Below are 54988 nucleotides of genomic sequence, written 5' to 3'. Positions count from 1 at the left end.
GGCGCAGCAGAGTCAGTCCCGCCGGGGTGAGCCGTACTCCGTCGGGGCGGCGTTCGAACAGGGCGGTGCCCGCACTTCGTTCGAGGGAGGCGGCCTGGCGCGAGACCGCCGACTGGGTGTAGCCGAGCCGGGTGGCCGCTGCGGTGAAGCTGCCGGACTCGGCGATCTGCCGCAGGACGCGTAGGCCTGTGCTGGAGATGTCCATGCGGGATACGCATACCACAGATGCCCGATCGTCGCTTCCCGCATGTCGCCCGGGTGCCTAGTGTCGACCCCGACGAACAAGGACGAACACGGAGGTCATCAGGTGCGAGCAGCAGTTCTGACGCAGTTCGGTGCCCCGCTGACGGTGCGGGAGGTTCCCGATCCCGAGGCCGGCGGCGGCGAGGTGCTGATCCAGGTTCTCGCCGCCTGTGTGGCCCCGTACGCGGCTGAGGTCTTCAGCGGTGAGCGGAACTACCCCCTGGTCCCTCCCGTCGTGCCTGGGATCGGCGGCGTGGGACGGGTCGTCCACGTAGGTTCGGACGCCACCCGGCTGCGCCGCGGCGACCTGGTGTGGTGCGACGCGACGGTGCGCTCGCGGGACGACGCCCTGACGCCCGACATCACGCTTCAGGGCTGGAGTTCCCGCGGCGAGGGCGGCGCGCGCCTTGCCCGGTACCTGCACGACGGGTCGTTCGCCGAGCTCATGCGGGTCCCTACGGAGAACGTCTTTCCGCTTCCCGCAGCGGCGGGGGACGACCCTGCCCGCTGGGCCGCGCTCGCCGTGCACGTCATCCCTTACGGCGGGCTGCTGGCCGGCGGGCTCGCAGCCGGTGAGACGCTGCTCGTCAGCGGGGCCACCGGCAACCTCGGAAGCAGTGCGGTCGCGGTCGCGCTCGCCATGGGGGCGGGCCGCGTGGTCGCCCCGGGCCGCAACCGGGCCACGCTCGACCTCCTCGCCGACCGGTTCGGTCCGCGTCTGCGTCCGGTTCAGCTCACCGGAGATGAGGCCGGCGACCGTACGGCGATGTCCACGGCGGCTGACGGCCCGATCGACATGGTGATCGACCTGCTGCCGCCGAGCGCACCCAGCTCGGTAACGCGCACGGCAGCCATGACCGTGCGTGAATACGGCCGCGTCGTTCTCATGGGCGGCATCGGCATGCTCGGTGGCGACGATCTCGCCCTCCCGTACCCATGGATCATGCGCAACTCGATCACCGTGCGCGGCCAGTGGATGTACCCGCGTACAGCGAACGTCGGCATCATCCGGCTCCTCGCCTCGGGCACCCTGGACCTCGCCGGCGAACGGGTCCGGTCGTTCGGCCTCCACGCCGTCAACGACGCCGTCGCGTACGCCGCTTCCCATAGTGGCCCGTTCGACCGCACTGCCCTCATACCGCCGGCTCGCTGACGATCACTTACGGGGCCGCCGCGCGGCGCGCCGGATCGAGCGACGGCGCACCCCGCCGCGTCAGTCCTCCTCGTCGTCCCCGAAGGAGAAGTAGACCCTCAGCCCGTAGGGCTCCTCCTCACCGTGAAAGACCTTCCACGAGGTGTCGATCACGTTGATCTCCACACTGTCGTAGCCCGCGAGCCATCGGGCGGCCTTTGCGAAGGGCTCCGTCGGATTGTCGCTGGTGAACAGCATCGACGCCATCGGCTGGACCGGGTCGACATCCCAATCCAGGTCGCTGGGAACGAGCAGACAGGTATCCGGGTCGTGCTTCATGCGTACCTCTTCTGTGCGCGGTGCCGACGTCGCTACCCAGGACGCAGGCAGGCGGAAGGGGGTTGCCCAGAAACAGGAGACTCCGGTATGTGATGCGGTCGGCTGTCTATCCCCTGATTCGGACCTGACATGACGGCGGCGGGAGCACGTGAGCACGATCCCCGCACCGCTCGGCGCCGCCGGCACCAGGTCGATGGCCTGGGGGAGGTCCGCGAACGGGGCGCAGGTCGCCCGTTCGCCAATGACCGTCTTGATCCACGCGTCGGCTGCCGCCGCCGATGCCGGTGCGCATCTGGTCGAGCGGGCGGCCATCCGGCCTGCTCAGCGGACTGCCTCCCCGTGGCCGCGCGCACGGGCGTGGGGACTCCCGGGTGGAGGGACGGACTGGCCGGGCAGCGAACCACCGCAGCCGGCTGCCCCCGCCGCACGGCGGAGGCAGCCGGTGGACGAGGGCTGACGGCCGACGGCTGACGGCCGAGGGCCGACGGCACCGGCGGACCCGCCGGTCAGGCTCATCTCACCGGCGTTCGGCCGAGGTCAGGAGCTGCGTCGCCGCGAGTTGCGCGTACAGCTCGTCCTTGGCCACCAGTTCCTCGTGGGTGCCGACCGCGCGGACCTTGCCGGCGTCCATGACGACGATGCGGTCGGCGTCCGTGACCGTCGACAGCCGGTGGGCCACCACCAGCACGGTCGTCTCGGTTGCCGTCTCGGCGATGACGTCCCTCAGTGCCAGCTCGTTGACGGCGTCGAGCTGCGAAGTCGCCTCGTCCAGGAGCAGCAGCCGGGGCCTGCGCAGCAGCGCGCGGGCGATCGCGACGCGCTGACGCTCGCCGCCGGACAGTTTCGTGCCGCGGTGCCCGACCGGGGTGTCCACGCCATGGGGGAGACGCTCGACGAGGGCGTCGAGCCCGGTCCGGGCGAGGACCTCGCGAATGTCGTCGTCGGTCGCGCCGGGCGCGGCGAAGACCAGGTTCTCACGCAGCGTGCCGGCCAGCACCGGGGCGTCCTGCTCGACGTACCCGATGACGGAACGCAGCTCGGACAGCGGCCACTTCGTCACGTTCTTGCCGTCGACCAGGACACGGCCGCCGGTCGCCTCGTAGAACCGCTCGACGAGCGCGAAGACCGTCGATTTGCCCGCGCCCGAGGGGCCGACGAACGCCGTCATCCCGCCCCCCGGCACCTCGAAGTCCACCCGCCGGTGGATGTCCGGCAACCCGGGCCCGTACCGGAAGGACACCTCCTCGAAGCGCACCGACGCCGCCCGCGGCCGCGCCGCCTCGGTCGCCGCGGGCCGCACCGGCCGGTGCCGGTCCTGCGGCTCCGTCGCCAGGCCGTCCACCTGCGCGATCCGCGCGATGGCGGCCGCGCCCTCCTGATAGTGGGACGCCGCCTCGACCAATTGGTACACCGGCTCCATCAGGAAGAAGAGGTACAGCAGGAACGCGATCAGGGTGGACACGGGCATGTCCCCGGACGCCACCCGCGCCCCGCCCACGGCGAGACACGCGAGGAACGCCAGCTCGACGGCGAGGTTGTCCGCCGAACCCAGCACGGCCTCCCACTTCGCGCTGCGCACCCCGTGACGCCACGCCCTGCGCGCCGCCGCCTCGACGCGAGCGGTCTCCCGCTGCTCGGCGCCGGACGCCTTCACCGTACGGAACGCGCCGAAGACCCGCTCCAGGCCCGTGGACATCTCCCCGACAGCCGCTTGCGCACGCTCGGCGGCCTGCCCGATCTTCGGCATCACCAGCACGGCACCCACACCGACGACCGCGACCACGCCGAGCGTGACGCCCAGCAGGACGGCATCGAGGAACGCCATCACCACGACCGCCGCGACCAGTGTCACCGCCCCCGTCGCCGCGGAGACCACCGCCTGGGTGCTGACCGCCCGCAACAGCGTGGTGTCGGAGGTCACCCGGGACATCAGGTCGCCCGGCTGCATCCGGTCCACCTCCGCGAGGCGCAGCCGCAGCAACCGTCTGATGAGGCTTTGACGGGCGGCGAGCACCACCGACTCCGCCGTCCGTTCCAGCACATAGGCGCCGAAGGCCTCGGCCACCATGCTCAGCAGGACCAGAACGGTCATGGCCAGCAGGATGGTGCCGATCGTGCCACCGGACGAGAGCCGGTCGACCAGCGCCTTCGTGGCCAGGGGCTGGAGCAGCCCGCCGGCAGCACCCGCCAGCGCCAACAGCAGGCCGAGTACGACGGCCCGCCGGTGCGGGCGGACATACCCGTACAGCGCCTTGAGCGTCTCGCTGATGCGCAGAGAGTCGGCACCCGTCGCCTCCGGGGCGGATGCGGTGTTCACAGAATTCCTTTCCTATGTGGTCGGCTGCGCAGTGCGTCAGCGGGTGCGGTCACCGGTCGGCGCGGGGGCCTGTCATCGCGGAGTTCAGGGCGTACTGACAGCCAGGCAGAAAGGGTCGGCTTGGGGGGCGCACCCCACGAACGCGGAATGGTCGAACCCCCCAGGGACCCTCCCCTTGGGCGGATGTGCTCGCCGATCACCTGCTCACTGGACCAGTGAGGCCGCCTGCGTGGCGACGATGTGCGCCCCTGGCTCGTAGAGGTCAGGACGGACGACGAACAGGACACCGGCGCCCGCCGCCAGCGTCAGGCCGAGAAATTCCAGCAACCCGCCTCTGCCAGGTGTGACATCACGGCCTGCGTCGATGTCGGCCGACGTCCTGTGGGTGGTCTCGGGCCCTTTGTCACGGACGTGCTGTGTCATGCCTCCAGCCTGGGTGCCCGGCCGCTCTCCGCACATCCGGCGACTGTCGGGTGCACCCCCGCCGAGTGGCTGGAGAAGACCAGCCTGGGGTAGGAGCCGTCGGGGCCGCCAGGCGCGTCAACTCCGCTTGGCGATGACTTGTGACTCCGGCTCGTCAGTCCCCGGGGAGCCAGGGCCGCTGGCAGCCGAGGGAGGCGGGCCGGTCAGGGACCGGGCGATGACCACCGAGCCGCCGCCGTGGAGCAGCACGCTGCCGAGCACCGTCAGGGTCATGGCGTACAGGGCCGTCTTGACCCGGCCCGACCGTTCCCCGCTTCCCATCTGCAGCCCTCGCACGTCCTGTTCGATCGCCACTACTCCCGGTCGCCGGAACCGCACGGCTGTCCGCGTCCCGCGCCCGTCCCAGCACCGGTGTGTCCGCGCAGGTCACAGCCGTGCCGGCGTCCCGGCGTCCCGATCTCCGCCGGACGCGACCACCACGGGACGTCCGCTGCCAGCATCACTCGGGCCGGGAGGGCTCCCGGCCACTCACCAGCAAGAGGGGGAACACCAGATGGAAAAGAGGACGCTCCTGCGGGGTCTGACCCTCGCCGTGGCAGCGGTCCTGCCCCTGTACGGGCAAACGGCCACGCAGTCGGCACAGGCCGCGGCCACCGCGGCCGCGGTCTGCGGGCACACGAGCGCACAGCCCACGCTGCAGCAGGGATCGACGGGGGACGCGACGGTCGAGGCGCAGTGCGAACTCGACCTCGCGACGAAGCCGAGCCGGTACACGCCGATCGCGGCCGACGGCACGTTCGGTGCGGCGACGGAGACACGCGTCAGGGAGTTCCAGCGGTGCGCCGGACTGAGCGCGGACGGCGTGCTCGGCCCGAACACCTGGGCCGCGCTCAACACCTGGGCCGCCCAGCCGCACACCTGCGCGACCCAGGGCACGGCGGGCACGGCGCAGGCGACCGTGTGCGGCCACACCGACTCGCGCCCGACCCTGAAGAAGGGGGCGAAGAGCGACGAGGTCAAGGAGGTGCAGTGCCGGCTGAACCTCGCCATGGAGCCGTACCACTATGCGCCGCTGACGATCGACGGCGACTTCGGCGGCGGCACCGAGGAGCGGGTCATCGAGCTCCAGCACTGCGCCAACCTCAGCGCCGACGGCACGGTGGGCCCCAACACGTGGGCGAAGCTGGTCGACTGGTCCAGCCGTAACACGTACTGCACCCCGCCCCGCCCGGCCGGGCACCCGATCGACGGGCTGGACACCGCCAAGTACCAGCACCCGGGCGGTGCGCCGATCGACTGGAAGGCCGTCCGTGCCTCGGGCGTCGAGTTCGCGACGGTCAAGGCCACCCGGGGCATGAACGTCACCGACGAGTACCTCGCCACCGACCTGGAGGCGGCCCGGGCGGCGGGGCTGGCCGTCGCGCCGTACCACTTCTACACGGGCTCGGCAGCCGACACGGGTGCCGCGCAGGCCGACCGGTTCATCGCCGCCGTGCGGGCGACCGGCTACACCGGCAAGCGCGCGGGCGACCTGCCTCCCATCTTCGACCTGGAGCGCATGGACGACGGCAGCGGACGCTGTCCCACCTACGGCACGGTGGCCGACGCCAAGGCCTGGCTGGACCGGGTCGAGAACGCTTTCGGCCGCGTTCCGATGATCTACACCCAGAAGTCCTTCCTGGACGACTGCATGGGGTCGACCACCGCCTTCGCCCGGTATCCGCTGCAACTCGCGGACTACCGCCAGTCGATCACCCAGCCTCCGCTGCCGAACGGCTCGACGACCTGGGCGATGTGGCAGTACACGGACGCCGCGCTCTTCCCCGGCCTGCGGGCGCCGGCGACCGGGGACGTGTTCAACGGCACCCAGGCCGACCTCGACCGGCTGGCCAACCGGTGATCCCGGCCGTGGCCGTCACCGTACCGAGGAGGAACACCATGACCGACCGCCTCTCCCGCGCGGCTCTCGTCGCCCTGCTCGCCGTCCTGGGCTTCACCGCCCCGGCGCCCGCCTCGGCAGCCACCGCGGTCACCGCCGCCACGAGCTGCTACGGCGGAGCGGTCACGGTCCACTACGGGGAGGTCCGCGACTTCGGCCCCTACGTGACCACGAGCCGCTGCACGGACATCAACATGCGGATGACCGGCGGCGACGCCGACTTCGGCTGGGCCTGCGTGCAGTTCGCGAGGGCCAGTGGCTGCAACTACTGGACCAAGATCGGCCGGAGCTGGACGACCATCGCCACCGACGTCCTGAACGGAACGAAGTTCACCGTGCCCAACGGCGTGGACCTGGAGGGCAGTTCCGCCACCTTCCAGATCGCCTTCTGACGTCTCACCCACATCACGAACGGAGACCACCATGATCAAGACCCGGGCGCTCGCCTCGGCTCTCGTCACCGTGGCCGCACTGCTGGCAGCGGGTGCCGCGCCCGCCGCCGCACAGTCCTCGGCCGCGGCGACCAGCTGCTACGGCGGCGCCAAGAACCTCAACTACCGCTACCAGGTGGGGCCGAAGGACTTCGGACCGTTCACCACGTCCTCACGGTGCGGTGACATCAACATGCGCCTCACCACGGACAACGGCGCGTTCCTCTACGCCTGTGTGGTGTTCGTCGAGCACACCGACAAGTGCAACCACGACAACACGTACTCCCTGCACGGCACCCCGTGGGCGACGGTCGCCACCGACGTCAAGGACGGCACCCGCTTCGTCCTGCGCGTCGGCCCCTACGACACCGACGCGCAGAACGTGAACTTCCAGCTCGCCTACTGATCACCTTCCGCACTTCGCGCGCGCACCGTTCCGACTGTTCCGACCGTTCCGAAAGGACGACGATGACCTTCCTCTTCCGTTCCGCCGAAGGGCGCTCCGCCGCAAGCCGCCCGCTCGACCGCCGCAGCATGCTGCGCGGCACGCTGGCCGCCGGCGCCGGCCTGGCGATCGGCCCCCTGTTCCTCTCCGGTACCGCGCAGGCCTATTCGTGGTCGCGCACCATGAAGCAGGGCGACAACGGCGCCGACGTGCTCGAGCTGCAGATCCGGGTCTCCGGCTGGGCGGCCGACAGCGCGAGCCACACCCGGGTCGGCCTCGACGGCGACTTCGGCCCCGGCACGCTCGCGGCCGTCAAGCGGTTCCAGGCCGCGTACGGCCTGGACAACGACGGGGTCGCCGGCCCCAACACCCAGGCGAAGCTCAACGCGCTCGAGCAGTCGGACGGCTCCACGGCCCACTTCAACTGGAGCGAGTTCGTGGACCAGTCGAGCGGCACCTTCAACGGCGGCAAGCTGAGCGCGGCGCAGACCAAGGAGAACGCCCGCCGCTGCATGTACAAGCTGGAGGCGTTGCGCAAGAAGCTCGGGGACAAGCCGATCACGGTCAACTCGGGCTTCCGCAGCATCGCGCACAACGCCGACATCGGCGGGGCCAGCGACAGCATGCACCTGTACGGCACTGCCGCCGACCTCGACGTGCCCGGCGTCGCCACCAAGACCGTCTACCAGAAGGCGGAGACCTGCGGGTTCTCCGGCCTGGAGCGGTACACCGTCGACCACCAGCACGTCGACAGCCGGGCCGACCTGGGCCGCGACTGGTGGTGGGAGAGCGGCACGATCTGACGCGGTCGCGGCCCGGCCGCGACCGTGTACCCCGGGTACCGCGGCGGCGGTACCCGGGGCTGCACGCCTCAGCCCTTCGGCTTGTCCTTCAGCGCCGCCTCGCAGGAGGGCCAGTCGTGGAAGTCGTGCTGCGCACTCCACAGGCGGTGGGCCGCCTTGATGTTCCACTCCGGGTCGAACGCCCGCAGCGGGGTGCCGCCGAGCTCGCGCAGGCGGCCGTCGGAGATCTGGAAGACGCCCCAGTTGCGGCTGCCGTTGGTGTTGGGCAGGACCCACAACGGGTCCAGGAAGGACGCGCAGCGGGCGACGGCCACCGCGGACGCGGGATCCTCGGTGAACACCTGACGGATCCGCTCCGCCACCCTGGCCGGCGACCAGGTCGACATGCTCACCCTCCGGGCGTAGAGCGCCTTCTTGGTGTCCTCGTCGACCACGTTGCTGGCAGGCAGTCGCGCCAGCACCTGGAAGGCGGTCAGCCTGCGCAGGGTCTCCGGCCCGAAGTCCCCATCGACGGCGAGCCGGCCCTTCGCCGCCACCAGCAGGGTCTGGACCTCGCGCACGCACTCGTCGTGCTGGCCCATGCTCACCGTCTTGCACGCGGGGGAGTACAGCAGCCCGTCGTCCGCCGCCGGTGACCCGTCGGCGGAACGACCGCCGGGCAGCCACACGAAGCCGGCCACCAGCAGCACCGCGACCACGGCCGCCAGGACCGCGAAGCGGGGGGAGAGGTTCTCGGGCATCCGGGACCGCCCGGGCCGCCCCGTCGTACCGAGCTCTACCTCCAGCGGGACGACGTCGTCCGCCCCCGTGTCCGGCGCCGCGTGCGGTGCGCCGTGCCTGGACCCGGTCTCGGCACCTTCGGCCGCAGCCGTGGTTGCCACCGGCCCGGCCTCCGGGCTCCCGTCGGCGTCCCATTGCGCCACCGTCTCCGCTGCGGCCTCGCGATCTGCCGCGAGGCTCTCCTTGGCGGTCCCGGTGGCTGCGTCCCTGTCGGTGTCCGCCAGTGCCCAGAGCCGGTGAAGTTCGCGGAGCTCCTCCGCACTGGCACCGCACACCTTGGCGAAGGAGTGCACGACCCGGTAGTCCGTCGGAACACCGAGCCCCGAGCAGTACCGATGCAGACTGGAACCACTGACGCCCGCCTCCTTGCCGAGGCGGTCGTACCCCCGGCCGCTGCGCTCCTTCAGCATGCGAAGACAGGCGGCGAACTTATCGGTATGCGGAGAGGCAACCACTCTTCCACCCTTGCTCAAGCCTCTACTGACGGGTAGAAGCTACACCGGCCGTCCGAGCGCGTGCGCCCTTTCATGCACGCAATACGATCGCCAATAGCCCTTCTCTCAGCGCGGTTTGAAACAATGTCAAACTTTCCTTCGGTCCGAGGGTCTCCTTGGGGTCTTCGCGGTGATGTGACTCCAGGCTCGCCCCCCGGGCTCCCGCGTCTCGGCCGGCTTTCCCGGTCCGTGCGATGCTCGCGCGCACCCGCTCATCCGGCCGCGCGGCCGACGCCCCCGGGCGGGCATGCTGGAGGGCCCTTCACCGTTTCCCCGGAGCTCGGGCCGGACGGCCGCCCGGCTCTGGGCATGGTCGACGCCGGCCCTGTGAGCTTCCTCCAGATCACCACCCGCCTGGACCTGCCGGACGCGGCCAAGGACCCCCTGGCGGGCCGGCTGCCGCACCCGCAGCGGCCACCCGCCACTGTCCGTGCCGCCACGGTGGCCGTGACCAGGGTCGCTGTCGAGACACGACCCCCGGACGGCGTCTGGGCCAGTGTGGCCGAAGGCGTCAGCTCGGGCGTTCCCCGTGGAACACGGCGCTGGCGGCAACCCTCGGCGCGGAACAGGGGTGCGAGTCTCAGGCGTGCCCGGCGTCCAGCCCCAAGACGAGGCGCAGGGTGTCGGTGAGCACCGCGGTGGAGACCGACGGGTCGGCCACCCGCTGCACCCCGAGTCCGATGCCGAGGCTCAGCAGCATCGTCGCCGCCCGATCGGCAGGCACGGTCAGCCGCACGCCCGCTTCGTCGGCCAGCGCTTCGAGGAGCTGGGCCAGCATCTCGCGGATCATCCCTACCCTGCCCGTCATCTCGCCCCGCAGCTCGTCGTCGTGACGCGCCCGGACAAGGAACTCGACTTCGAACGTCGTCCACGCCAGGTCGCCGATGTGGGTCTCGCTCCAGGCCGTGAACGCGGCGAGACGGCTGTCCACCGCACCGTCGCCCATCACGGAGTCGGTGAGCAGTGCGAGCTGCTCGGCGCGGATGTCGTCGAGGACGGCGAGGCAGAGGCGGTCCTTGTTGCGGAAGTTGGAGTACACCGCGCCTTTGGAATAGCCGGCCGTCTCCGCGACGTCGCTGAGCGAGGTGGCCGCGTACCCCTTGCTCAGCAACAGCGTGCGTGCGGTCGCGACGAGCCGCTCACGCGTGAGCTCCTGACTCTCGACGCGGCTGAGACGGGCCATGTGCTGTGTCCTTCTCCCGTTGGGTCCGTCCTGTGCGGCTTTCCAGGAAGCCTCCAGTTGGTCTACCGATCGTATCTCCGACGCGCCCTGTCCTCACGTTTCGAATACCGCTAGTATCCGGATCTCGCCGGTATTCCAGTGGTGTCCTCCCGGTGCCCCTCAGGTACGCCACCGGCAATCCCAACCGAAGAACCGAAGAGCGGAGCGGCCAGTGACCGTGCACGGCACGCAGACCCCACCCTCCCGAGGCCTGGTGCTGGGCTGTGGCGGTACCCTCGGCACCGCCTGGAGCGTCGCCGCCCTGCACTCCATTCGGCAGGCCACCGCATGGGACCCCCGCGACGCCGACGTCCTGGTCGGCACCTCGGCCGGCGCGGAACTCGCAGCGCTGCTGGGCGCAGGCGTCGATGTCGACCAACTTCTCGCCGCACAGCTCGCCACCGCCTCCGCCCGGCCCGACCTGGCACGGCACTTCGCTCACCCGCCCCGCCGGACACCGCCACGTCCCGCGCTCATGCTCAGCGCGCCCCGGCTTTCCGCACACGCCCTCACCGGGGCCGTCCCTGCTCTGACGGGCCTGTCCGGTCTGCTGCCCCGAGGACGAGGCGACGCCGCCTGGCTGGCCGCCCTCGCGGACCGCCTCGCCCCCGGCGGTGGATGGGTGAGCCACCCCGCGACCTGGCTGGCGGCCACCGACCTCGACACGGGCCGCCGCACTCTCTTCGGCCATCCAAACGCACCGAAGGCCGCTCTGCGCGACGCGCTCCGCGCATCCTGGGCCATTCCCGGCTGGTTCCCCCCGGTCCGCGTCGACGGCCGTCTCTACGCCGACGGCGGCATCAGCTCACCGACCTCCGCGGACCTGCTGGCGGACCGCGGACTCGACGAGGTGTATGTCGTCGCGCCGATGAGCACGGCCGCTCCGGGCCGCCGTACCGGACTCGGCCGGGCAGAAGCCCTGCTGCGCCGTGTCATGACGGGCATCCTGAACGCCGAATGCGCCGCACTGCGAGCGGCCGGCACCCGCGTGATCCGCGTCGAACCCTCCGCCGCCGACCTGGACGCCATGGGCGGCAACCTCATGGACCCCCGGCGCCGGCCCGCGGTGCTGGAGACGGCACTGCGCACGACGCGCGCGGCAGTCCGCGACGCCCTCACCGCGACACCCCAACCGCGCACTTGAGTCCCGCCACCCTCCCCGCCCCGTCACAGGAGCCCTCGACATGCCTCGACCCGACGACGCCCAGGACACCCAGCCCGCCCTCGAGCCCTTCGACGTGGAGGCACTGGTCATAGGCAGCGGCATCAGCGGCATCGGAGCCGCCGTGGCACTGCGTCAGGCGGGCGTGCGCAACCTCGTACTCCTGGAGAAGGCGGACCGACTCGGCGGCACCTGGCGGGACAACACCTACCCGGGCTGTGCCTGCGATGTGCCGTCCGCCCTGTACTCCTACTCCTTCGCCCCCAACCCCGAATGGACGCGCGCCTTCGCCGGCCAAGCCGAGATTCGCGCCTACCTCACCGACACGGCTTCCCGGCACGGGATCACGCCCCTCATCCACTTCCGCACCGAGGTCATCCGCGCGCAGTGGCAGCCCGGCGAAGCCCGCTGGCACGTCGACACCGGCCGAGGCCGATACACCGCCCGCTTCCTCATCTCGGCCGCCGGCCCCTGGCACGAGCCGCTCACCCCCGACATCCCGGGCCTCGCCGACTTCCCTGGACCTGTGTTCCACTCCTCCCGCTGGCGCCACGACCACCCGCTCGACGGCACGCGGGTAGCGGTCGTGGGCAGCGGGGCCTCAGCTGTGCAGTTCATCCCGGCGATCCAGCCCCAGGTGAGCCGGCTGCACCTGTTCCAGCGCACAGCCCAATGGGTGCTGCCCAAGCCGGACCACTACGTCCCGCGCGTCGAACGCCAGCTCATGCGTCGCTTCCCCGCGGCCCAACGCGCCCTGCGCAACGCCGAGTACGCGGCCCTGGAAGCCCTGGGCATCGGATTCCGTCACCCCTCCCTCCTGCGCGCGGTGCAGAGGATCGGCAGTGTGCATCTGCGGGCGACGGTCAAGGACCCCGCGCTGCGGCAGGCGCTGACCCCCGACTACACCCTGGGCTGCAAACGCCTGCTGCTGTCCAACTCGTACTATCCCGCGCTGACCCGGCCCAACGTCACCGTGCACGCCACCGCGGTCGACAGCATCCAGGGCAATCGGGTCGTCGGCGCGGACGGCAGCACCGCCGAGGTCGACACCGTCATCCTCGCCACCGGCTTCCACATCCTCGACATGCCCATCGCCACCCGCGTGTTCGACGCCGACGGCGCCAGTCTCGACGACCACTGGAAGGGCAGTCCGGACGCCTATCTGGGCACCACTGTCAGCGGATTCCCCAACGCGTTCGTCCTCCTCGGGCCGCACCTGGGCACCGGGCACTCCTCGGCGTTCATGGTCCTCGAAGCACAACTCGCCTACGTGGCAGCAGCGGTGCTCCATTCCCGGTCCGCGGGCTGGACCAGCATGGACGTACGCCCCGAAGTCCAGGCCGCCTTCCGCGCCGAGGTCCAGCAGGCCCTGCGCCCCACCGTCTACAACACGGGCGGCTGCTCCAGTTACTACCTCGACGCCAACGGCGTCAACAGCTTCAGTTGGCCCTGGTCCACCGGGCGCATGCGCCGCCGCCTCGACCGCTTCGACGCGGAGGCCTACACGACCACCTCACGATCACCGTCGTCCGGCTCTCCTCGACAGTGATCACGCTCTCCTGGCGTCGGTCAAGCCGCCGTCTTGCGGATATGTCACCTCATCAGGACTACCGAAGACACCTGTTTGCTGTCCGGCGAACCACCCGACATCACCCGATCAAGTTCAGTAGCGAACCGCTACAACTGGTGCACCTCCACGGAGAACCCGTCTGCCAGGACGGAGTTCAGGTGCTCCGCATGCGCACCCAGCCACTGGCGAGCGCCCGAGAACTGCGCCGTCAGTTCGACGAGCACGTAGTCCTCGGAGCCATCAGTCGACCCACCACAGACGCAGCAACGCAGGCGCCGGCTCACCACGCCCGTCCACTCCGGCCCGTCCCCGCCCACTGCTTCCGCCTGATCATCAGCATCCACGGGCAATCGTTCCATCCCTCTCGAGCACCCAACCGACGAGCTTGAACAAAGAGATAGGGCAGCCCCCGCAAGGTCAAAGACGCGTACAGCTCCGACCGGAAGTGTGACACTTCCGCGAACGCATCCCGCAGGACGCCCTCATGCACCAAACTCACGTGAACTGCGAAAACACCGACCGAGTTCGAGCCGTGTGCGACGTCGGACCATAAATGACAGGCTTAGTGCCTGTGTCTGAACTCTCGGCCGAGGTCCGGTCACAGGCGGTCTCAGGCGGTGGCCTGGCCCGGCAGGTCGAGGAGGGCCAGTTCTTCCTCGGTGAGGCGAAGGGCTGCGGCGGCGATGTTTTCGGCGAGGTGGGCCGGGTTGGCGGTGCCGGGGATGGCCAGCATGTGGGGTCCGCGGTGGAGGGGAGCAATGCTCAAGACCTGTGGATCGGTGCGGGAAGGGACGCGGAGGGCGTACCTTCCCGAATGATCCTGTGATGGTCACCGAGTAGGCCCGCGTTCGCAGCGCGGGTCTGGAAGGCACGCCCGTGCTCAGCGTAGTCACCGACGACGGCTCGACCCAGTCCGGCTTCCTGATCGACGAGATCGTCCGCGAGGGCGCCAGCCGCATGCTGGCCGCCGCGCTGAAGGCCCTGACTGTCGGACTCGGCATCATCGCCGTATGACACGGGCGACGATGCCGGCGATGGCGGCGAGCGGCTTATGGCGGCGGCGCCTACGCCCAGGGGTTGCGCGAGACTGGGGTGCTCGCGGATGAGGTCAACGGCCGCGCCGGTGATCAGCAGCCCTACCACCAGGGCGAGGAGAAGCGCCACCAGGCGACGGTCCTGTGGTCGCGGTCCTGAGGACGGGAGTCGTCCGTGTCGGTGATGAAGCGGACGAAGAGCCCACGCCGCTGCAACAGCCGCACACAGGGGCGGGTACTCACAGCCTGACGGGCCGCGAACGGATTCACCCTATAGACGCAAAGAGGAGATGGACATGCCCGCCCGTCCCGCGCCGGCCGCACGCAACCGGCTGCGGCCTCGACGCTCGTGCAGTCGGCCCTCCTCTGTAGCCATCCACGCCTCGGCCAATTCTGCGATCAGCGAACCGAGTCGACGGCGCTGGAGGCCGGTGAAGAGACGATGGGACAAGGCCGTGCGGCCAAGGTATTACGTCACAGCAACACCCAGCCCGCACGACCCTGTGCATGCCATGGCAGAAGCCTGATCGTGTCAGCGCGCCACGTTGTGGTGTTCCGGCACCGGCTCAACCCAAGCTCGGGAGGCCGGAGAGCAGGGCCGCGGCAGCTCTGTCGAAAGGGTCGATGCTGCCCGCGGCGCGACACAGGATGTGGGCGCCTTCGAGTGTGACGATCATGAGGGTGGCCAGATCAGCGGCCTGGGACGAGCTCATTCCGGCGTGGGTGAGTTTCCCGGTGAGCTCGCCGGCCCAGCCGGCGAACCCTTCGGCCGCGACAGTGCGCAGGCCGCTCTGGTCGGCAATGGCCGCACCGCCGTCGACGGTGACCGCCGCGACTGCGCAACCGCCGCCCCCGGCGGACGCCTGCACCACGGGGCGGACGTTGCCGAGGAACACCTCCACGACTTCGCGTGGCGTGCCGGCCGACAGTGCGTGCAGGTGACCGCGGACGTCCTCCGCGTTGCGGCGGGCGGCTTCGAGTGCGAGTTGCTGTTTGCCGCCCGGGAAATGGTGATAGATCGCTCCGCGTGCGGCACCGCTCTCGGCCAGGACGTCGGTGAACGACATCGCGGCCAGGCCATGGCGCTGCAGCAGTCCGATCGCTGCGCTGATCATGCGGGACTTCGTGTCCGCGGCCATCGCACCCCCCTTGACTAGTACGTCCATCCTAGTCCATGCTCACGCCGCTAGGACGCACGTACTAGTGATGTGGGCCGGGCAGGCCCCGAAACCGGAGGTTCGTGATGGGCAAGACGTTTCTCTACACCGAGATCCAGGCAGCAGTGCCGTTCGAGCAGTTCGACTGGCACCTGGTCAACGTGGCCCTGAAGACCGCACCGGGCCTGATACGCAAGACGTGGCTGTCCGGGATCGGCACCCACACCATCGGTGGCTTCTACGAGTTCGACAGCGCCGAGAACGCCCTGGCCTTCGCCCAGGGCCCCTTCGCCGAAGAAGCCCGCCGGGCCGGAGCCCCGGCAACGACACGACTGTTCGACGGCGACATCGTCAAGGCCGCCAGTATCGACCTGAACTCCCCCTACTACACCTGACACCGCAGGGCGCTGCAGCGTCAGCTCTGGACGCCGCCTCGCTCCACTTCCGGGGCGAGGCGGCCCCAACGGAAAGTCATCTCGATGAACATCACGCGGCACCCCGAGAACAGCGTGAGCTGGATCGACCTCGGTACTCCCGACACGCAGACGACGACGGCCTTCTACACCGCGCTGTTCGGCTGGACCGTCGCCCCACCGGACCCCAACGGCTACAGGCTCTGCACACTGCGCGGACAACTCGTCGCCGGCCTGGGGGCGGCCGAGGACCCAGGCGCACCCTACTGGACGATCAACGTCACCGTGTCGGACATCCAAGCCACCGCCACCCGCTTCACGAACCTGGGCGCCCAGATCATCGTGGCACCCACCGAAGTCGGGACACTCGGCCACTACGCCGTCGCTCTCGACCCCGTCGGCGCACCACTGTCACTCTGGCAACCCGGCACCCACACCGGCATGCAGCTGAACCACGAACCGGGCACCTTCGCCGGCATCAGCCTGCTCACCGACCACTCCGAGCAGGCCGCCGCCTTCTACCGACCAGCCCTGCACTGGAACTCCAACCCTGAGCACACCGAGTTCCGATTGCCGGACAACTCCATCGCCGCCACCAGCCCGCCGCCAGGCAAACCAACAGTGCAGCGATCACTCTGGCTGGTCAGCTTCGCCAGCAACAGACCCGATGCCGACGCCCAGCAGGCCCGACAGCTCGGTGCGACCGAAGTTCGCCAGGACTCCAACGGAGACGCGGTCATGCGCGATCCCACCGGCGCTCTGTTCCGCCTTACCCAGCACACTCGTTAGATCGCAATCGCGTCGAGGTGGAGCGCATTACGCGATCTCGTGGGGCAAGTTCCTGGATGATGGCGGGATCCCGATCACGCAGTGCTATCAGTTCCCGCGCCTTCCGTGTCCGAAAGGGTACGAAGCGACTCGTCGGTGCTGGAAGTGGAGGGCAAAGCTTGAATCAAGAACCTTGTCTCAAGATCTTCGTCCTGTGTCATCGTGATGCAGTGTGAGCGCTTAATCCCAGGAGCTTGTTCCAAGGGGGGTGAGGACGGCGTGGAAGGCCAGCTCCATCTGCTACTGAATTTCAACTCGTGATGTCGGCCCAGGGTCTCGCCGTGCTGCCAAGACGGCTGCTCTACGATCCTGTACTCGCCAGGCGTGAGGCGACGAGCGCCACGAAGTGCTGGAGAACGGCGAAGGGCAGCGTCTGCGTTGCGTCGAAGTAGACCTCTGCCGGCTTCTCCTCCTCGGGCGCGTAGACAAGCACCGTCACGGCTGTCGGCCCTGGAGCAGGTGAAGCAGGCATAGAAGAGGCTCGGCCCGAAACCATGCGGGCCTCGCTGAGCTCGAATTGTGTCATCCGACCCTGGCCCGTACCCGTCTCGGTGGTGAGGGCGCAGAACAGATCACCGTCGTAGTCCCAGGTCAGCATAGACATGGCGGTGATGCTGCCATACCTGGCGCCGCCAGCGGTCGGGCATTTGCATCACCGCATCCGTCAGGGCCCGGATCCATGCTCGGACCGCGTTTGAGATCTGCCACAGAGCCGCAGACCCGACCGCAGCGGAAGTGTCAGCGGGGCGATCCCTCTTGGTGATCGGTACGATCGGCGGGTTGGAGGGGATGCGATGTTGCAGGTTCTGTACAGCGGGGAAACGAAAGAGATCGAGTTCTCCGGGACGCGTCAAGGACTGCTGGCGTTCGGGCAGCTGCTGCGGGGGAGGGCCGGAAGCTTTGATCTCTCGGAGAACCCGTGCCCCTCTCCCTACGAGAGGTCGCTGTCGGAGATCGCGTTTCGAGAGGATCCGGAGCGGGCCACGGTTTCGATCGTCACGGAAGCTCAGGTCCTGAGGATCAAGGGAGGGCGGGAAGCTCTCGACCTCCTCGCCGACAACCTTGAGGGCTTCGCCTCCGAGGCGGGTGCAAGCGATCATTGCCACGTCGACTATCCGACATACGACTACGTTGCGCCAGAGTCGGACCCGCTGGTGATCGCGTTCATGAAGTGAGCGACGAGGCTTGGGTCGCACCGCGGTTGAGCCTGTGGGCCTCAGCGCGGGAGAGCGATCGTGGGCCTGGTCAGGTCGCCGGTCGGCCTCGGGTAAGGCGGCGGACCATGACGCCGATCATGGCCCATCGAATCATCGTCTCGGAATGGGCCGGGCTGGTCTCGTAGCCCGGGCGAGGCGCCGGTGGGCGGTAAGCCACGCGAGGGTGCGCTCTACCGCCCACCGCTTGGGCTGGACCTGGAAATCGCGCTGGTCAGGGGCCCTGCGGACGATCTCCAGATCGCCGCCGAGGATCTGTGCGACCCACTCGACCAAGCGGCCGGCGAAGCCCTGGGCGGCCCAGACCTTCCGGACACCGGGATGGTCGAGTCTGGTCCACAGCAACGGCCGCTTCGCGCCGTCACGGTCCTGGACGCTCGCCGCGACGACATGGACGGCCAGCAGCAGGATCACGGCCCAGTTCCCTCCTGGTGGGTGACACCCGTCGGGTTCCCACGGAGGCTCGGTGTGCAGCTGGCCTGTGTGAAGGTCTGGTGCCCATCGGGTGCAGACGGCGTTCGGGTGCTGGGTCTGGCTGCTGCCCAGGCATGGAATGCGGCGGCGGAAGCACCCGAGAAGGCATGGATTGCGTGATCTATCAAGAGCAGACGGGCGAATGCGAAAAGATCGGCGCCGGGCAGGAAGACGGAGGATGCCAGGGCGCCCTCGACCGCCTGGCGGCGCTGAAGCCCGACGAGTTCGCCTGGATCCGGATGGACGACCCCCGCGAGGACGAGCTGCAGCGACTAGGCGAGTACCTGAAGCTGCATCCTCTGGCGATTGAGGACGCAGCCCAGGCACATCAGCGGCCGAAGCAGGAACGCTACGGTGACGTCCTGGCAGTCGCCGTGAAGACCCTGTGGTTCGTCGAGCAGACCGCAGACGTGGAAACCGGCGAAGTCATGATCTTCCTCGGCCCGTCGTTCGCGCTGACCGTCCGGCATGGGGCGAACGATCCGACAGCTGAGGCGGCCCGGCGGCTGACGGACGTCCCGCAGATAGCACGGCTCGGACCGGTCAGTGTGCTGCACGCGGTCACCGACGTGATCGTCGACGACTACGCACTGGCCGCGGCTCAGGTCCGGACGGACCTCACCGACCTGGAACGGTGCGTGTTCTCACCTGCCCGCGATGACCTGACTGCGCGTATCTACGCGCTCAAGCGGGAGGTGGTCGAGTTCCGCGACGCCGTCCAGCCGCTGGTCCCCGTCGTGCAGCACTTCACCGCGCCCCACGACGACTGGCCCCAGCAGATAGTCCCGTACTTCCGCGACGTCGCCGACCACCTCACCCGCACCGACACCGAAGTCCGCGCCCTGGACGACCTGCTCGCCTCCGTCCTCGACGCCCACCTCGCCAAGGTCGGCACCTGGCAGAACGACGACATGCGCCGTATCAGCGCCTGGGCCGCCATCCTCGCCATCCCCACCATGGTCGCCGGGATCTACGGCATGAACTTCGCCCACATGCCCGAACTGGACTGGCGCTACGGCTACCCCTGCGCGCTGGCCGCGATGGCCCTCGGCGCGGGACTGCTATACCGGGCCTTCCGCCACAACGGCTGGCTCTGAACACCCCAGCCGTCCCCGCTGGCCCGCTGCCGTCGGCAAGCCCGGGCGCGACGCTTGGTCAGCCACCGGAGCCGGCGCAGAGGCGTACCCGATCGAACGGGTGGCACCTGCACTGCCAAGCAATGGATAGGGGCGACGGTCCAGTCCGTGCGCCGCAACGCGCTGGACGCCGGGCAAACGGTGAAACGGGCATGTGCTGGGCCCGGCAGGGAGCGGGACGTGGCGGTGCAGGCCGTCAAGGCGGCGCTGGCCGCCTGGAGCGCCTGGGCGGTGGCGGGCTGGTGGCTCAAGGCGCCCGTGGCGTTCGTCGCACCATGGGTGGCGATCGTGCTGGTGGAATCGACCGTCTACCGGTCCATCGCGCGTCTACCGGTCCATCGCGCAGGCGAAGACCGAGCAGCCAGCCGGCCGGACCCCACCCTCGCCCGCCGCTACGCCGACTTCCTACGCCAGACCGCCCACGCCCTACGCCTCTACAGCCAGAGTCGCTTCAGCCACCAGAACGATCAAGAGCTGCGCCAAGCAGTACAGGAACTCCACCGGACGCTCGAGGCACTGCGCGACCACTTGTCCCATGCGCGGCCGGACGATCCCGACGAGGTCGCAACGTACGGAACTCTGCTGACACAGGCGCACCGGCTGGCCGGCCGACTGGTCACCTAAAAGCCTGGCCTCGGACGCGAACTGTATGCGCCTGCCCGCCGATGTCGAACCGCCCCTGGCCCGAGGGCGCCGCGACTCGTTAATCGTCGCTGCGTGAAGGGGCAGGCGGCCGCCCGGACAGGCGGGCCGCCCACGTGCGGTTACAGGCTGAGGCAGTAGCGCACCCTCGTGCCGTCGTCGCCGGCGTGTCCGCGCACCAGATCGGACACGTAGTGGACCAGCATCAGGCCCCGGCCGCCCACCTGCCCGCGCTCTGGCGGCCGGCGGCCGGCCAGCGGATCAGTCAGCCGGCCTGCGTCACGGACCTCGATCACGAGCTGTTCTTCGTCGGCCCAGATCGCAAGCGTCCCGCAGCCTCCGCCGTGCACCACGCTGTTGGTCGTCAGCTCCGCGACCGCCAGCTCCACATCGATCAGCCGCTCACCGGCTAGGCCCAGCCGCGCGGACTGAGCGACAGCGCAACGGCGGACCGCCGGAAGGTCCTCTGCGCCGTAGGAGAAGATCGCGGCGTTGAACATGACCGAGGCCGGCCGCAACCCGGGGCGAATCATCCCCAAGGCGCTACGCGGATCCGCCGACGCACACCCGCACGGGCCCGGCACCGTTGGCGGCTCCTGGTTGTAACGGGCGACGACCGCCTGCCAGTCGTAGACGTCGCTGACCCACTCACGGCCCTCCCCGCTGATGAGGGTCGGGTGGGTAACCCGGGCATCGGCGAGCACCTGCCGATCCCGCACCTCGTCGTACGTGCACTGATCGTCACCGCCCTGCCCTCGAAGGCGGCGTTGATCAGAGCCTCGTGCTGCGCGCACGCCGGGTACTCCACCGCGCTGCGCCCGGCCCAGATCGGTTCACCGATGATCCGCCCCCGGAGGAACAGGATGCCCTCGGCGTCCGCGCCCCACCCGCTTTTGATCAGTTGCAGGTTGGGGCCGGGCACGGCGACGGCCATCGGCTCGCCGTTGTCGAGCCTTTCGCAGGAAGGACACCGTCTGCCGCGTGTACTCCTGGTCGGTGCGGTAGAACAGGGCAGGGTGCACGAACGCCCCGCGAGTGGTCACCCTGCTCATCACAGAGCCACCTCGATCCTGTCCAGACCCGGCCGAACAACTCCAAAATCCGGGGCAACTGCGGCGGCGGATGCTCCACCACTACCTGTCTGCCCTGCAGGTTCATGGCCGTGACCGCCAGCGCACTCACCCCGGCCACCTCGACGAACACCACCGCGCCGCGCGGCGGAGCCGGCATGGGGGACGGGTAGCAGGGCATCCGAGGCGAAGGCGGTTAGCTGACCGCGGTTTCGGTGCCGCCCGTCGACGTCGAGTGCCTCTGAGGGGTGAGAAGGTGAAGGGTTTCCGCAGCTTCATTCTGCGCGGCAACGTGGTCGATCTGGCCGTCGGCATCGTCATCGGGGCGGCGTTCACCGCCGTGGTGAACGGCTTCGTCAGCGCCTTCCTGACGCCACTCGTCGGGCTGGCCACCGGCGCCACCGGCGACATGAGCCGCAAGACCTTCACCCTTGGCGCCACCCAGTTCCCTTATGGTGCCTTCATCAACGCGGCGATCAGCTTCCTCCTCCTTGCCAGCGCCCTGTACTTCCTGGTCGTGCTCCCGATCAACAAACTCCACGAACGCCTCGCCCCGCACCAAGACGTCCAGGCCCCCAAACGGGACTGCCCCGAATGCCTCAGCCCCGTACCCGCCCAGGCTCGACGCTGCGCCTCCTGCACCGTCTCCCTGCCCGCCGTACCCGCTCAGGCCGAGGAGGCAACCCAGCGCGCTGGGTGACCAGACCTCCCAAGCCCGGCCTGGGTTGCCGGGCACGTCGCGGGGACGTCCGATCGCCCCAGCCGAAAGCGGCGACGTAACCTCATCGAACGACTTCTCCACCCCGTCCCGGCCGCTTTTGGCCGGCGGGACGAGCCTCTCGACGACCCCGCGTATCTGCACCGTGGTCACCGCGGCGACGTCTGCGCCGGGCCCCAGGGGAACCGCGTCCAGCACCGCTGTCCAGGAGGTGCGGCCGGACCTCCAGTGCGGTCCCCACCGAGTACGGCCAGCCGGTCACCATCTGGTGCTTGCCCTCGCCCCGGCCGGCCCAGCGCGGCCGTTTGACCGCCCTTGCGTTGCAGGGGGGAGGACCTGGTCGACGCCGACCAGGTCGCGCAGCAGATCAGCCTCGACGACACCCGAGAGGCCCGACTGGTCGCTGAATCGGCCATCGACCGGGTGCGCGACAAGTGCCCCCCGCGTCATCGGCCCTGCCACCGTCTTTCGCCGCGCTTCGTGAGAGTTCCGCTTGGCTCTACTAGGCGTGGCTGCGCGGAGTGCACCGTACTTTCTTCGTTAGCGCATGTCCCCCCCCCGTGCTGCGCCGACCGATTGGCAGATGGGCCACTTCCTTCGGAGCCTCGGATCGTCTGTTGGTATGTGTCGCTGACTGGCGCCCACCGGTGCTCAGCCTGCACCGGGTCAGGATGGAAAGGCGCGCCCACCGTTCCTGGCGGCCCGAGCGATCCCTGCCTTCGGGCTTCCCTCCCGCACGTAGGCACGCAATTTCCCATGGCTCGGAAGCAGACGCCCCGATCACAGCGAGGAATCCGGAATATGTAGGTATTGGCACTTCCCTGGCACGGCGCTGCGGTGCAGAGTGAAAGCAGTACTACTTCGCACCGGAGGCAGTCATGCTCCTCCTCGGCATCATCTTGCTGGTCGTCGGTTTCGTCACCGGCATATCGATCCTGTGGACGATCGGAATCATTCTCGCGGTCATCGGCGCGATCCTGTGGATCTTGGGGTCCATGGGACACGCGGTCGCCGGCCGACGCCACTACTGGTGACCTCGCCGTACCAGCACCGGCATCGGTGCGTGCTGACGCGCGGGCCCTGCGCCTGGCCGTGTGCCGGACGATCACGTCCAGCAGAGCGTGGCCATCGACCGGTCATGCACGCGATTGCCCCGCCGTTCCCAGTAGGCCCAGGCCAGGCGAACGAAGGCGCCTGCGCACGGCGTGTCCGCGAGGCCCGTTGACTGGCCGCTCAGCTGACGCACCCGGACCGGGCATTTCGCCCACCCGGCAGCCGATGAGCGGCGACGCGACATGTGCGGCGGCAGGTGCAGCCTGGTCGTGCGGATCAGCCCGCCCCGCCCGGGGTCCGGACCGCCTGAACAGGAAGGGCCGGACAGGTCGCGCCCGTACCTGTCGTTCGAGGTGGCCGCAATCGACTCGGGGGTTCAACCGCGGCCACCCCGACGCCGGCATGCGGGGACGACGCCACACCCACAGGCTCAGCCTCCGGCTTCCCCCACCACACGATGGCATGCTGCCCCACACGGGTGATGCCAGATGCAGTCAGACGAGGTCGGCCTGCGCCGCTCAACTCAGCCCGGCACCAGCCCCCCGGTTGCCTTTAACGGCAGGTCCCGCGGGAAGGACGGGACATAGACGATTTCGAGGTGGACCAGGTGGTCCAGCGGGCGCTGGACCGGCTGACGCTGCTGGCGGAGACGACCACTGCCATGACCAGCACGCTCGACTCGCATGCCGCGGTGCAACGGGCGTGCCGGATCGTCGTGCCTCAGCTGGCGGACTGGTGCGCGGTCGATCTGCTCGACGACGACGGCCAGCCCCGCCGGGTCAGCGTCGTCCACCGTGATCCCTCCGTACTGCCGGCAGGCGGCCTGTCCGGGCTGCTGCCCGCCATTCCGGAAGACCCCGTCGGCCCGCTGTCGCGCGTGCTCATCGGCGCCGGCCCTCTGTTGCTGACCGCCAGCGACATCCCCAGCCCCGACAAGGCCGCCGACCCGCTGCACGCCCGTCAGCTCGAGCTGTTCGACCAGCTCGGCACCCACACCGCCGTGGTCGCCCCGGTACGCGGGCGGACGCGGTCTCCTCCTCGGCGTCGACCCCGACCTCCCGCGCCATCACGCCACCGAAAACCTGCCGGCCCGCTCCACCGTGCTCATGTACACCGACGGCCTCATAGAACGCCGCGGAGAAGACCTCACCCACGGCATGACACGCCTGAGACAACACGCCGCCGCCCTCGCCCGCGAAGACCTCGACCCCTTCTGCGACGAACTCCCCGCCGGTCTGACTACCGACCACACCGACGACATCGCCCTCCTCGTCGCACGAACACCCGCTCAGTCACCCCCGCTCACCTGACCCGCGACCAGGCCGAACCAGAGCGCGCCCGACCAGACCGTTCGAGGCATGGAAGACACCCTTCCCATGCAGGTAACCGAGAGGTCCGCGGTGCGGCGACACCCGGCCAGGCCGCGTTCCTGCCGTATGGCAGGGTTTCCAATAGTTGTCTGGCTGGCGGCGGGTGCGAGCTCCGGGGGAATGGCTCTGCCGTGAGGAGGCGGTTCCCATACGTCCGAGCGGGGCCAGGCGGGTGACTTGCACTGGTGAGGGGTTGGGGAGACAGCCTCTTGTTCTTCGTCGGCCATGCTCGGCGAAGAACCCCTCCCTCCGGCCGGCAGGGACGTCTTGCGACCCCGGGATCGGGCAGGCGTACTAGAAATGTCGCTCATGAAGGGAGTGCCGGCCGTGCGGCCCCAACGTGTGCAGCGGTCCATGCCTGCGGGCGGCCGGGACGAGGAGCTGGCCCGTCTGGAGGAGGAGAATGCGCAGTTGCGGCGCGCGGTCGACTCTCACGCGGCGGTCGATCAGGCCATCGGTGTTCTCGTCGCGGTCCGCAAGATCCCTCCTACGGCGGGGTTCGCGGTGCTGCGGGAGGTCTCTCAGCGCGCCAACGTCAAGCTGCACACGGTCGCCGACGCGGTAATCGCCTGGGCTCTAGGCGAGACACTGCCGCAGCCCGTGAAGGAGGCATTCGAAGTGGTGCTGCGACGCTCGCGCCTCTCAGACGGCACCGCTCCGCCCCGCTGACGGGGGCAGTCGGTCAGGGCCTGCTCGACGGTGGGCAAGCAGGTGATGACGGCATCGACGCCGACCAGTTGCAGAACGTGCCGGACGGGTTCTTGAGCTCCCGCGATGCGGATCCATCCGCCCGCGCCGCTCACCCGCTGGTGGGCGCGGAACTAGACGTTGATGCCGGTGGAGTCCATGAACGTGACCTGGCTGAGGTCTGCGGCGATCCGTTCCGGCCCGGCGCCCTGCCCGCCTTGCAGGGCCGCGCTGAGCCGCTCCTGGCCGTCGTTGTCGATCTTGCCCCGCAGCGTGACGACGCCGATGTCCTCGACCGTGCGGTGCTCGGCATGAAGCCGGGCTGGCTGGTCCGCGTTCCCGATGTCGCTCGCCGTCTCCTCGACCACGTTCAAGCCCCTCACAGGGGGCCGGGGCGCGCGCAGTCGAATCTGCCCCACCCCCGCGAGCGAATGCACCGGCGCCCCGTGTCTAAAACCGGCAAGCTGTGCCGGCGCAGCCCCTTCGGCTTGTCGCCTTGCTCGTCAAGGGCTGAGTGAAACGCCGCCCCAGCCAACTCCCCAAACGATCGCGTAGGTCTGGTCGCCGCCCCTTTCGACGGGGACTGGACGCAGAAGAGTGCGCCTGCCGCCCACACGGCGCGGTAACAGCTGTTACCATACTGGTATGGCCAAGACACAGCTGGGCGCGCGCGTGGACGAAGACGTCGCAGAACTCGCGAAGAAGCGCGCCGCCGACCTCGGACTGAGCATCGGCGACTACCTCGCCCGCCTCGTGCACGATGACACCAGCGGTCTGCGCGCCCGCGCGGTGGACGCCGCCGCCCGGTTCCTGGCCGACCACCAATCCGTCTTCGACGAGGCCGAACAAGCCGAGCAGACGCCCCCCGGAGCGCGCGCCGCCTGATGGAACTGCACATCGAGGTCCCCTGGATCTTGCAGGTCGCCGAGGCCGCCGGAGCCAATGACCCGGCCCCCGACGACTACGGTGTTCCCCTTTCCGCGGTCGCCCGCCACCGGGCCGAGCTGTTCGAGCAGCCCGTTTACGACGGCCCCTACGCCAAAGCCGCCGCCCTGGTGCACACGCTGGGCCGCTGCCGTTGGCTGGAGCGCTCCAACCTCGCCGTCGCCGCTGCCACCGGCGTCATGTATCTCGAGGCCGCAGGGATTCCCGTCAAGCCCGCCCGCGAAGACGCCATCGCCCTCAAGGACCTGCTCTTGGACCCCGCCTGCACCGCCGCGAAGATCGCTGCCCTGCTGCGGGCCTGGCCCACCGCCACCTGAAACAACTCAGTGAGCATGAGCCAGCCGTAGGTCCGCTCGACCGCCCAGCGTTTCGGGATGGGGGTGAATCCCCTGGTCCCGGGCTTGCGTTGTGTGATTTCCATGTCGATGCCGAGGGTGGCTGCGTGCTCGACGAGGTGCTGGCGGTAGCCGCCGTCGACCCACGCTTTGCGGATGCTGGGATGTGCGGCGGCGACCTGATCCAGGAGGAGGGTGCCGGCGACGATCTAGCACATTGAGTGCTTCGTTGTCTTTTGCTTCGGTCAGCGTCGAAAAGCATGGTTGGCCCCAGTGGCTTGGTGCCACGATGGCCGGGTCCACCAACGGGGGTGGCAGTACCGGAAGGACCACATGATGAAGCGCATCCTTGCCTCGTTCGGCGCCGCAGCGGTGCTGGCGGCCAGCGCGGTCGCCCTGACGCCGGCGAGCGCGTCGGCGGCGAGCGGCTGCTGGGGGAACGCGGGCCAGAAGACCGGCCCCGGCGGCCAGACGTACAGCGCTCGCTACTGCCACAACTACCAGGGGAACACCGTGGGACAGGGCAACCGGCTCACTGGCTACCTGTACGCCGGTGACAACTGGTTCGTCTGCCAGACACAGGCGGGCGACAACGTGCCGGTCGGCAACGCCCGTAACAACTGGTGGCTCTTCACCCAAGGCGATGAGGCATACGACGACGGAGGTTGGGGCTGGTTCCCGGCCAACAAGGTCTCGGGCGGCAACAACTACGAGCCCATCCCGGGTCTCAACATCTGCTGACGCCCAGCTGACGGCGGGGTTCCGGCTTCCTCGGAGGAGGGCCGGAACCCCGTCTGCGTGCTTGGCCACGCCTTGTATCGCCCGGAGGTCGCGCCCGAGACACGGGCGGGAGTCAGGGGACGGGGTGCGTCGGCCGCTAGGAGTCTGCTCTACGGTCCGTGGTGGGACAGACGCCGGTAGGGAAGGCTACGAAGGTGGTACGCGGACAGCAGCCGAAGACGCGCGCGCCGTAGCCGAGGGGCGGCATCCGCACCAAGGGCGGGCAGCGGGCCTCGTTCGCCCGTCCCGTACCCCTCCGGCGACAAGGTCCGCCAGGGACCACGCCCTCGCCTACGCCTCCGACGATAGGAAGGCCGGCTTCGACGTGAAGGTGGAGAGCGCCACCTGGGAAGTCATCGAGCCGCGCATGAAGAACGACGCGGTCCTGGCCGGCATCGGCAGCAACGGTGACCCCGACCACTGGGGCAGTTGCGTCGGGCTTGATGGTGGCGTAGACGTCATGCCGCGGAGGCCGACGGGGTGGCGTTTCCCCCGATGGCCGCCTCCTCGCCACCGCCAGCGCCGATTGGACCGTGCGGCCGTGGGATACCCAGACCCACAACCCCGTCGGCGAACCCCTCAGGCATGAAAATGTCTGGATCTACACCGTCGCATTCTCCCGACGGCCGCCTCCTCGCCACTGGCTCCGGGGGCGGGAGCGTGCAGCTGTGGGACGCTCAGACCCATAACCGGGTCGGCGGGGCCGGTGGACTTGGGTCCGACAGCGGGGGTCCACACGGTGGCGTTCTCCTCAGACGGCCGATCGGCGCCCGCGTCCCCTCGCAGGACTGACCACGGTTTCGCGCCCGCCAGAGCCGGTGCGTCAGGAACTGGAGGCGGCCGTGCACCAATCACGGGTGTCGGGGCAACGCCCCAGGCCTGGGTTCGACCGAATAGGGGGCCCGTCAGTGGTGCAGGGCGTGCTCGAGCGTGGGGTGGCAGGGGATGAGAGTGTCGACGCCCACCATGGCGAGGACGCGCTGGACGGGCTCCTGCGCGCCGGCGATGCGCACCCAGCCGTCTGTGCCAGTGACGGCCTGGTGGGCGGTGACGAAGACGTTGATGCCGGTGGAGTCCATGAAGGTCACGCCGCTGAGGTCCGCCACGATCCGCGCCGGCGCGCCGTCGTCTCCGGGCAGCAGAGCCTCGGTCAGGACGTCCTGGACGTCGTGGTCGATCTCGCCCTGGACACTCACCAAGCGGACACCGTCGACGAGGCGCTGCTCTACGCAGAACTGCTCCGGCTGGTCTGCTGTGGCGATGTCGGTCACGGTGTCCTCGGTTGCGCGCGGGCGTGCCCAGGTCAGGGCCTGCGGCATTGATTGTGCCCCGCCAACCGGGGCACATGCTCTCAGACGGCTGTGCGGAACAAGATGCTCCGGGCATGTGCGAGGAAAGGGCGGGTAGGGGCGCACTCGTGAACGCAGAATGACGGCGCCACCAAGCGGACCCCACGCCTCCCGAAGCGCTGGTGCTGCGCCCATCGGACACCTGATCCGGGCCGGCTACGCCCTCGGCGGGGACGACGGCTGCATCGCCGACGCCCGCCGGTGCGCCCTCGCCTTCCTCGCCCAGGCCGAAGTCGACTACCCCGTGTCCGTGTCCGCCCGCGCGCGTGATGTGACCCAGCTGGTCGTCAGCGAGCTGGTCACCAACGCCTGCAAGTACGCCCCGGGCCCGGTCCTGGTGGAGTTGGGCATCACCGCCCGCTTCGTGGACGTCGTCGTGTGGGACAGCGATCCCCTCGTCCCTGCCGCCCGGGCCGCCGATCCCGGCCGGATCGGCCAGCACGGTTTGGAGATCGTCAAAGCCGTCAGCCAGGCCCTACTGGTCGAGCAGGCGCCGGTCGGCAAGCGCATCACGGCCCGCATCGCCCTGTCCGACACGACGGCCGGATCCGTTTGAAGATCGCGGCGGGCTGAGTACACCAGGCCGCCGCACGGCCGGACTGAGTGGTCACGGGCGGGTGCTGAGGTGGCGTACGCGCGGGCCCCACTGCTGCAGGACCGGCGTGGCGCACATCCCCGTTCTCCCCGAGGTACGGGGGTGAGCGTGGGTACCGCCCATCGGCTAGCTCGGCTCGCTGGGCTTCGGCAGTTGGGAGGCTGGCTCCGTTCAGCGCGGTCTTCATGAGCCGAGTGCCCTGCAGCACGTCCCCCTTGCAGCAACGCCGGAAACGAAGCGCGCTCCATGCCGTAGACGGGCGGTGCGGACCGAAAGGAGTTACCCGGACTCTTCCTGCGGAAGAGCGCGGCCGTTGATCGCGGAGGCGATGGCGTAGGCGGTGCGGACGAAGGACTCTGCCTGCTGCGCCGACAGGTTCACCGCGGAGGTCTCCTCCAGGGCCTGCCACATGGCTGCCAGGGGCTCGCGCATAGCGCGGCCCTTGTCGGTGAGGTGGACGACCATGACGCGCCGGTCGTGTGCGGCCGGCTCGCGCACGAGCAGGCCGGCGTCCTGCATGCGGCGCAGGGACTTGGAGACGGTGGAGTGGTCCAGGCCGACGCTTTCGAGCAGTTCGGACTGGGTCTGGCCGTCCCGGTCGAGGAGTTGCATGAGCAGCAATTCCTGGCCGGGATGCAGGTCCATTTCGCGGAGCATGGCGGCGGCGCGGGCGCGGTGGGCGCGGGCGAGCTGGAAGATCGCGTAGCTCATCGGCCCCTCGCTGGCCGTGGAGGGGGTGCGGTGGGTGGAGGCGGGCATGGTGCTGTTCCTCAGACAGTGTGGGTGGGGTAGTCGGTGTAGCCGGCCACTCCGCCGCCGTAGAAAGTCGCCGGGTCGGGGGTGTTCAGCGGCGCGTCAGAGCGTAGCCGCTCGACCAGGTCCGGGTTGGCGAGCGCGAGGGCGCCGACGGAGACGAGGTCGGCCGTGCCGTTGTCGATGTCCTTGGCGCGGGTGGGCAGGTCGGTGCCGGCCCGGTTGAGGATCAGCGTGGTCGGCCACAGCGCGCGCAGGGTGCCCAGCAGCTCCTCGTCCCCCGCTTGGAGGATGTGCAGGTAGGCGAGGCCGAGCGGGCTGAGGGCGCGCAGGAGCGCCGGATACAGCTCGGCTGTGTCGGACTCGGCGATGTCGTTGTAGGGGTTGCCGGGGGAGATGCGCAGGCCGGTGCGGTCGGCGCCGATCTCCTCGGCCACGGCGGTGGCGACCTCGACGGCGAAGCGGATGCGGCCCTCGATGGAGCCGCCGTACTGGTCGGTGCGCTGGTTGCTGTTGTCGGCGAGGAACTGGTGCACGAGGTAGCCGTTGGCGCCGTGGATCTCCACGCCGTCGGCGCCTGCCGCGACGGCGGCCGCCGCGGCGCGGCGGAAGTCGTCGACGGTCGCCACAACCTCCTGCGTTGAAAGCGCACGGGGCGTCGGCATCTCCTGGGGCCCGGACGCGGTGAACATCGCGCCCTGCGGCTGGATAGCCGAAGGGGCGACCGGCTGACGGCCGTGCGGGGTGTTGTCGGGGTGGGAGATCCGTCCGGTGTGCATCAACTGGATGACGATCCGGCCGTCCGCTGCGTGCACGGCGTCGGTGACCTTGCGCCACCCGGCGATCTGCTCGTCATTGTGGACGCCGGGGGTGAGGAGGTAGCCCTGGCCATCGGCGTTGGGCTGGGTCCCCTCGGTGATGATGAGCGCGTGCGAGGCCCGCTGGGCGTAGTACTCGGCGTTCAGCTCGGTCGGTACGCCTTCGGGGGTGGAGCGGTCACGGGTCATGGGGGCCATGACCAGGCGGTGCGGGAGGGAGATGTCGCCGACGGTGGTCGGTGTCCACAGGGCGTTCAGCATGAGTGGTCCTTCGGTGCGGTGATGGTTAGGTGAGGAGCAGGACAAGGCAGAACAAGAGGGAAGGGCGGGCGTGATCAGTCGAGGGTGAGGACGAGCTTGCCCCGGCCATGCCCGGCGTCGCTGACCTGCTGGGCCGTGGCGGCCCGGTCGAGTGGGTAGGCGGTGACGGTGGTGACGAGCTTGCCGGTCGCGGCGTCCTGCGCCAGCGCGGCCAGGCGGGCGGCCGAGCGTCCCTGGCCACCGCTGGAGAAGGTGATGCCGAGCTGGTGTGCGCGGAAGTCGGCGATGGTGACGATGCGCTCGGTGCCGCCGCGCAGGGTGATGGAGTCCTCCAGGGCTCCCTTCCCGGCCAGGTCGAACACCGCGTCCACGCCGTCGGGGGCGAGCGCCCGGACCCGCTCGACCAGGCCCTCGCCGTAGAGCGTCGCGGTGGCGCCGAGCGAGGTGAGGTAGTCCTGGTTGGCGGGGCCGGCGGTGGCGATGACACGCGCTCCGCGGGCCGTGGCCAGCTGGACCGCCAGGGTGCCGACCGCTCCGGCCGCGCCGTGCATCAGTACGGTCTCTCCGGCGGCGACGCCCAGCAGGTCCAGGACCCGCTCGGCCGTCTCGCCCGCCACCGGCAGCGCGACCGCGCGCTGCCAGTCGAGGCTGGCGGGCTTGAGGGCCACGGTGGTGGCCAGCGCGTACTGGGCGTATGAGCCGGTGTCCGACCAGCCCAGCACCTCGTCGCCCACCTGTACGTCCTGCACGCCCTCACCCAGGGCGTCCACCACGCCGGCGAGCTCGGCACCGGGGACGGCGGGGAGCGGCGTGGGGAACGCGGCCTGCATCGCTCCGGAGCGGATCTTGCCATCCAGCGCGTTCAGCCCGGCCGCCTTGACGCGGACGCGAACCTGGCCGGGGCCGGGCTGCGGAACCTCGATGTCCGCCTTGTGCAGCAGGTCGGTGCCGCCGAAACGGTCGAACAGGATGGCCTTCATGACGACTCCTCTCGTGTCGCCACCCATTTAAGTGGCTGGACACATAACTACCGTACAGCAAACATGTGGCTAGCCAAGCATTTGCCGCTGGGGCTCCGCGAGATCGGTCACGGTCGCGTTGGTCTCCTCGGGATGGCCGTCGAAGCGGGAGGCGCCCCGCCAGAGTGCGCCTTGCGCGGCCAGGGGCTACCTCCACCGGAAGCCGGACGGCCGACCAGGCCCCTAGAGCGTGTCTCCTTGATCTGCTGGTCGGTTGATCGGATGCGTCTGTCCGGCGGGTGATCACTGATGCGATGTGGGGCCGGATCGAGCCGTTGATGCCGGCCGATCCGGTCCGTGGCCGGCGATGGGCCGACCATCGTCGAACCCTGGAGGCCATCGCGTGGAAGTACCGCACCGGCTCGCCCTGGCGGGACCTGCCCGACGAGCTCGGCTCATTCCAGACCGCTCACAAACGGCTGCTCAGGTGGGCCGTGGACGGCACCTGGGAAGGGATCCTCGCCGCCTGGCAGCGGCTGACGGTGCTGACGACATCGGCTGGACCATGTCGGTGGACTCCACCGTCTGCCGGGCTCACCAGCACGCCGCTGGAGCCAGGAAAAAGGGGCGCCATTTCAGGCTGAGCCCGATGACCATGCGCTCGGACGTTCCCGTGGCGGCCTGAGCACGAAGGTCCATCTCGTCAGCGACAGCCGCACACGGCCCTTGGTCCTCCGCGTCTCCGCGGGCCAGGCGGGCGACGCGCCGGCCTTCGAGATGGTCATGGCAGCGATCCGTGTTTCGCGAGGCGGGCCGGGAAGACCGCGAACCCGGCCGGACGCCGTCCTGGCGGACCGCGCGTATTCGTCCCGCGCGATCCGTCAGCATCGTCGGCGGCGAGGTATCCGTGCCGTGATCCCGCAGCCCGCCGACCAGGTCGGTCACCGACTACGACGAGGTCGCGCCGGTGGTCGCCCACCCGGATTCGACGCCGAGGCGCACAAGCAGCGCAATGCCGTCGAACGGTGCATCAACCGCCTCAAGCAGTGGCGTGGCCTGGCCCGGCGAACCGACAAGCTTGCCATCGCCTACCAGGCCGCACTGCACCTCGCTGCGATTCTCATGTGGACGCGGCCCTGACTGAGGACCGGAGCCTAGGACAGTGGCCGGCCGCTGTCGGTGCCGCTGACGGCGGCGGTGTTCAGCGTGCTGTCGGAGCGCGCTCCCGGTACGGCGACGGCGCGGACCGGGCGGAACCCGCGGCCGAAGGGAGATCGCCGGCACGGCGGGATCACCCCCGGGGCCCGCCGAGCGCCAAAGGGGAGGAACCCCAGCCGAGGTGCGGCTGAGGTTCCCTCGGATTGTGCGTGTCGAGCGTGTCAGCGCTGCAGAGTGAGGACACCCGGACGGTACGGCCACAGCGAGTAGTCGAGGCCGTTCTGGGTGGCGCCCCTGCCCTGGTAGAGGAACTGCAGGTTGCAGGGGTCGACGGTCTTGGTCTGGTCGGGATTGTTGCGGACCAGGTCACCGTGGCTGATGTCGTTGGTCCAGGTGGCGCCGCTGTTGGCCTTGCCCGCGAAGGGGGCGCTCTCGCTGCCGGCCTGCACGGTCCACGGACCGTTCAGGCTGGAGGCGGTGTACGAGCGGAAGTAGCGCCCGTTCGCGCCCCGCGCCTCGACGATCATGAGGTACTGGTTCTGGCCCTGGACCTTGTAGACCTCCGGCGCCTCGAACACCTTGTCCACGGTGTCGCTGATGACCGTCGTGTACGACGACCCGAAGTTGCCCGGGAAGTTCGCGAGCGGCATGGTCGACTTGTAGATCTTGCCGTTGTCACCGGCGAAGAACAGGTACATGTTCTGGTTGTCGGCGATCAGGGTCTGGTCGAGCGCGCCGGTGGGGGAGTTCTCGGTGCTGGGGAGGGTGCCGGTGAACAGCGGCTGCGGCGCGGACCAGCTGTTGGGGTTGGTGGGGTCGGTCGACGTGCGGTAGTTGAAGGGCCAGCCACCGCTCCACTGGGAGGCCATCACCCAGATGTTCCTGGGCGCGAAGTAGAACAGGGTGGGCGCCACCGCGGTCTGGCTCATGGCGCTCTGGGGGGCGGAGGCCATGTCCGACCAGTTCGTGAAGGCGCCGAAGCCCATCGACTTCCAGTTGCCGTCGGAGTACGTCCCGTAGACCAGGTGCTTGCCCTGGTACGTCACCGTGGTGAAGTCCTTGAGCGCGGCCCACCCGTTCGCCGGCTGGGCCAGTGCCCCGGTCGAGGTCCACCGGTATGTCGACGGAAGGGAACACGTGGTGCCCGAGGCGGACAGGCCGGTCCACTTCTGGTTGCCGCCGCCGTTGCAGGTCGCGATCTCCACCGCAGTGCCGTTGGCGGTACCGGCACCCACGACGCTCAGGCACAGCCCGGACTCCACGCCGACGACCGTACCGTCCGTGTTCACCCGCCACTGCTGGTTCGTACCGCCGGTGCAGTCCCAGATCACCGGCCGGGTCCCGGACGTCGTGGCGTGGCCGGGCACATCCAGGCACTTGCTGCCGTACACGGTCAGCTGGTTGCTGTCCGTCAGCGTCCACTGCTGGTTGGTCCCGCCCCAGCAGTCATAGATCTGGGTGGTGGTGCCATTGCTCTGGCTGGCGCCCGACACGTCGAGACACCGGCCGGAACCGGTGCCGCGCAGGGCGCCGCTGGTGGCCGCCTGGGCGGCCGGGCCGGCGACCAGCAACGCCGCAAGCGAGACCATGGTGGCGGTCGCGGCGGCGATGACCGCGGACCGACGTCTGCGGCTGAAGCCAAGTCTGTGCATGGAGACCTCGTGTTTCTGTGTGCGCGGCTCTGCCGCTCCTCGGAGGCTGTGCGTGGGGTGGGGCGGCGTGACCTCGCATATGTTCGCCATTTCGAACATGGATCGAAGTATCGAGCAAGTGGATAATAAAGATCCGGTCACTCGCGTCAATACTTCTCACAGGATTCACGCGCCGGAGAAGTCACGAGCCGGAAGAAGGCCTGGTACAGCAGCGGTGGCTTGTTCTGAGTGCTGGCTGTGTCCGCGTCGTTCGTAGTGACTAACGGGGGCTTGGTGCCGGCGTCGTCGGCGCCAGGGCGACCAGTGCAGGATGTGGTCGATGGGTGTGGGTCGGCGGTCGGTGAGACGGGTGCATGAGCTGGGAGGATCCGTTTCTGCAATGTCCGTGTCCAGGTGTCGGGCGCGCGGGACGGTGAGGCAGGCGTGGGCTGCCATGGCCAGGATCATGTGACGGTGCCAGCCGGGGGGCGTCCAGCGTCGTGGCGGCGGGACAGTAGGCGATGTAATGGGAGATCTCTTTGAGCCTGCTCACTCTGCGGCGGGCGAGGACCAAGTGCCGACGGTCCTCGCGGTGCCAGGGCCGAACCTCTACACGGGCCTGGTCAAAGATCCGTCGGCCATGGGGTCCTTCACCGCAGGACCGGCGTTTCCCCTTCTGCCGCGGGACAGGGAAACAGCTCGTGCACGGGATGGTCGATGAACCAGCGGGTGACGGCGGTGTCCTGCCTGGTGGTGGCCATGCCGTGGGAAGACGCCCGCCTGCTCCAGCTCCAACCGCCAGCCTTTGCTGTAGCCGTATGTGGTGTCCGCCGTGACCCAGCTGAACGGGATCTTGTCGGCGATGGCCCGGCGGATCATCGGTGTCGATGTGTCCCTTGCGGACCTGGCCGCGCACGGTTGTCGGTGTGTTCTTCGGACGTCATGCGCACCCGCTCCACCGGTACAGTCTCGGTCTGTGCCACGGGGTGTTCCTCTCGTGGAGGGTGACTCGTGTTCGGCCTCGCTGATGTCCGGCCCCGCTTTTCGATGCCGACGTGCATGCGCTCCCCCGAGCGCGTCATGGCGTCCTCGCCCATGTCCGGGCGGGCGGTGCCGGACATGGCGGCCTCATCGGCAGAGTCGGTGCCACCGACGGCGGGGGATGTGTCGGCAGCTACAGCGCCCCGACGCCGGGTGCTGCGCTACGTCAGCTGCTTGCTTCCCGTGGCCACAGGGCGGCGGTACTCGTTGCCAGCGCATAAAGGTGATCGGTGGGCGGCCCAGAGGCCGGCCCGCTCACCCCACCTGCACGACGGCTTTCGGTTTTTGCGATGTGCGCCCAGAGCTCACCCCTCCTTGCTCGGGACGTCCTTCTCCGCGGTGAGCCGCCGGGCGGGCAGATGGCGGGTGAAGCCGAAGCCGCACAGCGTGATGCCGCCCGCCGCGAGGATCGCGGCCTTCAGCCCGTTGAGCTGCGCGGCGGCGTACGCATCGACGAGATGCTGGGCCTGGTCGGGGGGCACCTGCGCCTGTTTCAACGCGGCGGACACCTGGTCGGTCGGCACGAACTGCACCCCGGTCTCGAGCGCCACGCCGACCTGCTGACGTACCGCCTGGGAGATCCGCGGGTCCGCCTCGATCTGCTTGTTCAACGCTCCGGCGAGGGCGGCAATCAAAATGGCGCCGATCAGGGCCGTGCCCAGAGCCGAGCCGAACTGCTGGGCCGTGTTCTGCAGGCCGCCCGCCTCGCTGCGCGCCTCCTCGCCCACGCTGGACTGAACGACGTTGCCCAGTTGCGACGCCAGCAGACCCATGCCGAGCCCGAGCAGGGCCATGGCGAAAGCGAAGGAGAGGTCGTCGATCACCGGCTCGACGGTGGCCAGCAGCCAAACGACGGCCCCGAGCATGACGAGCAGACCGCAGCGCGCCACCGTCCGGGGCGAGGCGGCGCGGGCGAGCGCGGAGCCGCTCATGGCGGCGACCAGCATGGTCGCCGAGACGGGAAGCAGTCGCAGACCGGTCTGGAATGCGCTGAACTCCTGGACCACCTGGAGGTAGAGCGGGATGACGAAGAACAGGCCGAGCAGGACCGTGCTCTGGATCAGCAGCATGAGCAGCCCGGCCCGCAACGTTGGCACCCGGAACAGTTCCAGGCGGACCAGCGGGTCCGCGCCGCGCGCCTCCCGACGCCGCTCCCAGCTGACGAACAGGCCGAGCACCACGCCTCCGGCCGCGACGACGAACAGCGTGGCGGAGAAGCCGAATACGGTAAATGGCGACTCCTTCGGCCGCAGCCAGCCCCAGGAACTGCTCTGCAGGATGCCGAGCACGATCCCCGCCAGACCCACCGCGCACAGCACCGCGCCGACGACGTCGAGCCGCACCCGCCGGGCGGCCTCCGGGGGCACCTCGATCCAGCGCAGCAGCGCGAGGATTACGACGACCACAACCACCTCACCCACGAAGACCAGCCGCCAGGTGAGATAGGTGGTCACCCATCCGCCCAGGAGCGGCCCGACGGCGATGCCGACGCCCGAGAGCCCGCCGATGACCCCGTAGGCCAGCACACGATCCCGGCCTCGGTAGGATCCCGCGACCAGCGCCGCCAAGGCGGGCAGGACGATCGCGGCGCCCAGGCCTTCGATGACCGACCAGCCCAGCGCCAGCACCCACAGCACCGGCGCAGCAGCCGTGATCGCCGAGCCGAGCCCGTAGACCACGAGCCCCAGACCGAAGGCGCGGCGGCGGCCGAGCAGGTCGCCGAGCTTGCCCCCGGTGATCATGAACGCCGCCATCACCAGCGCGTACAGGGCGATCACGGTCTGGATTGCGGTGACGGTGGTGTGGAAGTCCTCCACCAACCGGCTGATGGACACGTTCATCACGGCGGTATCGAGGACCATCAAGAACTGGGCCGTGCCCAGCACGGCCAGCGCCTTCCACTTTCCCATTGTCTCGGGCTCCCTAGCGTCCGCCTGCCGGACCGGTCTACACGTCGCCTCCATTTCTGCACGGGGGCGAACGTCGCGCATCGCGGCGGTGCCGGAAGAATGCGGCAAGCACAACCGGCCGGCCAACCGGCGCGGCCCGACCGCGGGGAAAGGCGCGCTCCGGAGGGATCTACTGGCCCTGTGGCCGGGATAAGCAGCCTCGCCGGAGCCAAGTTCGACACCGCTCGCCGGGAACGGGGCGAGGAAGCGGCCTTCCGGTGTCACGCCCAGAACCTGAGCAACGAGTCTTTGTCTCCCACACCGCTCGGCCCGGTGCTGGTGGCGGAGGGCTGACCTGGAGCGTGCTTGATTCCACTGCCGGGTAGCCGATGAGTTGGTAGCGCTGTATGTGGTGACCCGTACCCCTGGCCGCGGAGAATCGATTGATCTTGTCACGGAGACCAAGCGCGCTCTGCTGACGACTGGAGTCTTCGTCAACACCGCGGACCACATCTTCGTTGCTGTCGCAGACGGATTCGTCGAGATCTTTATCGCCGTCAGGCCAGCGAGAGCGATCACACGACCAGGGCCCGGACCAGCGGCCGGATGGCTCAGCCTGGCCCGGGCCTGGGACTCCCCGTACACCGCGGGCCCCTCGTACAGCGCGGCGCTGGGGTGAGGCGTCCTCGCTTTCGCGCCGGACCTGCACCAGCAGGGTCTGCACGACGTCGTCCGCCCCGGGCTATGCGCGGCTGCCCGTCTACTACCTCGCAGCCACCGCGAGATCTGCAAGCGGAGCAACACCGTCGAGCGGTGCATCAACCGCCTGAAGCAGTGGCGCGGCATCGCCACCCGTTCCAGGAAGACCGCCACCATCTACCTGGCCGGATTCCATATCGCAGGCCTCTTCCTCTGGTCCGCCCGATGATCCGAACGAAACCTCCACTTCTTGAGAGCTAGGACGAGGTCATGTCCCGGCGTCGCAGTCCCGCCAGCCCGGCGGCCACCAGCAGCGCCGCTGCGCACAGGAGCGTCAGCACCGGCGTCCACCGCATCTCCGCGCCCGGCAGCTTGGGCAGGTGGCCGAACGGCGACAGGTCCAGGACCGACTGCGGGGCATCGAGGGCCGGCCCGATCCAGCCGATGAGCAGGACCGCGCCCGCCACTCCCCAGGCGGCCGGGGCCAGACGCGGGACGGTTCCGTAGAGCACGACCGTCAGGCCACCGACCAGCCACACCGCCGGCAGCTGCACCAGACAGGCGGCCAGGATCGGTCCGCCGTCCCTGCCGTAACCCGCCGCGAAGCCGAGGCCGGCCAGGAGCATGATCAGCGCCGCGCCGCCGAAGGCGATCGTCAGATGCCCGGCGGCCCAGCGCAGCCGGCCCACCGTGTTCGCCAGCACCGGTTCCGCGCGCCCGGAGGTCTCCTCACCGTGCAGGCGCAGCACGGACGCGACGACGTACAGGGCCGCGACCATGCCCAGCATGCCGATCATCGAGGCGAGGAAGGCGTCCGTCAGCCCCGACCGGCCACCCATCCGCTCGAAGATCTCGCGGGCCTTGTCGTTGTCGCCGACCAGGTCCGCCGCGCCCTCCGTCAGGCCGCCGTACACCACCCCCGCGAGGAAGAAGCCGGCGCTCCAGCCGAGCACGGCGCCCCGTTGCAGCCGCCAGGACAGGGCGGCGGCCGTGCCCAGGCGTCCGGCCGCCGGGCCCGGCCGGGTCGGCAGGAAACTCATGCCCACGTCCCGGCGGCCGGCGAGCCCGTACGCCAGCGCGCCCTGCGTCGCGATCGCGGCCGCGAGCAGTGACAGCACCCACCACCGTTCGTCCGCGAACGCCCGCAGGTTCTCCAGCCAGCCCAGCGGAGACAGCCAGGTCAGCGGCGACGAGCCATCGTCCGCCGACGAGTCGCCCGCGGCCCGCAGCACGAAGGCCCCGCTCAGCACCGCCGCCGTCAGGCCACGGGCCAGCCGCGCGCTCTCCGTTAGCTGTGCCGCCAGGGCGGCCGTCGTGGCGAACAGCATGCCCACCCCGGCGAGACCGAGGCCGAACGCCGCCGCCCCCGCCGCTCCCTGACCGGCCAGACCCGCCGTGACCAGCAGAGCCAGCACGGTGTTCGCGACCCCGGCGGCCAGCAGCGCCGCCGTCAGCGAGGCCCGCCGGCCGACCATGCCGGACGCGATCAGCTCCTGACGTCCGCTCTCCTCCTCGTCACGGGTGTGCCGTACGACGATCAGCAGGCTGGTCACGGCGGCCAGCGCGGCCGCGTAGACGCCCACCCGCCAGGCGGTGAGCGCCCCGAGGGAGTCGTCGAAGGCCGGGCCGATCAGAGCCCGCAGGGAGGAGTTGGTCTCCACCTGCTGCAGCAGGTCGGCGCGGTCGGCCGGGGTGTCGTAGAGGCCCTTGAGGGTGGCCGGCATGGAGAGCACCATCGTGGTGTTGACGGCTACCCAGACGGGGATCAGCACACGGTCGCGGCGCAGCGCGAAGCGCAGGAGCGGGCCGGTGCCCGCGAGGGCGGTCATGCCGGCGTCTCCTGGTAGTGGCGCAGGAAGAGTTCCTCCAGGGTCGGCGGCGTCGACGTCAGTGAGCGCACCCCCGATTCGCTCAACGAGCGCAGCACGCCGTCGAGCCGGTCGGCGTCGACCTGCAACCGCACCCGGTTTCCCCGGACGTCGAGACCGTGCACGCCGGGGAGGCCGGCCAGTCCGTCGGGCGGGCCCGCGAGTTCGGCTGAGACGCTCGTCCTCGTCAGATGGCGCAGGTCGGCCAGCGAGCCCGTCTCGACGGTGCGGCCCTTGCGGACGATGCTGACGCGGTCGCACAACTCCTCGACCTCGCTGAGGATGTGGGAGGACAGCAGGATCGTCCGGCCCCTGTCGCGCTCCTCCTCCACACAGCGCCGGAAGACCGCCTCCATCAGCGGGTCCAGGCCCGAGGTCGGTTCGTCGAGGATGAGGAGGTCGACGTCCGAGGCGAACGCGGCGACCAGGGCGACCTTCTGCCGGTTGCCCTTGGAGTAGGTGCGGCCCTTCTTGGTGGGGTCGAGTTCGAAGCGGTCGATCAGCTCGGCACGGCGGGCCGCGTCCAGGCCGCCGCGCAGCCGGCCGTACAGGTCGATGACCTCGCCGCCGGAGAGGTTGCGCCAGAGGGTCACGTCGCCCGGCACGTACGCGATACGACGGTGCGCCTCGACCGCGTCGGCCCACGGGTCGAGGCCGAGGACCCGGGCCGCGCCCGCGTCGGCGCGCAGCAGGCCGAGCAGGATCCGGATGGCGGTGGACTTGCCGGCTCCATTGGGGCCGAGGAAACCGTGCACCTCACCGGTCTCGACCTGCAGATCGAGACCGGTGAGGGCGTGGGTGCGCCCGAAGGACTTGTGCAGTCCGGACACAGAGATGGCCTTCGTCATGCTCCAGAACGTACGCTTCTTTCAGAAAGTTGTGAAGATGAGGAAGCTGGTGAAGCGTCGATAGGATGGCTCTCATGACGGATTCAGCGGGTGACGGATCGGACACGCGGAACGCCGAGGCGGTGTCCCGGTTCGTGGAGTCCTTCGCGGCGCAGCTCTTCGAAGCCGGGATGCAGCGCATGCCTGCCCGGGTCTTCACCGCGCTCCTCGCCTCGGACCAAGGCGCCCTGACCTCCGCCGAGTTGGGCGAGCAGCTGCGGATCAGTCCCGCCGCGGTGTCCGGCGCGGTGCGTTACCTGTCCCAGCAGCATATGGTCTCGAGGGAGCGCGAGCCCGGCTCCCGGCGCGAGCGCTACCGGGTGCACAGCGACCAGTGGTACGAGGCCCTCACCAACCGCGAGGCCGTGCTCAAGCGGTGGGGTGCTGCGCTGCGCGAGGGCGTCGCCGGTCTCGGCGACGACACCCCGGCGGGACGCCGTCTGGCCGAGACGCTCGCGTTCTTCGAGTTCGTCGACGGTGAGATCGCGGCCATGATGGAGCGCTGGCGGGTGCACCGCGAGCAGCTCTTCGGCGACCGTTCCTCCCGGCGCTCCTAGTACTGCAACGGTGCTTGCCGTGACTGCTGGCCAGGTCGGTCGTGGGTGTCGGTATGGGTGGCTACGTTGCTGGTGCCAGGTTTGTGGGCAGGTGAACGAGGCGCTCTGCATGAGCGGTTCGTTGCCCGGTTCAACCGGGAGGAGCCGCGCCAGTCGGCGCTGGCCTATATGCGTGGACTGATCGCTCCGCTGCAACGCAAGAACGGCTGGACCCTGGCGGAGGAGGCCGGTCATGCGGGCCCGGACCGCATCCACCGGATGCTGAGCCGAACCGACCGGGATGCCGACGACGTTCTCGACGACGTGCGTCAGTACGCAGTCGGCAATTTGGGTGACCCGGACGCCGTCCTGATCGTGGACGACGCTGGCTTCCTGAAGAAGGGGGTGCGGTCGGCAGGGGTGCAGCGGCAGTACTCCGGCACCGCCGGGCGGACGGAGAACTGCCAAATCGGAGTCTTCCTGGCCTATGCGGCTCCCGGTGGCCGGACGTTGATCGACCGCCGTCTGTATCTGCCTACGTCCTGGACAGACGACCGGGAACGGTGCCGCCGGGCCGACATCGGCGACGAGGTCGCCTTCGAGACGAAGGTGGCGATGGCAAAAGCGATGGACCGCCGCGCGATCGCCGACAAGATGCCGTTCCGGTGGGTGACCGCAGACGCCGCCTACGGCTTCTCCAAGGGCTGGCGTCACGAGCTCGAGCAAGCGGACGTTTTCCACGTCATGGCCACGCTCGCCACGACACCGTCGTCACCCGCTGGGCCATCGATCACCCCGTCCACGACCTGTTTCCCGGCCTGCCCCGGGGGAAGTGGAAACGCCGCTCCTGCGGCGATGGCGTCCACGGCCGGAGGATCTATGACTGGGCACGGGTTGAGGTCAGGCCCTGGCACCGGCCCGACCGTCGGCACTGGGTCCTCGCCCGCCGCAGCGTCAGCCGCCCGGATGAAATCTCCTACTACATCGCCTACTGCCCCGCCGAGACGACCCTGGACGAGCTGATCCGCGTTGCGGGCAGCCGCTGGGCCTGTCGTAGCCCGGCGGCCAGAAGCAGGGATGGGCGCGCTGCTGGGTGTAGGTACGCCCGACACGGAGGCGGTGGACTTCGACCTGGCCTCCGGCCTCGAGGCGGCGCACGGCTCGCCGTACGGCAGCGCGCTGGGCGTCGCTCGGCTGCTCGACTGCCGGAGACGACGCGGGCGAGGCCGGTGACCGAGGCTGCCAGTGGGGTCCCGTCGATGTCGCTGCGTCCGCCGGGCTCGCTGCGCACGTACGCCAGCACGGCTCGCTACACTCGCCCGAGCCCTCGTGACACGCCTCCAGTGTCCCGGCTCCGCCCGGGTCTGGGAAACGAGCGCTTACGGCTCGGCCCCGGGGTGATCGGAGCGGAGGTGCTGGGCATCTCAGCAACGAACGCTTACGTCGCGCCGGCGGTTGTCGGCGGGCCCGGACGACGAAGCCTCCAGGACCCGTGGCCCACTGTCTACCGGGGCTGTGCTCAGCGGAGCCGGGACCGGGTGTGGGCCCGGCTCCACCGCGTCGTCTTGGACGAGCTGGGCGCTCGCGGTGCGCTGGACTGGTCGCGCGGGCTGCTTGCCCGGGACGCTCCGGTCGCGACATGACGGCCGGAGCAAGGGCGCGAGATGGCACACCGACAACACTTCGCTCCGCTTCGGTGCTACATGGCCCGCAGCCTTTCCCCTAGTCAAGAAGTGGACGACCGACGTGCGGGCCGGTTTCGGGGCGGGCGCGCATCCGGCGCTGCAGGTGACCGAACGCTGCGGCGGGATCAACCCCCGGCGCATCGATGAGGCCTTCGCCCTCGTTCGGGATCTTGCCGGGCTGGAGCAGGACTTGAACCGTACTGCCTGCGGCACACCTACATCACGCACGAGTCCGGCTACCCGGAACGGCTCGTGCAGGACCAGGCCGACCACCGCGCCGCCGCCACGACGGTGCTGTACACGTGGTGCGCCCGCGCCGCCGCCCCCTTGTCCGGGTGCGGCCGGCCCGCTGCATCCCGATCGTGGCGACCACACTGAACCAGCTGCGCGAACAGGGCCCGGCCGGGTTCGTCTTCTGCCGCTTCGGCCGCGAACACCGCCAGCCACTGCTGGACGCGATCGGAAACGCCCGCCGCGACGCCTGCCTCGCCCGCCGCCGCCAGGCCGCCCGGGAAGAGGAACGGCGCCGTGAGGAACGGATGGCCGCGGAGCGGGAGGCGAGGCGTCCGGTCTGCGCGGACTGCGGGCAGAAGTTCGCCGACGCCAGGTGGGAGGCGATCGGCTGCACCCGGGAGTGCAAGCGCCAGTCGCACCCACACCTGTGCGAGGACTGCCAGGACCGGGCCGTATCCGCCGAGCAGCAGACCGAAGCCGACGAACGCGAGCGCCAGGAGCAGGAGCGCCTGCGCCGCGAGGCGGAGAAATAGGGCGCTGCGCAGAAGGCCGGCGGCTGGCTCTCCCGCTTCCGCACGCGACCCGGGCAAGCCGCGGCCACCGACCACGCGGGCAACCCCAAGGCAGCCCCGGAAGCCCGCGTTGTCGGGGGCGGCTGCGCCATCGCCTGGGCGACCCGGTCCGGCCGGTACCCGGCGGCGCCGTCTGCCGCTGTCCCGTGCCACTGCGTCCTGACCGTTTGCCATCGGACTTCGACGGGCGCGAGTTTGGGTCATCGGAGTTCGATTACCGCAGGTCAGCGACTCAGCGAACCTTCTGTGCGCACCGGGGCGGGGCAAGACCCGTGGCGCGCTGAAGGTGCTCCTGTCTGCCCTGACGGCAATCTGCGCAGCAGGCAGCCTGTCGTCACCGTTCCGTCACAAGCAGTCGCCGCACGGAACCCTGCCGCTCTCCCGCCCTCTCTGCACTCACGTACCAACGACCACGCGTACCGCGGGACAACAACCAACGACCGAAACCCGCGGACGACACGACTCAGGGGGACGACAGCATGCGACACAGCAACAGCATTCGCAGGGCGGCTCTGGCGACGACGGCGGTCACGGCCGTCGCGGCGGCGGTGACCGCCATCCTGCCCGGCACCGCCCTGGCGGCGAGCACCACCACCCCGCCGCCCGCCTGCCCGGCCTCCGCCCTCCAGATCAGCGCCCGGCAGGCCGCTCACCCGCCCGTCGGGACCGGGACCGGGGCGGCGGTCGTGCAGTTCATCAACGTCTCCCGGAAGACGTGCGTCCTGAAGGGCTATCCGACGGTCGCGGGCGCCGGCAACGGCTCCCCCTCCCACAACACCCCGCTCAAGGTCACCCGCACCGGCAGGGCGGCCACCGTGACGGTCCGGCCCCACGGCAAGGCGTGGGTGAAGCTGACCTTCGTCCAGGTCCAGGGGGAGGGTGACGGCTACTGCGTGTCGGGCAAGACCCCGGCGGCGTATCCGACGATGGTCATCGGGTTGCCGCACTCCGGGAAGCACCAGGTCGCCCTGAACGACGGGTGGTGGGCCGAGTGCGACAACAAGGTGACCGTCACCCCGGTCTCGGCGGTCAAGCCTTCCTGATACTCCAGCTGTAGATCGTCGCGAATGGGGCCGCTGCTGAGCGGCCTGCATACGTGGAGGTGGCCGTCCCGGCAGCTCACTTGCTGGGGCGGGTGATGGTGAAAGCGGCGCTCGCCAATATGGGCGGCCATGCCAGCTACAGGTATGGTCCGCCCGGACCACCGTGGCGCACCTTCGGGTTGGAGGCGCAGGCGAGTCTGGTCGAAGGCTGGTGGGCCGGGAGGCTGGACAAGGCGGTCGGTGGGTCCGGCGGTGAGACGATCGACATCTTCCCCGTCACCGGCACAGGAATGAAGGTGCATCTGCCCGATGGACAGTAAGGCCATCATCCGTGACCTCCTCGTCGAAGGACTGGACGACTGGGTCCCGGTGGACCGGCTGATCTGGCTCGCACGCGAGGAGAGCGAGCAGTCGGGCGGCGACTTCCGGTTCCTGGCCATCGAGCTGCTCACCGAACTGATGCGGGACGGCCTGATGGAGATCGGCGAACTCGGCGACACCGGGCTCGAGCCCTGGAGCGGTGGCGCCGAAGCCGTCCTCGCCCGGCTCGTGACCGCCCTCGACCAGGTCGGCTGGATGCCCGCGGGTGGCGTCTGCTGGCTCGCGAGCACCTCCCAGGGTGACCGCATGGCGTCCGAGTGACCCTGCCGCCCAACCGCGGACACTCAGACACAAGCGCCCTGCCCCGCACTGGGAGCATCACGGTGCGGGGCAGGGAACGAAGGCGAGGCCTGACCGGCCACGGCATTTTCCGTTTTGCCGGCGGGTACGGCCCGCACAGTATCCACATCGATGCGCCGGCAGCCCGGCAGGGCCTGTTCTGCGGTCTCGTCGCCAGCGGCTGGCGCACCTGTTCCGTCACGATGCGGATGCGTGTCGAGTACAGGCGCGTGGCAGGGGTTCGGGTTCAGGCGTTGTAGCCGCCGTGGGCGTCCAGCACTGCGCCCGTGACGTACGACGCGGCGGGGCTCGCCAGGAAGGCGATCGCCGCGGCGATTTCGTCTGGGTGCCCCATGCGTTGCAGGGACAGCGAGCTGACCAGGGCCTTGAGGGTCTCGGGGTCCGGCGGTTGCATGCCGCCCTCCATCAGTCCGGCCTCCACGACGTTGGCCGTGATGTTCCGGGGCCCGAGGTCGCGTGCGACGCCCATGGTGTACCTCTCGATCCCGGACTTGGTCGCCGAGTAGTCGGCAAGGCCGGGGGCGCCGACCCGGGAGCCCAGTCCCGAACTGACTGTGATGATGCGGCCGCCCGCGCGCAGCACTCGGGAGGCGGCCCGGATGACGGCGATCACGCCGAGGTAGTTGGTGGCGTGCATCCGGTCCAGTGCGGCGGTGTCGGCATCCGGGTCGTCCACCGTGCCGGCCACGGAGATCGCCGCGTTGTTGACGAGGATGTCCAAGCCGCCGAAGTGCGCGACCACGTCGTCGATCAGCGCCGGCGCCCGGCGCGTGTCCGCCTGGTCCGACTGGAAGGCGACGGCCTTGGCTCCCTTGCCGTGCACCTCGTCGACGACGGCCTGCGCCTGTTTCTCGGAGCTGACGTAGGTGAAGGCGACGTCTGCGCCCTGCTCGGCCAGCAGTCGTACGGTCGCGGCTCCCAGTCCGCGCGACCCCCCGGTGACCAGGGCGACTTTGCCCGTGAGCGGCTTGCTCATTCTTCTCACCTCGTTGATTGACCCTTTCCGGCTGTCGCAACGTTAATTGTTACGACAGGTGATTGCAACCTTCACTGTTACGACTGCCGTAAGATGAAGCGTCACGGCCGAGAGGAGGAGTCCATGAGCGCCAACAGCAGGCTGACCATCGCCGCCCATGCGCTGGCCTGGATCGGCCTCTACCAGCGCCAAGGCCATGAGGTCGCCACCTCCGAGCAGATCGCGACCAGCGCGAACACCAACCCAGTGGTGATCAGACGGCTGCTCGGCGAGCTGCGCAGGGCCGGGCTCGTGGAGTCCCGGCGGGGCGTGGGCGCGGGCTGGTCACTGGCACGCGAGCTGGAGTCGATGACCCTGCTCGACGTGTACGAGGCAGTGGAACCCGGCCCGCTGTTCGCAATGCACCGCACCACCCCGGACCAGGAATGCGTGGTGGGTCACGGCATCCAGCCGGCGATGCAGAACATCTACGAGGGCATCGAGGAGACCCTGAGACACGAGCTGGCCCGCGTCACGCTCGCGAACGTACTCCGGGACGTACTCGCGGCGCCTCGCTAGCCTCCCCGTTACGCCCTGACATCACCAAGACCCCCATCCAGCCCAGGCCGGCGAACAGCCTGGCAACCAGTCACGCCGAAGACCGTTGCGGTATCAGACCATGTCCTACGAGCTCGTAACTTGATCTTGTCGTAGTGCCCTGGTCCGGCATGACCGATGTGACGATTCCGCCGTTCGGGAGGATGAGAGCACCCGGCCATGGATCGTGGACGACGACTCGTGGGCGCTGATCGAGCCGCTGCTGCCGCCCCTGGCCAGAGAAGTCGCCGGGCCCACGGCCGGTACCGGACCGGCTGTGTCTGCAGGGCATCCTGTACGTCTTCTACAACGGCATAGCCTGGCAACTCCTGCCGCCGGAGCTGGGATTCGGCTCGGGACGGACCTGCTGGTGGCGCCTGGACCACTGGCAGCAGGCCGGAGTCTTCGACCCACTGCACCGCATCCTGCTCGCCGAGCTGAACGCGGCCGCCGAAGTCGACTGGTCCCGCGCGGGCGTGGACGGCTCCCACGTCCACGCGAAAAAGAGGGCGCCAAAACTGGTCCGTCGCCAGTCGACCGCCGCAAGACGGGCAGCAAACACCACCGGATCTGCGACGGACGCGGCACCCCGCTCCAACCGAAGATCGTCAAGAAGCGCCAGAAGCGCCAGAAGCGCCTGACCGCCAGATGGTCATCTCGCTGGCCGCGAAGGGCGCGCCCTGACATCGTCCGGCCTCGAGCCCTCTTGTCCCACACCAATGACCTGCAAGCCGATGTGATGGCGCTACCGCCGCAGAGAGGGCCGGGAGGACGAAACCCGTCACTGGCCCGGTCTGACTCGGCCCGCTCGGCCGGGGCCGTCGGGCTCTACCGCTGCCGGTCCACCGCCGCTGCGCCGCGACCATATCCGGCAGTTCTACCAACCGCGAGCACGTCTGCTATCGGATCTCCGCTCATGATCCGTAGAAACTCCTATCGGAACGCTGGCGTGGGCGCCGAGGAGTCCACGGGCGGCCTGGACGCGGTGGCCGCACGGATGGTGCGGCAGGTCACGATGGTCCAGCCCGAGGAGCCGGACCACCTGCTCGGCTGGTCGTACGGCGGTCTCGTCGCCCACGCCCTGGCCACCCGCCTGCGCGCCGACGGCCGGAAGGTGGCCGTGCTCGCGCTGCTGGACGCCTACCCGCTGCACGAAGGTCCCGAGCCGGCCGGGCACTGCGACCGGCAGAGGGAGTTCCTCACCGAGCTGGGCGTCGCCGAGCTGCTCGGTCCCGAGCGGACGCGGACCATGGCCGCGGAACTGAGGTACACCGCGCGCCTGGCCCACGCCCACAAGCCGGGTGTCTTCGACGGGGACCTGGTGCTCGTCGCCTCACGCTCCGCGGCGGCAGCCCACCACCCGGGGGCGGAGTGGGGGCCGTACGTCATCGGTCGAACCGTCGTCCACGAGGTCGACTGTCCCCCTGCCCGGATGCCGCACCGCGGACCCATGCGCACCGTGGGGCCGATTCCGGCGGAGCTCCTGTCACACGCGGCGGGCCCGGACCGACCCTGAGGGGCTGACGTGACCCGTTCGGCTCGGATACACGGCGCGGGGGGTGCCTTCGAGTCGCCCGTTCCGTGCCTCCGACTTCACGCGCGCCTTCCGGAACGCGTACTGGGTGTCGCCATGGAGTATCGCGTGCGGGAGCCGCCGAACCGCAAGGAGCACGACCGGGCCCGTGTCCTTGACCTGTCAGGTCGAGACGACAGTGGCCCAGTCCACGGCCAGGCGTCCAGTTGGACGGAGCCGACCCGCATGTGCCGAAAAGCGGTTGCTGTACATCTCGAACGGATGTCAGGTGGATAGCCGTGGCTGACCTGCAAAACGTGAGGAGGGAGGTGTTGGACGCCGCCTGAAAAGTACGCTCGGAGCCGGCGCCCAGCTTCCGTCTCATGAGAGGGCACGCCCACGTGAGGCCAGCAGCTACGCCTCGTCAGGCGATGCCCTGCCCGGCGCCGAAGTGGTCGTACTCCGTGTGGCCGTCAGAAGCGGTCCAGTACTCTTCCACGCTGACGCCGACGACCGTCTCCTCGAGGAACCAGTTGCCCTGGGACGACTCGCAGTGGCCGTCATTTGAGGGGTCGCGCAGGATGGTCATTGAGGTGGTGTTTCCATCGCCACTCTTGCCGACAAGCCTGACCTGGATGCCACGCCTGTCGGAGGTGTTGTCGCAGACCGTGACCTTCTCCACGCTCGGGTAACCGTTGAGATCGGCGTCGAAGTACGCGGCGCCGCTCATATTGCTGGTGTACACCCAGCCGCTGTTCGATGACGCCTGCGCCTGAGTGGCCAGACCCATCATCGATGTCGCCGCGATCGCAACCACCATCGAGGCACTTCGCAAGACTCGCAAGACTCTCTCCCGTTCTCTTGCCACCTCCAAGGGAGGCGGCGACGGTTCACGCTTGCGGCAACTTTTCTCCCATGACTCGGTCCCGGACAAGGCTGCCTCGCGGGTCGAAAACTCTGCGCCAACTCCCTGTGGACTCAGCGCCAACTGGATCCCCGGCATCGCCGGGAGCGTGAGCATGTGGGAATCGGAGGTGGACTAGTAGTGCTTCGTTAGGTTGTGGGCTGTCTGCGGCTGCTCCGAGGGCGGGCAGGGGGCATCCGCAGGTGGTGCAGGTACCGGTCCAGCACCTGAGCAGGTCCTGAAGAACGTCGAGGACTTGGTAGAGAGTCAGGCCAGTGTGCGGACTTTTGGGTCGAGCCGCCGGAGGGTGAGGAATGCCTGGGCGGCGGTGACAAGGGTGACGTGGTGGTGCCAGCCGCGCCAGGTGGGGCCCTCGAAGTGGCCCAGCCCGAGGCCATGCTTGAGCTCGCGGTAGTCGTGCTCGATCCGCCGGCGCATCTTCGCCCACCGCACCAGGTCAGCGACCGGGGTGGCGGCGGGCAGGTTCGATATCCAGTAGCCCGTCGGAGTGTCCTGGCCGTCCGGCCATTCCACGAGGAGTGTCTGGACGGGCAGGACGCCGTCCCAGCGGTTGCGGCCGCCGCCCGCCTCCTGAGCTGCGGCCAGCGACTGCTTGCCCGCAGGCCGCACTGTCAGCACCGCGAACCGTGAGGTCATCGTGCCTTTGCTGCCCTGCCTCCAGGTCACCTCGGTAACCGCTCCGCACCCGCCTGCGCGGCGAGGACGCAGACGGCTGGCGGTGGGGTGCGGTAGCGGGGAAGGGTGGGCGGTCCGAGTCCGCCGTGAGCCGGCTGCGACAGCAGCTTGAGGCGTTTGCCGACCTGGCATCCAGATCACGGGGTGCGCAGGGAGGTCAGGTCGTGGGGACGAGGCGCCACTGCTGGCAGTCGTTGTTCAGCCAGGTCCACAGCCGTACATCGGTCCCGTCGGCGGTGCCGCAGTTGGCCACGTCGGCGACCTTGCCGCTGTTCTCGTTCACGATCCGCACGTAGTCGCCGGTGGCCGTGTAGACCAGACGCCACTTCTGGCAGTTGTTGTTCAGCCAGGACCACTGCGCGATGTCCGTGCCGTCGGCCATCGCGCAGTTCGCGGTGTCCGCGACCTTGCCGGTCGCGACGTTGACCAGCCGGCTGGTGTCGTCGCCGAGGTCCTCGACGCGCCACTTCTGGTTGGCGCCGCCGTGGCAGCTCCACTGGGAGATGTTGGCGCCGTCCAAGGTGCTGCCGCCCTCGACGTCCAGGCACTTGCCGCTGTTGCGGTTCACCAGGGTGTACGCGGTCGGGGTCGTCGCCGTCTCGCCCGAGGGGCCGGGCAGCGTGGTGCCGAGCGCGACCGGGGCGCCGAAGTTCGGCGTGCCGTCCGCGTTCCAGGTGAACTTCTGCGCCCGCGTCGTACGTTCGTTGCCGCAGCCGCTGCTCGCGGAGTTGTTGGCGTGGTAGACGATCCAGTTCTCGGTGCCGTCCGGCGAGGTGAAGAAGCCGTTGTGGCCGGGGCCGTAGACGCCTGCCGCGTCATTGCGCTGGAAGACCGGCGTGGACTTCTTCGTCCAGGAAGCGGGGTTCAACGGGTCGGTACCAGTCAGTTCCAGCTGGCCCAGCTTGTAGTCCGGGGTCATGCAGTAGCTGGCGGAGAAGGTGAGGAAGGTGCGGCCGTCGTGGTAGAGCGGCTCGGGTCCCTCGTTGACCGCGGCCCCCGAGGTCTCCCAGCTCGCGGTGGGGCTGGAGATGACGGTGAAGGTGCTGCTGGCCAGCGTGTACGGGTTACTCATCGGCGCGATGACCAGGCTCTGCGGACTGCCGTTGATGTAGCCGCTGCCGACCAGGTACAGCTTGTTGTTGTTCTGCAGGACGGTGGCGTCGATGAGCCAGCCGCCGGAGCTGAGGTTGGAACCGGAGAGCTGGTTCTTGTAGGTGTACGGGCCCATCGGGTCGGTGCCCGCGCTCTCCAGGACGTGGGTGCGCTGGGAGTCGCAGCAGGCGACACCGCTCTGCGCCGCGGAGTAGTACAGGTACCAGTGGCCGTCGAAGAAGTGGATCTCCGGCGCCCAGATGTTGGTGTTGCGGGTGGAGGTGGTGTCACTCCAGATCTGGACACTGGCGGCTGTGGAGAGCCCGGCCAGGGTCGGCGACTTCCGCATGGTCAGCACACCGGTGAAGGACGTGGTGACCAGGTAGTAGTTGCCGTTGTAGTACTCGAGCCAGGGGTCGGCGCCCTTCTGTGACTTGATCGCGTTGGTGTACGGGCGGCCTTCGGCGGCGGCGGCCGGGGTCGTCGCCGACACCATGGCGATCAGTACGGCGAGCACGCACAGGATCAGGGATCTGTGGCGTCTGGCGGGGGGCTGCTCTGACCTCTGTGGCATGCGAGACCGTTCCTGTCCGTAATTTCGAACGTCGTTCGTGAATTCGGTCAGAAGATAAGCGGGGGCAATGATTCCGTCAACGCTTTCGTCACACGCGCTTTACCCGCGAACACGTCCCGCGCGTACCGGGCGCGACGGGGCCGCTCACCGGCCGGCTCTCACGACAGCCTGATGGAGCAGTCCGGTGCACTCCTCAAGCACCAGTTTCCAGGCGGGTGAGCGACCTGGTCTGGGTCCTGACCTCACGCCGAAGCCCCGTACAACCACGGGACTTGAAGCCGCCTGGTTTCAGCCTGCGAACGTTTCTGCCCGCGAATTTTGCGCAAGGTATTGACGTTGATCACCGGCACCCTAGTATCCAGTTGCTCGACACTTCGACCCACGTTCGCTATGTCGAACATTCTAGGCCGCACTGCACCGCCTCCGGACAGCCTCTGACGGGCCAACCGGATCCGCTTGCTCAAGGATTACGAGGTCCTTATGCGCAGACGTAGTTTCCGTCTCAGACGTCCGTCTGCGGTGCTCGCTGCCGTGGCTGCGGCGCTGGCCGCGTTGGCGGCGCTGCTCATCGCCGGCCCGGCTCAGGCGGCCACCACCAGTGACGTGCGCGGTGTTGATTCCGGCAAGTGTCTCGATGTGTCGGGCTTCAGCCAGGCCGACGGCGCGAACGTGCAGATCTGGGACTGCCACGGTGGGATCAACCAGCAGTGGACGTTGACGGACAGCAGCCAGCTGACCGTGTACGGCAACAAGTGCCTGGATGTCCGGGGCGGCGGTACCACGAACGGGACCCCGGTGCAGATCTGGTCGTGCAACGGCAGTGACAACCAGCAGTGGCGGGTGAACGCCGACGGCACGATCGTCGGCGTGCGGTCCGGGCTGTGCCTGGAGGCCGCGGGCTGGGGTAAGGCCAACGGCACGCCGGTGCAGATCTGGTCGTGCCACGGCGGCGCCAACCAGAAGTGGACCGGCCTGTCAGGGGCGAACAACATGTGTGCTCTTCCGTCGACGTACCGCTGGACATCGACCGGCCCGCTGGCGGAGCCGAAGGAGGGGTGGGCCTCGCTCAAGGACTTCACCAGCGTCGTCTACAACGGCAAGCACGTCGTCTATGCCACGTCGCACAACAACCTCGCCGGTAACGACGGTCGCTGGGGATTGGCGACCTTCAGCCCCTTCACGAACTGGTCCGACATGGCCACCGCCACCCAGGCCACGATCCCCTTCGACGGCATCGCGCCGACGCTGTTTTACTTCGCCCCGAAGAACCTCTGGGTGCTCGCCTACAACGGGGGTTGGCCCTACAGCTTCTCCTACCGAACCTCGACCGACCCCACCAACCCTAACGGCTGGGGCCCGCAGCAGGAGCTGTTCACGGGCACCCTCCCGAAGGGGGGTCCCCTCGACGTGACCCTCATCGGCGACGACACGAACATGTACATGTTCTTCGCCAACGACGAGGGCGACATCTACCGGTCCAGCATGCCCATCGGCAACTTCCCGGGCATCTTCGGCTCGGCCACGAAGATCATGAGCGACACGGCGCTCAACCTGTTCGAGGCGCCGGAGGTCTACAAGGTCCAGGGCCAGAACCAGTACCTCATGATCGTCGAGGCCCAGAACTACACAGGATATGGCCGCTACTTCCGCGCGTTCACGGCCACCAGCCTCGACGGCACGTGGACACCGCAGGCCGGGGCCGACACCGTGACCAGCCCCTTCGCCGGCAGCGCCAACAGCGGCGCGACGGCCTGGACCAGGGACATCAGCCACGGCGATCTGGTTCGCGCCAACCCCGACCAGACCAAGACCATCGACCCTTGCAATCTGCAGTTCCTCTACCAGGGGCGCGACCCCAGCAGCGACGGCGGGGACTACGGCCTCCTGCCCTACCGGCCGGGCGTGCTGACACTGCAGCGCTATCCGGTGACATGACACAGGTCCGGCTCCGGTGTTCCTGGCGTTCGCGGGCAACGACGCACGCCGAACCGGGCCCGGAGCCCGACTGAACCGTGCCTCGACACCCCGTCAGGCCGTACCCACCCGACAACGTGACAACGCCCACCCGTGGCCGGTCAGTGCTTTCACTGCGAGGTGGCCGGTCATGCCCGCCCGCTGCGGGAGCGGTTGCGGACATCGCCGACATCTCCCTCTGCCGGCCCGGCCCCGTCCAGGGCGGCATGCCCGCCCTGGACGGGGCCGGGCCGGCACGGCGCGACGGCAAGGTATGCGCACTCCGACCTCGAGCCGATCCTCCAAAATGACCTAGAAATGGTTCTGTTGCATGCCTATTCATAGATTTTGGTTGCTTACGAAGTCGCGTCCCGGCATGGTGGCCTAGAATCCCAATTGCTACACGCTGCATCAAGTGATGCAGCGCTGAGACTTGCCTTCCAGATAGTGTGGTTCGGATCCGCCAAATGAACATGCTGCATAACTTCACGTCAGGAGGCTCAATGGGCGATCCTGAATTTCCGGGCCAAGGCACCCTGAACAGGTGTCAGGTCGAGGAAGATCGGAGCTGTCCCGGCGTTTTAGCCGTGAGGTGGGGGCGAGGGGCGACCGCGTCCAGGTGGTGGGCCAGAATCCCAGACGGTACACAGGCAACGGCCTGAGGCCCCCTCATCCCTCGCTGCTCCGGCGCAGCCGGTAAGGCGGGAGCGCAGCGGACGCCCGCAATTCGCGCGTAGCGGGAATTGCTTCCCTTCACAGATTGGAGCGCAGCGGAAATCCAATTCCCGCAAAGCGGGAATTTATAAAAGTCGCGCAGCGCCTTTATGGATTCGCGCAGCGAATCCATTTCCTTTCCTTGCGCGCAGCGCAAGGGGACCCGCTCCGCGGG

The 54988-nt window shown here is 69.2% G+C and carries 52 protein-coding genes and 12 pseudogenes (1 of these 64 cut by a window edge); 35 read left to right on the top strand and 29 right to left on the bottom strand.

Features of this window, described 5'->3' with window-relative positions; genetic code table 11:
• Nucleotides 1–205: the 5' end (the start) of a LysR family transcriptional regulator gene (locus tag ACGFSH_RS32315; protein ID WP_393354762.1), read on the bottom strand. Its footprint begins 689 nt before the window's first position; only the first 205 of its 894 coding nucleotides appear in the window; it begins with the start codon at nucleotides 203–205; the stop codon falls past the left edge of the window.
• Between the two features lie 102 nt (nucleotides 206–307).
• Here ACGFSH_RS32315 and ACGFSH_RS32310 point away from each other — a divergent pair, with 102 nt between their 5' ends.
• The gene (locus ACGFSH_RS32310; protein WP_393354902.1) at nucleotides 308–1396 is read left to right on the top strand and encodes an alcohol dehydrogenase catalytic domain-containing protein; all 1089 of its coding nucleotides are present in this window, start codon (nucleotides 308–310) and stop codon (nucleotides 1394–1396) included.
• A gap of 60 nt (nucleotides 1397–1456) precedes the next feature.
• On the opposite strand, the gene ACGFSH_RS32305 is transcribed toward ACGFSH_RS32310, so the two are convergent.
• The 4 genes from ACGFSH_RS32305 to ACGFSH_RS32290 form a co-directional block, all read right to left on the bottom strand.
• The gene (locus ACGFSH_RS32305; protein WP_393354760.1) at nucleotides 1457–1714 is read right to left on the bottom strand and encodes a hypothetical protein; all 258 of its coding nucleotides are present in this window, start codon (nucleotides 1712–1714) and stop codon (nucleotides 1457–1459) included.
• A 517-nt stretch (nucleotides 1715–2231) separates the two neighbouring features.
• Nucleotides 2232–4031 carry an ABC transporter ATP-binding protein gene (locus ACGFSH_RS32300; RefSeq protein WP_393354758.1) on the bottom strand — a complete coding sequence of 600 codons (1800 nt, stop codon included), beginning with the start codon at nucleotides 4029–4031 and terminating at the stop codon, nucleotides 2232–2234.
• A 204-nt stretch (nucleotides 4032–4235) separates the two neighbouring features.
• On the bottom strand, nucleotides 4236–4454 hold the full coding sequence (locus ACGFSH_RS32295; protein WP_393354756.1) for a hypothetical protein: 219 nt from the start codon (nucleotides 4452–4454) through the stop codon (nucleotides 4236–4238).
• Between the two features lie 117 nt (nucleotides 4455–4571).
• Nucleotides 4572–4808 carry a hypothetical protein gene (locus tag ACGFSH_RS32290; RefSeq protein WP_393354754.1) on the bottom strand — a complete coding sequence of 79 codons (237 nt, stop codon included), beginning with the start codon at nucleotides 4806–4808 and terminating at the stop codon, nucleotides 4572–4574.
• Nucleotides 4809–5007: 199 nt separating this feature from the next.
• On the opposite strand from ACGFSH_RS32290, the gene ACGFSH_RS32285 reads away from it, so the two are divergent.
• From ACGFSH_RS32285 to ACGFSH_RS32270, 4 genes are all read left to right on the top strand, one after another.
• Entirely contained in the window at nucleotides 5008–6354 is a 1347-nt protein-coding gene (locus ACGFSH_RS32285; protein WP_393354752.1) for a GH25 family lysozyme, read from the top strand.
• Between the two features lie 38 nt (nucleotides 6355–6392).
• A complete protein-coding gene (locus ACGFSH_RS32280) occupies nucleotides 6393–6785 on the top strand; it encodes a hypothetical protein (RefSeq protein WP_393354750.1) in 393 nt (130 codons plus the stop codon).
• Between the two features lie 31 nt (nucleotides 6786–6816).
• Complete coding sequence (locus ACGFSH_RS32275; RefSeq protein ID WP_393354748.1) at nucleotides 6817–7230, top strand: hypothetical protein; 414 nt, start codon at nucleotides 6817–6819, stop codon at nucleotides 7228–7230.
• A gap of 62 nt (nucleotides 7231–7292) precedes the next feature.
• On the top strand, nucleotides 7293–8072 hold the full coding sequence (locus ACGFSH_RS32270; RefSeq protein WP_393354746.1) for a D-Ala-D-Ala carboxypeptidase family metallohydrolase: 780 nt from the start codon (nucleotides 7293–7295) through the stop codon (nucleotides 8070–8072).
• A gap of 68 nt (nucleotides 8073–8140) precedes the next feature.
• On the opposite strand, the gene ACGFSH_RS32265 is transcribed toward ACGFSH_RS32270, so the two are convergent.
• Together ACGFSH_RS32265 and ACGFSH_RS32260 are read right to left on the bottom strand one after the other, a co-directional pair.
• Nucleotides 8141–9307 carry a helix-turn-helix domain-containing protein gene (locus ACGFSH_RS32265; protein ID WP_393354744.1) on the bottom strand — a complete coding sequence of 389 codons (1167 nt, stop codon included), beginning with the start codon at nucleotides 9305–9307 and terminating at the stop codon, nucleotides 8141–8143.
• Between the two features lie 619 nt (nucleotides 9308–9926).
• A complete protein-coding gene (locus tag ACGFSH_RS32260; RefSeq protein WP_393354742.1) occupies nucleotides 9927–10529 on the bottom strand; it encodes a TetR/AcrR family transcriptional regulator in 603 nt (200 codons plus the stop codon).
• 211 nt (nucleotides 10530–10740) lie between these two features.
• On the opposite strand from ACGFSH_RS32260, the gene ACGFSH_RS32255 reads away from it, so the two are divergent.
• Together ACGFSH_RS32255 and ACGFSH_RS32250 are read left to right on the top strand one after the other, a co-directional pair.
• Nucleotides 10741–11712: a patatin-like phospholipase family protein gene (locus ACGFSH_RS32255; RefSeq protein ID WP_393354740.1), complete on the top strand. Its 972-nt coding sequence runs from the start codon at nucleotides 10741–10743 to the stop codon at nucleotides 11710–11712.
• 40 nt (nucleotides 11713–11752) lie between these two features.
• Entirely contained in the window at nucleotides 11753–13279 is a 1527-nt protein-coding gene (locus ACGFSH_RS32250; protein ID WP_393354738.1) for a flavin-containing monooxygenase, read from the top strand.
• A 128-nt stretch (nucleotides 13280–13407) separates the two neighbouring features.
• Here the strand turns inward: ACGFSH_RS32250 and ACGFSH_RS32245 are convergent, their stop codons facing one another.
• Complete coding sequence (locus tag ACGFSH_RS32245) at nucleotides 13408–13644, bottom strand: hypothetical protein (protein ID WP_393354736.1); 237 nt, start codon at nucleotides 13642–13644, stop codon at nucleotides 13408–13410.
• Between the two features lie 266 nt (nucleotides 13645–13910).
• Nucleotides 13911–14051 (bottom strand): annotated as a pseudogene (locus ACGFSH_RS32240) (aldo/keto reductase); the annotation flags it as partial.
• A gap of 125 nt (nucleotides 14052–14176) precedes the next feature.
• On the opposite strand from ACGFSH_RS32240, the gene ACGFSH_RS32235 reads away from it, so the two are divergent.
• Complete coding sequence (locus tag ACGFSH_RS32235) at nucleotides 14177–14314, top strand: hypothetical protein (RefSeq protein WP_393354916.1); 138 nt, start codon at nucleotides 14177–14179, stop codon at nucleotides 14312–14314.
• Nucleotides 14315–14900: 586 nt separating this feature from the next.
• Here ACGFSH_RS32235 and ACGFSH_RS32230 read toward each other — a convergent pair.
• Complete coding sequence (locus ACGFSH_RS32230) at nucleotides 14901–15473, bottom strand: TetR/AcrR family transcriptional regulator (RefSeq protein ID WP_393354734.1); 573 nt, start codon at nucleotides 15471–15473, stop codon at nucleotides 14901–14903.
• 104 nt (nucleotides 15474–15577) lie between these two features.
• On the opposite strand from ACGFSH_RS32230, the gene ACGFSH_RS32225 reads away from it, so the two are divergent.
• Together ACGFSH_RS32225 and ACGFSH_RS32220 are read left to right on the top strand one after the other, a co-directional pair.
• The gene (locus tag ACGFSH_RS32225) at nucleotides 15578–15886 is read left to right on the top strand and encodes a hypothetical protein (RefSeq protein ID WP_393354732.1); all 309 of its coding nucleotides are present in this window, start codon (nucleotides 15578–15580) and stop codon (nucleotides 15884–15886) included.
• 84 nt (nucleotides 15887–15970) lie between these two features.
• Nucleotides 15971–16693: a VOC family protein gene (locus ACGFSH_RS32220; protein ID WP_393354730.1), complete on the top strand. Its 723-nt coding sequence runs from the start codon at nucleotides 15971–15973 to the stop codon at nucleotides 16691–16693.
• A 340-nt stretch (nucleotides 16694–17033) separates the two neighbouring features.
• On the opposite strand, the gene ACGFSH_RS32215 is transcribed toward ACGFSH_RS32220, so the two are convergent.
• On the bottom strand, nucleotides 17034–17171 hold the full coding sequence (locus ACGFSH_RS32215; protein ID WP_385248168.1) for a hypothetical protein: 138 nt from the start codon (nucleotides 17169–17171) through the stop codon (nucleotides 17034–17036).
• A gap of 355 nt (nucleotides 17172–17526) precedes the next feature.
• On the opposite strand from ACGFSH_RS32215, the gene ACGFSH_RS32210 reads away from it, so the two are divergent.
• On the top strand, nucleotides 17527–17907 hold the full coding sequence (locus tag ACGFSH_RS32210) for a hypothetical protein (protein ID WP_393354728.1): 381 nt from the start codon (nucleotides 17527–17529) through the stop codon (nucleotides 17905–17907).
• Between the two features lie 132 nt (nucleotides 17908–18039).
• Here ACGFSH_RS32210 and ACGFSH_RS32205 read toward each other — a convergent pair whose 3' ends face one another.
• Nucleotides 18040–18360, bottom strand: coding sequence for a transposase (locus ACGFSH_RS32205; protein WP_393354726.1), 321 nt, complete (start codon nucleotides 18358–18360; stop codon nucleotides 18040–18042).
• A gap of 167 nt (nucleotides 18361–18527) precedes the next feature.
• On the opposite strand from ACGFSH_RS32205, the gene ACGFSH_RS32200 reads away from it, so the two are divergent.
• Nucleotides 18528–19517: a magnesium and cobalt transport protein CorA gene (locus ACGFSH_RS32200; protein WP_393354724.1), complete on the top strand. Its 990-nt coding sequence runs from the start codon at nucleotides 18528–18530 to the stop codon at nucleotides 19515–19517.
• Nucleotides 19518–19736: 219 nt separating this feature from the next.
• Nucleotides 19737–20180 (top strand): hypothetical protein, encoded by a 444-nt coding sequence (locus tag ACGFSH_RS32195; RefSeq protein WP_393354722.1) that lies wholly within the window; start codon nucleotides 19737–19739, stop codon nucleotides 20178–20180.
• Between the two features lie 140 nt (nucleotides 20181–20320).
• On the opposite strand, the pseudogene ACGFSH_RS32190 reads toward ACGFSH_RS32195, so the two are convergent.
• Nucleotides 20321–21250 (bottom strand): annotated as a pseudogene (locus ACGFSH_RS32190) (anti-sigma factor RsbA family regulatory protein).
• A 274-nt stretch (nucleotides 21251–21524) separates the two neighbouring features.
• On the opposite strand from ACGFSH_RS32190, the gene mscL reads away from it, so the two are divergent.
• Nucleotides 21525–21968: a large conductance mechanosensitive channel protein MscL gene (mscL, locus tag ACGFSH_RS32185; protein ID WP_393354720.1), complete on the top strand. Its 444-nt coding sequence runs from the start codon at nucleotides 21525–21527 to the stop codon at nucleotides 21966–21968.
• Between the two features lie 896 nt (nucleotides 21969–22864).
• Complete coding sequence (locus ACGFSH_RS32180; protein ID WP_393354719.1) at nucleotides 22865–23020, top strand: DUF6131 family protein; 156 nt, start codon at nucleotides 22865–22867, stop codon at nucleotides 23018–23020.
• A gap of 542 nt (nucleotides 23021–23562) precedes the next feature.
• On the opposite strand, the gene ACGFSH_RS32175 is transcribed toward ACGFSH_RS32180, so the two are convergent.
• The gene (locus ACGFSH_RS32175; protein ID WP_393354717.1) at nucleotides 23563–24033 is read right to left on the bottom strand and encodes a hypothetical protein; all 471 of its coding nucleotides are present in this window, start codon (nucleotides 24031–24033) and stop codon (nucleotides 23563–23565) included.
• An 85-nt stretch (nucleotides 24034–24118) separates the two neighbouring features.
• On the opposite strand from ACGFSH_RS32175, the pseudogene ACGFSH_RS32170 reads away from it, so the two are divergent.
• Nucleotides 24119–24349 (top strand): annotated as a pseudogene (locus tag ACGFSH_RS32170) (SpoIIE family protein phosphatase); the annotation flags it as partial.
• A 360-nt stretch (nucleotides 24350–24709) separates the two neighbouring features.
• Nucleotides 24710–25078, top strand: coding sequence for an ANTAR domain-containing protein (locus tag ACGFSH_RS32165; protein WP_393354715.1), 369 nt, complete (start codon nucleotides 24710–24712; stop codon nucleotides 25076–25078).
• Between the two features lie 152 nt (nucleotides 25079–25230).
• On the opposite strand, the gene ACGFSH_RS32160 is transcribed toward ACGFSH_RS32165, so the two are convergent.
• Nucleotides 25231–25464: an STAS domain-containing protein gene (locus tag ACGFSH_RS32160; protein WP_393354713.1), complete on the bottom strand. Its 234-nt coding sequence runs from the start codon at nucleotides 25462–25464 to the stop codon at nucleotides 25231–25233.
• A 277-nt stretch (nucleotides 25465–25741) separates the two neighbouring features.
• Here ACGFSH_RS32160 and ACGFSH_RS32155 point away from each other — a divergent pair, with 277 nt between their 5' ends.
• Entirely contained in the window at nucleotides 25742–25981 is a 240-nt protein-coding gene (locus tag ACGFSH_RS32155; RefSeq protein WP_256916653.1) for a hypothetical protein, read from the top strand.
• The gene (locus ACGFSH_RS32150) at nucleotides 25981–26358 is read left to right on the top strand and encodes a fic family toxin-antitoxin system, toxin component (RefSeq protein ID WP_393354711.1); all 378 of its coding nucleotides are present in this window, start codon (nucleotides 25981–25983) and stop codon (nucleotides 26356–26358) included. Before ACGFSH_RS32155 ends, ACGFSH_RS32150 begins: the two co-directional genes overlap by 1 nt.
• Nucleotides 26359–26369: 11 nt before the next feature.
• Here the strand turns inward: ACGFSH_RS32150 and ACGFSH_RS32145 are convergent.
• Nucleotides 26370–26582 (bottom strand): annotated as a pseudogene (locus tag ACGFSH_RS32145) (IS5/IS1182 family transposase); the annotation flags it as partial.
• Nucleotides 26583–26712: 130 nt separating this feature from the next.
• Between ACGFSH_RS32145 and ACGFSH_RS32140 the strand changes: the two are divergent.
• Nucleotides 26713–27117 carry a hypothetical protein gene (locus ACGFSH_RS32140; protein WP_393354709.1) on the top strand — a complete coding sequence of 135 codons (405 nt, stop codon included), beginning with the start codon at nucleotides 26713–26715 and terminating at the stop codon, nucleotides 27115–27117.
• 239 nt (nucleotides 27118–27356) lie between these two features.
• Nucleotides 27357–27574: pseudogene (locus ACGFSH_RS32135) on the top strand (ABC transporter substrate-binding protein); the annotation flags it as partial.
• 487 nt (nucleotides 27575–28061) lie between these two features.
• On the opposite strand, the gene ACGFSH_RS32130 reads toward ACGFSH_RS32135, so the two are convergent.
• Nucleotides 28062–28427 (bottom strand): STAS domain-containing protein, encoded by a 366-nt coding sequence (locus ACGFSH_RS32130; RefSeq protein WP_393354707.1) that lies wholly within the window; start codon nucleotides 28425–28427, stop codon nucleotides 28062–28064.
• A gap of 157 nt (nucleotides 28428–28584) precedes the next feature.
• Between ACGFSH_RS32130 and ACGFSH_RS32125 the strand changes: the two genes are divergently transcribed.
• Nucleotides 28585–29061 carry an ATP-binding protein gene (locus ACGFSH_RS32125; RefSeq protein ID WP_393354705.1) on the top strand — a complete coding sequence of 159 codons (477 nt, stop codon included), beginning with the start codon at nucleotides 28585–28587 and terminating at the stop codon, nucleotides 29059–29061.
• 318 nt (nucleotides 29062–29379) lie between these two features.
• Here the strand turns inward: ACGFSH_RS32125 and ACGFSH_RS32120 are convergent, their stop codons facing one another.
• The 3 genes from ACGFSH_RS32120 to ACGFSH_RS32110 all read right to left on the bottom strand — a co-directional run bounded on the left by ACGFSH_RS32120 (nucleotide 29380) and on the right by ACGFSH_RS32110 (nucleotide 31912).
• Nucleotides 29380–29859, bottom strand: coding sequence for a MarR family winged helix-turn-helix transcriptional regulator (locus tag ACGFSH_RS32120; RefSeq protein ID WP_393354703.1), 480 nt, complete (start codon nucleotides 29857–29859; stop codon nucleotides 29380–29382).
• An 11-nt stretch (nucleotides 29860–29870) separates the two neighbouring features.
• Nucleotides 29871–30932 (bottom strand): alkene reductase, encoded by a 1062-nt coding sequence (locus ACGFSH_RS32115; RefSeq protein WP_393354701.1) that lies wholly within the window; start codon nucleotides 30930–30932, stop codon nucleotides 29871–29873.
• Between the two features lie 74 nt (nucleotides 30933–31006).
• Nucleotides 31007–31912 (bottom strand): NADP-dependent oxidoreductase, encoded by a 906-nt coding sequence (locus tag ACGFSH_RS32110; RefSeq protein ID WP_393354699.1) that lies wholly within the window; start codon nucleotides 31910–31912, stop codon nucleotides 31007–31009.
• Between the two features lie 293 nt (nucleotides 31913–32205).
• On the opposite strand from ACGFSH_RS32110, the pseudogene ACGFSH_RS32105 reads away from it, so the two are divergent.
• Nucleotides 32206–33031: pseudogene (locus ACGFSH_RS32105) on the top strand (IS5 family transposase).
• Nucleotides 33032–33270: 239 nt separating this feature from the next.
• Here ACGFSH_RS32105 and ACGFSH_RS32100 read toward each other — a convergent pair.
• The 3 genes and pseudogenes from ACGFSH_RS32100 to ACGFSH_RS32090 form a co-directional block, all read right to left on the bottom strand.
• The gene (locus ACGFSH_RS32100) at nucleotides 33271–34701 is read right to left on the bottom strand and encodes a non-reducing end alpha-L-arabinofuranosidase family hydrolase (protein WP_393354698.1); all 1431 of its coding nucleotides are present in this window, start codon (nucleotides 34699–34701) and stop codon (nucleotides 33271–33273) included.
• A 333-nt stretch (nucleotides 34702–35034) separates the two neighbouring features.
• A pseudogene (locus tag ACGFSH_RS32095) lies at nucleotides 35035–35559 on the bottom strand (IS701 family transposase); the annotation flags it as partial.
• A 467-nt stretch (nucleotides 35560–36026) separates the two neighbouring features.
• The gene (locus ACGFSH_RS32090) at nucleotides 36027–37631 is read right to left on the bottom strand and encodes an MFS transporter (protein ID WP_393354696.1); all 1605 of its coding nucleotides are present in this window, start codon (nucleotides 37629–37631) and stop codon (nucleotides 36027–36029) included.
• Between the two features lie 778 nt (nucleotides 37632–38409).
• Here ACGFSH_RS32090 and ACGFSH_RS32085 point away from each other — a divergent pair.
• A pseudogene (locus ACGFSH_RS32085) lies at nucleotides 38410–38538 on the top strand (IS5/IS1182 family transposase); the annotation flags it as partial.
• A gap of 28 nt (nucleotides 38539–38566) precedes the next feature.
• Here the strand turns inward: ACGFSH_RS32085 and ACGFSH_RS32080 are convergent.
• Both ACGFSH_RS32080 and ACGFSH_RS32075 read right to left on the bottom strand, forming a co-directional pair.
• Nucleotides 38567–40138: an ABC transporter permease gene (locus ACGFSH_RS32080; RefSeq protein ID WP_393354694.1), complete on the bottom strand. Its 1572-nt coding sequence runs from the start codon at nucleotides 40136–40138 to the stop codon at nucleotides 38567–38569.
• The gene (locus ACGFSH_RS32075; protein ID WP_393354692.1) at nucleotides 40135–41025 is read right to left on the bottom strand and encodes an ATP-binding cassette domain-containing protein; all 891 of its coding nucleotides are present in this window, start codon (nucleotides 41023–41025) and stop codon (nucleotides 40135–40137) included. The genes ACGFSH_RS32080 and ACGFSH_RS32075 overlap by 4 nt, the downstream gene beginning before the upstream one ends.
• Nucleotides 41026–41099: 74 nt before the next feature.
• Here ACGFSH_RS32075 and ACGFSH_RS32070 point away from each other — a divergent pair, with 74 nt between their 5' ends.
• The 7 genes and pseudogenes from ACGFSH_RS32070 (at nucleotide 41100) to ACGFSH_RS32040 (ending at nucleotide 45776) form a co-directional block, all read left to right on the top strand.
• Complete coding sequence (locus ACGFSH_RS32070; protein WP_393354690.1) at nucleotides 41100–41621, top strand: GbsR/MarR family transcriptional regulator; 522 nt, start codon at nucleotides 41100–41102, stop codon at nucleotides 41619–41621.
• Between the two features lie 53 nt (nucleotides 41622–41674).
• Nucleotides 41675–42649: pseudogene (locus ACGFSH_RS32065) on the top strand (IS701 family transposase); the annotation flags it as partial.
• 477 nt (nucleotides 42650–43126) lie between these two features.
• Nucleotides 43127–43207: pseudogene (locus ACGFSH_RS32060) on the top strand (IS5/IS1182 family transposase); the annotation flags it as partial.
• 440 nt (nucleotides 43208–43647) lie between these two features.
• The gene (locus ACGFSH_RS32055; RefSeq protein WP_393354688.1) at nucleotides 43648–44052 is read left to right on the top strand and encodes a hypothetical protein; all 405 of its coding nucleotides are present in this window, start codon (nucleotides 43648–43650) and stop codon (nucleotides 44050–44052) included.
• Nucleotides 44053–44570: 518 nt separating this feature from the next.
• Complete coding sequence (locus tag ACGFSH_RS32050) at nucleotides 44571–45134, top strand: DUF4232 domain-containing protein (RefSeq protein WP_393354686.1); 564 nt, start codon at nucleotides 44571–44573, stop codon at nucleotides 45132–45134.
• A 53-nt stretch (nucleotides 45135–45187) separates the two neighbouring features.
• Entirely contained in the window at nucleotides 45188–45454 is a 267-nt protein-coding gene (locus tag ACGFSH_RS32045; protein WP_393354684.1) for a hypothetical protein, read from the top strand.
• Nucleotides 45444–45776 (top strand): hypothetical protein, encoded by a 333-nt coding sequence (locus ACGFSH_RS32040; RefSeq protein ID WP_393354682.1) that lies wholly within the window; start codon nucleotides 45444–45446, stop codon nucleotides 45774–45776. The genes ACGFSH_RS32045 and ACGFSH_RS32040 overlap by 11 nt, the downstream gene beginning before the upstream one ends.
• A gap of 265 nt (nucleotides 45777–46041) precedes the next feature.
• Here the strand turns inward: ACGFSH_RS32040 and ACGFSH_RS32035 are convergent, their stop codons facing one another.
• The gene (locus ACGFSH_RS32035) at nucleotides 46042–46791 is read right to left on the bottom strand and encodes an SDR family NAD(P)-dependent oxidoreductase (RefSeq protein ID WP_393354680.1); all 750 of its coding nucleotides are present in this window, start codon (nucleotides 46789–46791) and stop codon (nucleotides 46042–46044) included.
• 123 nt (nucleotides 46792–46914) lie between these two features.
• Between ACGFSH_RS32035 and ACGFSH_RS32030 the strand changes: the two genes are divergently transcribed.
• The 3 genes and pseudogenes from ACGFSH_RS32030 (at nucleotide 46915) to ACGFSH_RS32020 (ending at nucleotide 48883) form a co-directional block, all read left to right on the top strand.
• Nucleotides 46915–47349 carry an Rrf2 family transcriptional regulator gene (locus ACGFSH_RS32030; protein WP_393354678.1) on the top strand — a complete coding sequence of 145 codons (435 nt, stop codon included), beginning with the start codon at nucleotides 46915–46917 and terminating at the stop codon, nucleotides 47347–47349.
• 263 nt (nucleotides 47350–47612) lie between these two features.
• A pseudogene (locus ACGFSH_RS32025) lies at nucleotides 47613–48008 on the top strand (transposase); the annotation flags it as partial.
• 308 nt (nucleotides 48009–48316) lie between these two features.
• On the top strand, nucleotides 48317–48883 hold the full coding sequence (locus tag ACGFSH_RS32020) for a thioesterase domain-containing protein (RefSeq protein WP_393354676.1): 567 nt from the start codon (nucleotides 48317–48319) through the stop codon (nucleotides 48881–48883).
• A 421-nt stretch (nucleotides 48884–49304) separates the two neighbouring features.
• On the opposite strand, the gene ACGFSH_RS32015 is transcribed toward ACGFSH_RS32020, so the two are convergent.
• From ACGFSH_RS32015 to ACGFSH_RS32005, 3 genes and pseudogenes are all read right to left on the bottom strand, one after another.
• Complete coding sequence (locus ACGFSH_RS32015) at nucleotides 49305–49700, bottom strand: hypothetical protein (protein ID WP_393354674.1); 396 nt, start codon at nucleotides 49698–49700, stop codon at nucleotides 49305–49307.
• A 351-nt stretch (nucleotides 49701–50051) separates the two neighbouring features.
• Nucleotides 50052–50578, bottom strand: a pseudogene (locus ACGFSH_RS32010) (IS701 family transposase); the annotation flags it as partial.
• Between the two features lie 59 nt (nucleotides 50579–50637).
• Nucleotides 50638–52068 (bottom strand): family 43 glycosylhydrolase, encoded by a 1431-nt coding sequence (locus ACGFSH_RS32005; RefSeq protein WP_393354900.1) that lies wholly within the window; start codon nucleotides 52066–52068, stop codon nucleotides 50638–50640.
• Nucleotides 52069–52626: 558 nt separating this feature from the next.
• Between ACGFSH_RS32005 and ACGFSH_RS32000 the strand changes: the two genes are divergently transcribed.
• Nucleotides 52627–54081, top strand: a complete 1455-nt coding sequence (locus tag ACGFSH_RS32000) for a non-reducing end alpha-L-arabinofuranosidase family hydrolase (protein ID WP_393354672.1) — start codon at nucleotides 52627–52629, stop codon at nucleotides 54079–54081.
• Nucleotides 54082–54988 lie beyond the last annotated feature (907 nt).

The sequence above is a fragment of the Streptomyces sp. NPDC048481 genome, assembly GCF_043200075.1.
Lineage (GTDB): Bacteria > Actinomycetota > Actinomycetes > Streptomycetales > Streptomycetaceae > Streptomyces.
The sequence above is the reverse complement of the archived record's forward strand: the minus strand, read 5'-3'. Positions and strand labels throughout refer to the sequence as shown.

Coding starts and splice junctions, on each gene's coding strand:
- ACGFSH_RS32305 (WP_393354760.1), bottom strand. CDS start 1,714: ATGAAGCACGACCCGGATACCTGTCTGCTCGTTCCCAGCGACCTGGAT.
- ACGFSH_RS32295 (WP_393354756.1), bottom strand. CDS start 4,454: ATGACACAGCACGTCCGTGACAAAGGGCCCGAGACCACCCACAGGACG.
- ACGFSH_RS32285 (WP_393354752.1), top strand. CDS start 5,008: ATGGAAAAGAGGACGCTCCTGCGGGGTCTGACCCTCGCCGTGGCAGCG.
- ACGFSH_RS32280 (WP_393354750.1), top strand. CDS start 6,393: ATGACCGACCGCCTCTCCCGCGCGGCTCTCGTCGCCCTGCTCGCCGTC.
- ACGFSH_RS32275 (WP_393354748.1), top strand. CDS start 6,817: ATGATCAAGACCCGGGCGCTCGCCTCGGCTCTCGTCACCGTGGCCGCA.
- ACGFSH_RS32270 (WP_393354746.1), top strand. CDS start 7,293: ATGACCTTCCTCTTCCGTTCCGCCGAAGGGCGCTCCGCCGCAAGCCGC.
- ACGFSH_RS32260 (WP_393354742.1), bottom strand. CDS start 10,529: ATGGCCCGTCTCAGCCGCGTCGAGAGTCAGGAGCTCACGCGTGAGCGG.
- ACGFSH_RS32250 (WP_393354738.1), top strand. CDS start 11,753: ATGCCTCGACCCGACGACGCCCAGGACACCCAGCCCGCCCTCGAGCCC.
- ACGFSH_RS32230 (WP_393354734.1), bottom strand. CDS start 15,473: ATGGCCGCGGACACGAAGTCCCGCATGATCAGCGCAGCGATCGGACTG.
- ACGFSH_RS32225 (WP_393354732.1), top strand. CDS start 15,578: ATGGGCAAGACGTTTCTCTACACCGAGATCCAGGCAGCAGTGCCGTTC.
- ACGFSH_RS32220 (WP_393354730.1), top strand. CDS start 15,971: ATGAACATCACGCGGCACCCCGAGAACAGCGTGAGCTGGATCGACCTC.
- ACGFSH_RS32210 (WP_393354728.1), top strand. CDS start 17,527: ATGTTGCAGGTTCTGTACAGCGGGGAAACGAAAGAGATCGAGTTCTCC.
- ACGFSH_RS32200 (WP_393354724.1), top strand. CDS start 18,528: ATGGATTGCGTGATCTATCAAGAGCAGACGGGCGAATGCGAAAAGATC.
- ACGFSH_RS32180 (WP_393354719.1), top strand. CDS start 22,865: ATGCTCCTCCTCGGCATCATCTTGCTGGTCGTCGGTTTCGTCACCGGC.
- ACGFSH_RS32165 (WP_393354715.1), top strand. CDS start 24,710: ATGTCGCTCATGAAGGGAGTGCCGGCCGTGCGGCCCCAACGTGTGCAG.
- ACGFSH_RS32155 (WP_256916653.1), top strand. CDS start 25,742: ATGGCCAAGACACAGCTGGGCGCGCGCGTGGACGAAGACGTCGCAGAA.
- ACGFSH_RS32150 (WP_393354711.1), top strand. CDS start 25,981: ATGGAACTGCACATCGAGGTCCCCTGGATCTTGCAGGTCGCCGAGGCC.
- ACGFSH_RS32140 (WP_393354709.1), top strand. CDS start 26,713: ATGAAGCGCATCCTTGCCTCGTTCGGCGCCGCAGCGGTGCTGGCGGCC.
- ACGFSH_RS32125 (WP_393354705.1), top strand. CDS start 28,585: ATGACGGCGCCACCAAGCGGACCCCACGCCTCCCGAAGCGCTGGTGCT.
- ACGFSH_RS32120 (WP_393354703.1), bottom strand. CDS start 29,859: ATGCCCGCCTCCACCCACCGCACCCCCTCCACGGCCAGCGAGGGGCCG.
- ACGFSH_RS32115 (WP_393354701.1), bottom strand. CDS start 30,932: ATGCTGAACGCCCTGTGGACACCGACCACCGTCGGCGACATCTCCCTC.
- ACGFSH_RS32110 (WP_393354699.1), bottom strand. CDS start 31,912: ATGAAGGCCATCCTGTTCGACCGTTTCGGCGGCACCGACCTGCTGCAC.
- ACGFSH_RS32100 (WP_393354698.1), bottom strand. CDS start 34,701: ATGCACAGACTTGGCTTCAGCCGCAGACGTCGGTCCGCGGTCATCGCC.
- ACGFSH_RS32090 (WP_393354696.1), bottom strand. CDS start 37,631: ATGGGAAAGTGGAAGGCGCTGGCCGTGCTGGGCACGGCCCAGTTCTTG.
- ACGFSH_RS32080 (WP_393354694.1), bottom strand. CDS start 40,138: ATGACCGCCCTCGCGGGCACCGGCCCGCTCCTGCGCTTCGCGCTGCGC.
- ACGFSH_RS32075 (WP_393354692.1), bottom strand. CDS start 41,025: ATGACGAAGGCCATCTCTGTGTCCGGACTGCACAAGTCCTTCGGGCGC.
- ACGFSH_RS32070 (WP_393354690.1), top strand. CDS start 41,100: ATGACGGATTCAGCGGGTGACGGATCGGACACGCGGAACGCCGAGGCG.
- ACGFSH_RS32050 (WP_393354686.1), top strand. CDS start 44,571: ATGCGACACAGCAACAGCATTCGCAGGGCGGCTCTGGCGACGACGGCG.
- ACGFSH_RS32040 (WP_393354682.1), top strand. CDS start 45,444: ATGGACAGTAAGGCCATCATCCGTGACCTCCTCGTCGAAGGACTGGAC.
- ACGFSH_RS32035 (WP_393354680.1), bottom strand. CDS start 46,791: ATGAGCAAGCCGCTCACGGGCAAAGTCGCCCTGGTCACCGGGGGGTCG.
- ACGFSH_RS32030 (WP_393354678.1), top strand. CDS start 46,915: ATGAGCGCCAACAGCAGGCTGACCATCGCCGCCCATGCGCTGGCCTGG.
- ACGFSH_RS32015 (WP_393354674.1), bottom strand. CDS start 49,700: ATGGTGGTTGCGATCGCGGCGACATCGATGATGGGTCTGGCCACTCAG.
- ACGFSH_RS32005 (WP_393354900.1), bottom strand. CDS start 52,068: ATGGTGTCGGCGACGACCCCGGCCGCCGCCGCCGAAGGCCGCCCGTAC.
- ACGFSH_RS32000 (WP_393354672.1), top strand. CDS start 52,627: ATGCGCAGACGTAGTTTCCGTCTCAGACGTCCGTCTGCGGTGCTCGCT.